Below are 55400 nucleotides of genomic sequence, written 5' to 3' on the forward strand. Positions count from 1 at the left end.
TTCGTTATATTCTTCAATATGGAAGATATTGATATCGTGTAGCGTGTCTACTGTTTCATCCATGACTTCTTTGTGTCCGACGATAACAGCACGGGTCATACTTTTTGGCTTAAGCATAGATCGCCCTCTCGAATTCCTCCACTAGCATTGCAACAGCTTTATCAACATTGGATTCTGCGTTGCTTATCAGCTCTTCTGCATCCTTTTTGCCTTTGCTGACGATTTCTTCGTGCTCTTTCTGGAGGTCTTCCTGTGCAGATTTAAGTGCATTATTTGCAGATTTTTCTGCATCTAATTCTGCCTCTTTAATTATTTCTCTGGCTTCTGCACGGGCACTGGCGATTTTGTCCTCCTTCTCCTTCAGGCCTGCTTCCACCTTTTTGGCAGCACTTTGTTCTGCTTCTTTTATCTCGGATAAGATTTTGTCCTTGGCCATGTGAATCCTCATCGCGTCTGTGATATGTTAAGCAGCGTGATTTTATGCCCCTTATAGCAACCTCGCATATAAGTTATTCGGTTTCAGGTGATTGCTATTGAATAATTGTAATGTTTAATCATTCGTATAGGGAGTTCAAGTTAACAGCAGATACCCATAAACAACTTTGCATATAAGCCATTCGGTTCTTACCGGTTCGTAACCTACCGATTATAATAATTATTCATGAAAAACATGACTACTTTTTAGAAATATAATACAGAATTATTCATTTCTTACTCTATATGGCAATATTTCATCTTTGGGTATCGTATGGATATATTTTTGTCTGAATTCAGGATTCCGCATCATGCAATAATCGGAATTGGAACGATATGCCTGGTGTTTACCCATATTATCCCATATTGAAGAAAGCTTTTCTTCCTTTATATTCCCAAAGGACAGCGGTGTATAAGCACAGGGCATGACCTCACCTGAAGGTGTAGCATGCATCCATCGCCTTCCGGCAAAGCAACCAAACATATCCGGACCCATGAAATACGGGAATGAAGTAACACGTGGCCCGTCTGCCCCACTGTTCATCCGTTTTTGGAAACGTTCCATGGTCTTCACATCCTTTTGAGTGATGACTTCATCCTCATGTTCAAGCCAGCGACCCACAGCAACGATCTCATAGATGGACATCTCCTGCATGCCCATATCTGCAGCAAGACCATAGAAATCTTCAAGGTCATCGATATTATCGGGTGAGATCACCACAAACATATCTGCCAGCATGTCAGCTCCCATGGTGTTCTTAATACCATCAATAGCATCCCTGTATGCCCCATCCCTGCCACGAATACGGTCATGTTCCTTTTCAAAAGGACTGTCGATGCTTATTCTCATGGCATACATGCCCGCATCCTTCAACCGCACAGCTCTGTCAGGTGTAAGGCCAAAGCCAGAAGTAAAACAGGTTGCAATGCACCGGTCTTTATCCACTGCCCTCACCATTTCGGGAAGATCCTTTCGAAGCATTGTTTCCCCGCCATCGAAAGAAATAAGGTAAGCACCAAGATCAAGGGATTGATCGATAGCACTGTTGATCTGTTCGGTAGTTAGTTCTTCCTCAGTAAGGAAACCCGCAGCTCCGCAGTGAATACAATTATTCGGGCACCTATCGGTAATAGCTATTGAGAATTGGTCAGGCACACGTTTTTTCATGATGGCGGCAATCTGGGAACTGATCATCCTGTTGAATGCATTGCTGGGAATCGGGGGGGCCCATGTTGAAAATATGATCTCTTCATCATTAAATGTAATGGGTTTTTCTTCCTGAAAAATTCGGTTAATACGTTTCAGAATAGGTTTTGCAATGGTGGAAAGGGGACCCTCACTGGTGAGTACAACTTTATCATCTTCCACATTTGCATCAACTTTAATCATGGGTTTTTCATATACTCTCATAAATTCACCTTTTTAGCATTTCCTTGTTCCAACTTCAGAGAAAAGGCCTTTTGTGGCATAAGTGGTTATCTCATGTAATCTATTTCTGGATTGGGAAGGCGGGAAAAGATCTATTATTTCATGTGCTTCAGAAACTAGTTGTTCAACAATTTCCCTGGTTTTTGCTATTGCTTTTGAATCCGCCATATCCTGCCTGTATACATCTACCAGCGAAGGGGACATGTGTATTGATTCCTTGTTATTTACCTTACTGGTGTATTCCAGCATATCATCAACGATTTGATAGGCAGTTCCGAGTTTATTGCCAAAGAGCCTGAATTTAGAAACTGTATCCTCATCCGCTCCTGCAACATAGGCCCCCATCGCTGCCGAGGCAGCAAAAAGTGAAGCAGTCTTCTTTTCAATACAATTGAAATACTCAGCTAGATTGTTGCTATTTCTTTCCAGCAAATCTACATCCATGGCCTCGCCTTCGGCCATTTCCATACCTGCCCTGCCAAATTCTATGCCTACTTCTTTACCGTATGCAGATATTAGTTCAATGGACTTGGATATCAGGTAATCTCCCGCAAGCATTGCTGCAGGGATACCATATACTTCATGGGCGGTCTTAGCTCCCCTTCTCAATATACCCCTGTCCAGCAGGTCATCGTGAATAAGGGATGCAGAGTGGATAAGTTCAATTGACAGAGCAGCATCAAGGGCATTTCCAATTTCACTGCCACATATACGGGATGACAAGAGGAGAACCACAGGACGGGTCTTTTTCCCGCCGGATTGACATATGTGGGCAACTACTTTCTTCATTTTGGAACCGTGGTCAATTTCTTCCACAAAGTCAATTAGTGCTTTGTTTATACTCCGATATTCGTCCCATTTTTCAATATCCATCGATTTGCCCCTTTAATATGACCATAGGTTATTCGGAGTATTTGGAAGGGCAACCCATGACAATTTTTTCTGCTTTAAGATTTCCCTGCCGATCTATTTTTCCTTCAATACTCAGTTCTTTACCTTCCTCAAGATTGGGCGGCAGGTCACCGGTATATTCAACTTCAATGTACTTTTCAGGTTGCTCTATGTCCTGGAGCATGAAAGTTATATTACCGGGTTTTACATCCAGTGTTCCTTGCTTGATGGCTCCCATTGTGTTGATGTCATTCCCTTCAAAATCATCTAGATTTTCCTTAATTTCTGATACCATGTAATAAGTCTGGCCGGTATCTATGCCCCATAAGCCCAGGATAGCAAAGGCAAATATTGTAATAACTGCAAGAATTTGTTTTTGTTTTTTATCCATCACTTTCCCTTCATTCAGGATTTAACCTTTCAAATTCACGAAGAAGCTGTAAACGTTTTCGAATCAGGAATATTGTATATGAAACTATTGCTATGATAACAATCAAAAATGCTGTATTCAGTGAGTCCATATTTCACACCGCAACTCAATTTGCAATTAACTAGATTACCTATCTCTTATATGTGTAATGTGGTCCTGTATTCTATATATTTGATCAATGGTACAATCAGTATACCATTATTTAAATAAATTGAAATGACTGTGATATGACTATGTCAGAAGAACCCACTCCTCCAAGATTAATTGCCTGGGAGTTGACATCCAGATGCAACCTTTCATGTGTGCATTGCAGAGGTGCATCCACCGACAAAGAAGCTACTGGTGAACTGGACACATTCGAGGCAAAAACATTCATTGATCAGGTCGCTTCCCTTGGGTCCCCGATATTAATTCTCAGTGGAGGTGAACCACTTGTTCGCCCTGATGTATATGAACTTGCCCACTATGGCACAAACAAAGGCCTCAGGGTGGTACTTGCCACAAACGGCACCCTCCTTGACAGGAAAACTGTAAGAAAACTCAAAGAAGCGGGAATTAAGAGAGTAAGCATAAGTCTTGATGGGGCAGACTCTGCAACCCATGATGGATTTCGGGGAGTTGAAGGCGCCTTTGACAAAGCCATGGAAGGAATTGATGCCCTGAAGACAGAAGACATGGATTTTCAGATTAATACTACAATAACCAAAAGAAATCTGGGGGAAATCCCACGTATCCTTAAAATGGCTATTTCCCTGAACGCCGAAGCCCTCCATATTTTCCTGCTTGTGCCTACAGGCAGAGGAGAAAACCTTGCAGATGAAGAGATACCTCCGGCAGAGTATGAAAGGATACTGCGCTGGTTCTATGAACAGAAAAAGCATACTTCCCTTGAACTCAAAGCTACCTGTGCGCCCCATTATTTCCGGATAATGCGCCAGTGTGCGGAAAAAGAAGGTATGGAAGTTTCAATCAACACCCATGGTTTTGATGCTGTGAGCAGGGGGTGTCTGGGAGGTACTGCCTTTTGTTTTGTTTCAAGTACCGGGGATGTGCAGCCCTGCGGTTACCTTCCTGCAATAGCCGGCAATATAAGGAACCAATCTTTCGGAAAAATCTGGAACAATTCAACCCTCTTTAACGAACTCAGGGATTTCAGTCTCCTTAAGGGAAAATGCGGCAAGTGTGAATACAAGAATGTGTGCGGCGGGTGCCGTGCCCGGGCATTTGCGGCAACCGGGGATTATCTGGAAGAAGAACCTTATTGTATCTATCATCCGCGCCAAAAATAAAACAGGTTTATAAGTGGGTGAAAAGTCCCATTTTATTTTTGGTAGTCGATGCGGTAATTTATTGCCTTCTGTCGCTGTTTTGATTATATAGTATGTTTTCACCTATGAATCTATAATTTCGGACTGGAGTGCCATATAGAGTACTATTGTTGCAAATATTCAGATAATTTGAAAGAAAACATTATAATCCATGATTACATCTCGTAACCTATTCTATTCTCAAGAATAAATGTGAGTTCCCCATGATCCGGCTTGATGAAATGGACAAAAAGATATTGAATGAGATCCAGCTTGAATTTCCCCTTTCCGTTAATCCCTATGCAGTACTGGCTGAAAGAATAGGTATTCCTGAAGAGGAATTGCTAAAAAGACTGGAGAGACTTAATAATCAGGGTGCTGTACGGCGTGTTGGCCCTATAATAAATACCCGCAAGATCGGGGGAACCAGTACCCTCATAGCCCTGAAAGCCCCGGATTCACAAACCCATGAGATTGGAGAAATCATTAATAAACATCCGGAAGTCTCTCACAACTATTTGCGCCCGGCGGAGTATAATATATGGTTTACCATCTCTGCAGCAAATCGTGAACGCCTTGACACTATAATCAAACAGATTGTAGAGGAAACAGGTTGCCCTATACTTGACCTGCCCACAAAACGTCTTTTCAAGATAGGGGTGAAATTCGATGTCCGATAAACTCGATCCACTTTCGCGCAGAATCCTGGAAGTAACACAGCACGGGATTGAATTTACCCATTCCCCATTCAAAAAAATAGCAGAGGAGACGGGATTACGTGAACAGGAAATTGTAGATCGACTAAAGCAAATGCAAAATCAGGGAATCATACGTCGTTTTGGTGCATCAATAGGCCATCGTACCATCGGCATAACTGCCAATGCCATGTGTATCTGGAATGTACCGGACGAGCGGGTGGAAGACGTAGGCAAAGTGATGTCCGGTTTTAGCGAAGTAACTCATTGTTACGAGCGACCCAGATACCCTGATTGGCCATACAATCTTTTTACAATGGTCCATTCCTACAGTAAAAAAGACTGTGAGGAAATTGCCGGAAAAATTGCAGATGCAACCGGGATATATGATTATCGTCTTTTGTTCAGTGAACATGAGTTCAAGAAAACAGGTGTAAGGCTGTAACTGTAATGTGAGAGGGTCCAAGAATGTATGATCGCCAATATATGCCACTTTTTCTAGATTTATCTTTCCAGAAGATAGTGATTTTCGGAGGGGGTAGTGTAGGACAACGCAAAGCATCACTGTTTTCCAAGTTTGCTCAAGTGACCGTTATCAGTGAAGATTTTTCCGAAGAGATCCTTGCCCTGCACGAATCCAATAAAATCGATATTGTACAAATAAATGTAAATGAAATACCCTCTGATATGATTCGCAGTTATCTGGAAGGGGCGTTTCTGGTCATACCTGCTACCAGCAACCGGGAATTAAACCTGAAAATACACCTGATAGCATCTGATATGGATATATTCGTGAATTCCGTGGATTCTAAAGGGAATGTGATAGTCCCTTCGGTGATAAAACGCGGACCTGTAACGGTAGGTATTTCCACATTGGGCCACAGCCCTGCTCTTTCCAGATATACGCGCATAAAACTCGAACATACTATCACTCCGAATTACGCAGACATGGCACATCTGCAGGATGAATTACGCACTAATCTAAAAGAACGAATTGATAACCAGCCCCTCAGGAAACAAATTCTGTGGGATGTGCTTGAAGATGATAGGATATGGGATGCTTTTGAAGAGTCCTATGAAAAAGCGTATAATATAGCATATGATATAATGTTGGAGCACATTGGGAATCACGCAGACAAAGATTCAAAGGAGCAGCTGGATTAATCACTTGAATAACGGAGGATAACATTGACTGAAATATCTAGCATGGTTATTTCCCATGCAAAGGCAACAGTGGAGGAAATGGAAGATGCCTGGCAGGGTGAAATCGAGGATATACTTTCCCAGCTAAGTTCCCATGAGCTCGTGTACGAATGCGCAGTCCTTAAGACATGCAACCGACTGGAAATGTATGTGGTATCCCCCAGAGGGAGCAGCGTACTTTTCCATTTTGCAAAAAAAATGGGTGTTTCTTCCCGCATTGTCGAATTCTATGACCATGAAGAATCCTTATACCACCTTTTAAGACTCTCCTGTGGCCTTGAATCTATGATAATAGGAGAAGATCAAATCCTGGGACAGATAAAGGATTTGTATACCATCTCCAAAAATGCAGGCACCATGGGCAAAATACTGGAGACCGCGTTTAGCAAGGCAATCCAGGTAGGTAAAAGAGCCCGTACGGAAACCAACATCAACAGAGGTTCTGTATCTATTGCATCTGCTGCAGTGGATCTTGCCGATGAAATGTTAAAAGGCCTGCAGGGACGCAATATACTTGTAATTGGAACCGGTGAGATGGGCACTCTTGTGACCCGGGCATTATCACACAGGGACATGAATGTTGTGTATCTGGCAAACCGCACATATGAAAAGGCAAAAGTACTTGCAGATGAGTTGGGGGGTGAGGCCGTGGATTTCATGAGTCTTGATCGCTATACACAGCAGGCCGATGTCATAATCAGTGCTACATCTGCTCCCCATTATGTCCTGAAGAAAGCAACAGTGGAAAAATCCCTTAAGAACAGGAACGATAATCTTCTGCTGATAGATATCGCCAGCCCCCGGGACATAGATCCCGAAATTGAAAGCCTTCCAGGAGTTATCCTGCGTAACATCGACAACCTGAGGGTAATTAATGAGCGTAACCTCCAGATGAGAATGGAAGAGGCAAAGAAAGTTGAAACTATAATTGATGAAGAATACAAAATGCTCATAAACCAGTACAAAAGACAGAAGGCAGATGCTCTTTTGTCCGAACTTTACAGCCAGATATATACTCTGCGAAAACATGAGATGGATAGGGCTGTGAACCGGTTGGGAGCTTATCACACAATCGGGGATGTGGAATGCAAAGTCCTGGATGACCTGACAAGGGCCATAGCAAATAAGGTCCTGGCAGAGCCTACCAAGGTATTGCGTAATGCAGCTGAATACAATGATGAGGCTTTTCTTGATTCGGCCTGCAAGCTTTTTAACATCAAACCCTATGCTAAAAAAGAAAAGGAAAATTGCAAATAAGGACTTGTGATACCAATGTACCCAAATATTCGAATGCGCAGGCTCAGGAACGGAAAGATAGGCAATCTTATACGTGAAACTTCCCTGGGGGTTGATGACCTCATATATCCGATGTTTGTTGACGAAACCGCAGAATCCATAGTTGAAGTACCTTCCATGGAAGGAGTTCTGAGGTTGCCTCTTTCCGAGGTTGTCAGTGAGGCCAGGAACGTGGCGGACCTGGGTATCAGTTCTTTAATGCTTTTCGGCATTCCTTCACAGAAGGATGAAAAGGGAAGCAGTGCTTACGGGGACAATGATATTGTCCAGCAGGCCACGCGTGCTATCAAGGAAGAACTTGGTGACGACATGGTTGTGATTACCGATGTCTGCATGTGTGAATACACATCCCATGGCCATTGCGGTATTATTGATAATGAAACCCATGATGTGATCAATGATGAGACTCTACCCATTTTGGGCAAGATTGCGGCAAGCCATGCCAGGGCGGGCGCAGATATGGTAGCCCCCTCGGGTATGATGGACGGCATGGTGGGTGCAATCAGGCAATCCCTGGATCAGGAAAATTTCAGTGATGTGCCAATTATGTCCTATGCTGCAAAATACTGTTCCGCATTTTACGGCCCCTTCAGGGATGCTGCTGATTCATGCTATTGTTTCGGTGATCGCTCTACATACCAGATGGACCCTGCAAACTCGGATGAGGCCCTGAGGGAAGTAGAACTGGATATCATGGAAGGTGGCGACATCGTCATGGTAAAACCGGCTCTTCCGTACCTTGATATTATCTATAGGATAAAACAGGAGTTTGGTATGCCAACTGCGGCTTACAGTGTCAGCGGAGAATATTCCATGCTCAAGGCAGCCGCCCAGCAGGGTTGGCTGGATGAGAAAAAGGTCATGTACGAATCCCTGATGTCAATAAAAAGGGCCGGAGCGGACATGATAATTACTTACTTTGCCAAGGAAATGGCACAATTACTGAATGAATAAAATTTACTGATGTGATTACATGGTCAATCTGGAAAAATCAAAAGCAATGTTTGAAAAGGCCAGGGAATATCTCCCTGGTGGTGTTAGCAGTCCGGTACGAGCAATCAAACCCTATCCATTCTACACCGAAAAAGCTTCCGGATGCCGTATTACAGATGTTGACGGTAATGAATACATCGATTACTGCCTCGGTTACGGGCCCAATATGCTGGGTCATGCAAATCCCGTGGTCAAGCAAGCAATAAGTGATCAACTTGAAAAGGGGTGGCTCTATGGAACCCCCACAGAGTCCGAGTTCAAACTGGCCGAAAGGATTGCAGCCGTATATCCAGGCATCGATATGCTTCGTTTTGTATCCACAGGTACCGAGGCCACAATGAGTGCCCTGCGGGCAGCACGTGGTTATACAGGAAAGAACAAATTTGTTAAAATCGAAGGCGGTTTCCACGGTGCTCACGATTCAGTACTTGTCAAAGCTGGCTCAGGTGCTTCCACATTAGGTAAACCCGACTCTCTGGGTGTACCACAGGATTTCACCAAACATACTCTTCAGGCACCCTATAATGATATCGAAGCCATGACAGACCTGCTTGAATCAAGCGATGATATAGCAGCTGTCATCATGGAACCGGTAATGGGTAATGTCGGTCCGGTATTGCCACAGGAAGGTTATCTGGAAGAGATAAGGAAACTTACAAGGGAATATGATACTCTGCTCATATTCGATGAAGTAATAACCGGCTTCAGACTTGCAATGGGCGGTGCACAGGAGTATTATGGTGTGACACCTGACCTGACAACGCTGGGCAAAATTATCGGCGGAGGAATGCCAATAGGGGTTTTCGGGGGCAGAAAAGATATCATCGAAATGATTGCACCTTCGGGTTCGGTATACCAGGCAGGGACTTTTAGCGGTCATCCGGCATCTGTTGCTGCAGGACATGCAGTGCTTGATGTGCTTGAGAAGGAAAATGCTCATGAGAAACTCAATACGATGGGGCAAGATGTACGCAGCAGACTTTCCGAGATGGTCACTGATAAAGGACTGGATTACAGTGTTTCAGGAGTGGGTTCCATGTTCAAGATCTTCTTTGGAGATATGCCAACAAATTATCAGGATGTACTCAAATGTGACAAGGAAGGCTATTTTAATTTCTTCCATAAAATGCTGAACCAGGGAATTTTTATACCCCCTTCCCAGTTTGAGACAAACTTCCTCTCTCTGGCACATACCGAAGATGATCTGGAAGCGACCTTTGAAACTTATGAATCCTGCCTGTAATAGGATGTGTTGATTTGATAATTGGTACAAGGGGAAGTGACCTGGCTCTTGCACAGGCAAAGACCGTTGGTGGCCTCCTGGATAACCGGGGATTCCCCACTACCCGCAAGATTATAAAGACAAGCGGTGATACCTTCACTGACCGCCCCCTCCACGAAGTGGAAGGTGTTGGTGCCTTTGTGAGGGAACTGGATGACCGGATGCTTTCCGGGGAGATCGATATTGCAGTCCATTCGATGAAGGACCTGCCCACTGAAAGACCCGCAGAACTTTCCATCGCAGCAGTTATCGAACGTGATTCTCCTCATGACGTACTTCTCACGAATGATGGTTCAACCCTTGACGAATTGCCCGAGGAAGCGATTGTAGGGACAACATCCATGCGCAGGCGGGCCCAGTTTTTGCGCTACCGTCCGGATCTGAACGTCCAGGACCTGCGAGGTAATATAAATACCCGTGTTAAAAAACTTGAATCCGGTACGTATGACGCAATTATACTGGCAGAAGCGGGTTTACAACGCATGGGCTGGGACATCGAATGTCATAGGCTGGACGCCGATGGTTTCTGTCCCTCAGCCAATCAGGGAACCATTGCCGTGGTTACCCTGGCAGGCAGTGAAGCGGAATTACTCTGCTCCCAGATCGATCATGCCGAATCCCGCATCGCTACAGAGGTCGAGAGACTGGTGATCAGGGATGTGGAAGGCGGATGTATTGTACCGGTTGGTTCATTTGCAGAATTTGTGGACAACGGCAACACGATACATATACGTGCCGAGATCTTATCCCTTGACGGAAAGCGGGATATCCGCCTGGATGAAATGATCCCGGTAGATAATTATCGAGAGCATGCTAAAGAGCTGGGTCAAAAACTTGTTGCTCTGGGCGGAAAAGAGCTGGTAAAAGAAGCCATCTCGCAGTTGTCCCCAAAAAATGATTGATCATTCATGAAGATAGCAGGCATAGAACTCAAAAATCCTACAATCCTGGCTTCAGGCATAATGGGAACCACAGGAGCAGCCCTTGCAAGAATGAGCCGCAACGGTGCCGGTGCAGTGGTAACCAAGTCAATTGGCCCGGTTCCCAAAAAAGGCCATAATAACCCTTCAATGGTGGAGCTGGAATGCGGATACATTAACGCGATGGGACTGCCCAATCCTTCCTACTCGGGTTTCTGTGAGGAAATCGGAATTGCGAAAAGCAAAACGGATGCACCGTTAATTGCCAGCATATTCGGCGGGAACGCTGCAGAATTTACTGAAGTTGCGAAAGGGTTGCTTTCCTCAAAGCCTGATTGCTTTGAACTTAATGTCAGCTGTCCCCATGCTGAAGGTTATGGAGCCTCGGTGGGAACTGATCCTGATCTTGTACATGAAATCACGGCCGCGGTAGTTGATGCTGTGGATGTACCCGTATGGGTGAAACTCACACCCAATGTTACGGATATTACTTCTATTGGCAGGGCAGCAGAATCTGCAGGTGCATCGGCAGTCGTTGCTATCAATACAGTGCGAGGCATGGCCATTGATATCCATTCCGGGTATCCGATACTCGGCAACCGTTTTGGAGGACTATCCGGTCCTGCAATAAAACCGGTGGCTGTAAAATGTGTTTATGACCTGTATGAAGTGCTTGATGTGCCCGTGATAGGAGTGGGAGGTATTACCTGCTGGGAAGACGCAATCGAAATGATGCTGGCTGGCGCAAGTGCTGTTGAGATCGGATCTGCCGTACATGAAGACACTCAAATTTTTGAAAAAATAAGCAAAGGTATTGATACATACCTGCAAAAGTATGGATATTCAAAAGCTGAAGATATAGCAGGCCTATCACACGAGATGATCTGATGCGTCCCATTCATTCAAAAATCACCGAAATCGTCGAAGAGTCACCCAATGTGCGTACTTTTTTCTTTGACACACAATTCGACGAAGCCATTCCCGGCCAATTCGTAATGGTCTGGGTACATGGAACCGATGAGGTCCCTATGACCCTCTCCGGTAAAAATTCCATTACAGTCCAGAAGGTAGGTGATGCCACATCCCGTATGTTCGAACTTGGAATAGGTGACCATATGGGGCTCAGGGGTCCTTTTGGCAGAGGTTTCACCATTCCCAAAAAGGGTGAAAACGTACTTTTCATTGCAGGAGGAGTAGGAGCCGCACCGATTGCTCCCCTTGCAGATATTGTAAAGGCAAGAGGAATTGAAGGCCGCACAATTCTGGGTTCCAGATGCTGTGATGAACTTTTGTTCAGGGAACGCTTTGCCTGTGGCAGGGTGGATATTACCACTGATGACGGTTCCGAAGGCAGGGGCGGTTTTGTGACCGATCAGCTGGCAGATACGAATACCTCTGATTATGACAGGATATATGTGTGTGGCCCGGAGATTATGATGTATAAGGTCTTTGAAATTTTGAAAGCACGCAATGTTCAGGTAAAGTCAGAGTTCAGCCTGCACAGGTATTTCAAATGTGGTATCGGAGTTTGTGGAGCCTGCAGTATGGATCCCGATGGCCTGCGTGTCTGCAGGGACGGCCCTGTATTCAATGGCGGTGAACTTGAAGGATCTGAACTTGGACATTACGAACGTGATTCTTCAGGTTGCAAATGCCATTTTTAATTATCAGGCAGCAATTTTTTGTGCCTTCACCTTTTCATAGAGCAGGTTAAACAGAAAAAGCAATTCCCCTTCCAGAAAAATTATTCTTGAATTGGTCCTGTCTTCTTTTTTGGCAAAAAGGATGGTTAGTTCAAGATCTCTTTGTGCTGCCTGTTTTACCGACATATCAAATGCATCCTTTGTACTTGAAAGGTGTTTTTCGACATTTTCTTCATCAAGATAGGTATTTATCCATCGTACCAGTTCACTCCGATATCTACCCGAAATCGGAATGTTATTCACATACCTGCGTACATGGTTTATTTCTTCTGTGCAGTAAAGATCGTTCATATCCACTCCCCAATAAAGTATTCTTTCCAAACAGTCAAATAAGTTTTCCCGATTGGTTATACTCTGGCAAACCGGCGCTCATTTGCCGGAATTGATAAGAAAAAGGATTTATATTTATACCATATCTTCCTAATTTGTCTGCCAGGATAATGCATCTCCTTATTGTTAGCAAGTGGATAACATGATCGGAAAATTCAAACACGGTACTGAGATATTTGAGGGTAATGTGCAGGATGAAAAGGTAATATCTCCCAGGGGAGATGTTTATAATGTTAATTCACTTGATATACTTGCGCCTTCAAGTCCTTCCAAAATTATCTGTGTGGGGTTAAATTATATTGATCACGCCAAAGAACTGGATATGGACATCCCGGATGAACCAATAATTTTCATGAAACCCCCTTCTTCTGTAATTGGCCATGGTGCAAAAATAATCTATCCTTCCTGCAGCAATCGTGTTGATTATGAAGCAGAACTTGCTGTTGTCATAGGACAGCAATGCCATGGTATTCATGCTGAAAAGGCACAAAATGTCATCGAAGGATACACATGTTTTAATGATGTAACAGCCCGTGATATTCAGCAAAGGGATGGACAGTGGACCAGAGCAAAAAGTTTTGATACTTTTTCCCCGATTGGCCCATTCATAACTCCTGTGGAAGACTTCAATGCTTCTGCAGCAAAGATTAAGTGCAGTGTTAATGGCATGACCAGACAGAATTCATCAACTTCCAGATTGATATTCGATGTTGATTTCCTGATAGAATTCATATCCTCCGTGATGACCCTTGAAAAGGGAGATGTAATTGCCACAGGTACCCCGCCGGGTGTGGGTGAACTTAATTCAGGTGATTGCGTAGACGTAACCATTGAGGGTATAGGCACATTATCCAATGAGGTATCATAATGCTTTTTGATCAAATTTACAGGGAACTTGAATTAACTGAAAGACATCTTATCGTTCTCAGGAAGGTTATTGAGGAAGGCCCAATCGGTATCCTTAAACTTTCGGATGAAACAGAGATGCCAACCCATAAAGTAAGATATTCATTGCGAGTACTTGAGCAGGAACATCTCATCAAGCCTTCATCACACGGAGCAGTTGCCGGTGAGAATACGGAAAAATTCCTTGAAGATTTTGACGGACAAATAGCCGACATCATTGCAAAAGCATCTCATATCCAGCAGATAAGAAATTCAATTTAATATTTGCATAAGTTTTTACTATTATAGAGGTCAGCCAGATGACATTAGAGGATGAAGATATAAAAACGATTGAAAAATTTGCATTGCACAATGCTGTAAAATACAGACAACCCCCCCAGGTTGGCGCTGTCATGGGTCGTGTAATGGGGCAGTGTCCCCACCTGCGCCCCAAAGCCAAAGATGTTACGGCAGAAGTACAAAAAGTTATAGACCAGGTTGCAGAAGGCAACCCGGATGAATGGCAGCAGAGACTTGAGGAAGTCGCACCTGAACTTATTGAAGAACTAAATACAAAGAAGGAACCTGAAAAGGGTCTCAAGCCCCTTGATGTTGCAGAAGGAGAAAAGGTTGTTATGCGATTTGCGCCCAATCCCAACGGGCCCGCTACCCTGGGTAGTGCAAGAGGTATGGTAATCAACTCCGAATATGTCAAAATGTATAGAGGGGATTTCATAATACGTTTTGACGATACCGATCCCCAGACCAAGCGTCCGCTACTTGAAGCCTATGAATGGTACCTGGATGACTGTCACTGGCTGGGTATCGAACCTGACAGGGTGGTAAAGGCCTCAGACAGAATAACCCTTTACTACGAATATGCCCGCAAACTTATCGAAATGGGGCACGCTTATGTCTGTTTCTGTGACGGGACTGATTTCAAGAAGTATAAAGATTCATGTGCTCCATGTCCTGATCGTGACAGGGACCCTGCCAAGAATCTGGAACACTGGCACAAGATGATTGAGGGTGATTACGAAGAAAAATCTGCTGTATTGCGTATCAAGACAGAAATCGATCATAAGGACCCTGCACTGAGGGATTTTGGTGCTTTCAGGATAGTAAAAGCTACACATCCCCGCTCGGAAGTGGGTGATAAATACGTAGTATGGCCCCTTCTTGACTTTGAGGGAGCAATCGAGGACCATGAACTTGGCATGACCCATATTATCCGGGGCAAAGATTTGATGGACAGTGAAAAGCGTCAGAAGTATATCTATGATTACCTGGGTTGGGAATATCCAAAGACCACCCACTGGGGCCGCATTAAAATGCATGAATTCGGTAAATTCAGCACCAGTGCACTCAGGAAATCTATAGAAGAGGGCGAATACACCGGCTGGGATGACCCAAGGCTTCCAACAATCAGGGCTATTCGCAGGCGTGGCATCAAACCAGAGGCCCTGCGTAAATTTATGGTAGACATGGGTGTCGGGGAAACCGATGTGAGTATAAGCATGGATTCCCTTTATTCTGAAAACCGAAAACTTATTGACTCACAGACAAAGCGTTTCTTCTTTGTCCCGGATCCTCAAAAGATTGAGATTATAGACGGAAAACACACTGTTGCCACTCCACCTCTGCATCCTGTGGAAAATATGGGTAACAGGAGTATAGAAGTGGATAATATTGTTTATATTAGTGGTGAGGATGCAAAAGAACTATCTCCCGGATCTCTATTAAGACTCAAGGACCTGTACAACATTGAAATTGTATCAACCCAACCTCTCCGGGCAAAACATATTGGTGATTCAATGGATGAGGTCAGAAAAAAACGCCCACCTATCGTCCAGTGGGTAGCTAAAGACAATCTGGACGTGGAAGTTTTGTCTCCCGAGGGTAGATTCACAGGATTGGGGGAATTACAAATTGCAAATGAGATAGATAAAGTTGTGCAGTTTGAGCGTTTTGGGTTCTGCAGGATAGATGATGTAAAAGAAAAGAAAGTAGTAGCCTATTTCACTCATAAGTGAAAGGCTACTTTTTAATTTTTTAACTTTCAGGCTGCTGCGGAAGCATTAGCCTTTACAGGAAGAACTTCTGTCTTGCGTATTTCTACCCTTCTGATTGGATAGATGGTTTTTGTATTCCTGTAAATATTGGCTGCAAGTTTACCGGTTACGATTTCCTCGACAATGTGTTCAAAGTCAAGTTCTGCAGATCTTTCAAGGACGATTTTACCCATAATTTCCCGGATTGCTCTTATCTGGCTGCTTCTTGCCCTCTTTACAGTAAATGCAATGGGCTTGATACGAAGCTTGCATCCGTCCTTGGTTGTTACCTCAAGGTTATTGTCTATACGGGATGTCTGGCGTTTTACAATGGAACGAAGGTAATCTGTAGTGATCTCGTGACCAATGAAAGCAGTGCTTGCAGTGTCGCCGGTTACGTTGTCGATAGCCAGACGTAGTTTGATGTTCTGTTTTGAGAAGTCATTGGTAATGTCTCCTACAGTGGTTTCGATCGTCCTTCCAACCAGTTTCTCACTATCATCAGTAGTGGTTGTCCCAATAACGGTCCTGCCAATAAATTCAGGAGTCTCAATGTTATACCAGGTTTTGTTCTTCCATTTGTCCAGTTTTCTCTGTACTTTTCTTGCCAATAAATTTCCTCCAGTGTTAGTGTGATATTTCTCTGTCGATGATCAATGTAATTCTATAATATAGGCTATTAGTGGCCTTCTATACTAGACATGTCCATATATAAACAAATCGGTTATCCAGTTTAGAAGAACCTTATTCCTTCAGGCATTTCTCCAAAACGCTTCCGGAATTTTGCCGGCCAGTTTTCCGGATCCAGGCCTTTCTGTGCAAGGAAAGCCGAGGTCCACCTTTCCAGCCCAACACCCGAACATCCGGACCAGAGTTTGTCTCCCGACTGGCTTTTCACATTAAAACCGGAAGGATATTTATCCCCGTTGACACTCACGTTCTGGAACTCAAGCCATTCGCCGTCCTCTCCCCTGTACGGCAGAGGCGCCTCATAGTCTGTAGTACCGGCACTTTGCTCATCCGATACACCTGCAAGTCCCTCCTGTGCCATGAACCATGGTGTGACCCAGGCCTTTCTCCATTCAAGGTCCAGGATTTCATTGAAGATATGCATATAGCGTTCGTGGAGCTCTTCTGAGGCTTTGACTACCTGTTCCTTTGTACCCAGCCAGACAATTTCGATACGATGGAATTCATCAACACGTTCCATGCCGTGGATGCCACCACTTTCATACCTGTGGGATGTCCCGGAGCGGTCAAATACCTTCAGGGGGAACGAGTCTGTTGGTATGGTTTCGCCCTGTAAATACATCCAGAAGGGGGGACACTGGGCATAGCACAGACCACCTATAGGATCGCCGATTTTTTCCTTGATTAGTTCTGTAGGCACTTCTTTTGTAACCTTGTAGTAGTCAGCGACCTCTTCCCAGTATTCCGGATCACGGGTCTTCGGGGGGCATACATAGTAGATTTCGGGGTAGACCCCTTTGGCATGCCCGGATTTTTTCCACACATCCCAGGGAACAAGTTTCGGGAAAATCATTTCCTGGTATCCCAGGGGTTCAAGAAGTTCCTCAAGAACAATCTTTTCAAAAGTGCGGAACAATTTCGTGGACTGGGGACCGTGGATCCATTGTCCTCTGCTGGCCCCTCTTTTAATCCACCCTTTTTCTAGCATTTCCTGGGTAGGATCCTTCTCAAATGGGTGTGCTTTTTTTTCACTCTGCCACAGAAGGTTCCAGTGTTCGGTCTTGCCGCCATAGACCTTTTCTCTTATCTTGTCCTCCATAAGGGTAAGTATTCTGTCAGGAATACGGTTTTCAAGTTCTGCTTCTCCAACATCCAGATTGAGTGTGATGTATTCTCCGTCATAATCCATTGAACTGACATGTGGTATCTTCAGATCTCCGACTGATTTTTCAGAAGCCATTTTTATGACAAACTCATCAACATCAATACCCCGGATGCCCAGATGGTATTCCTTTCCAATTTTGCCAGCAAGAGGTTTACGCAGCCGGATAATTGCATCATGAGATCGGACATACCGGCCGGAGACTATCTCAATGTTTATCCGGTTATCCTTTACATTCCATCTTTTAATTCTTGCTCCTTCCCCTTCTGGTGCTCCTTTGGCGAGTATCTTTGGGGCTTCTCCCTCAAGAAACTCCTGAATGGTATCTACGGCGGGTGCGGGGTCCCCGCTAGTTTTGAAGGCAGCTTTTAATCTGAATTCCAGATCCATTATATTTCCTCGAAATGATTAAATAATGATTAATAAAGTCCTTACAGCGACTCAGTTATTGTTACTAATTATTATAAGTTTTACCTGATGGCACAAACCAGCATGTTGGAAAAAGAATGTACTTACCATAATGCACTGTTTTTTTCTATAAACTCTTGCTGTTCAGACTGGCGACTTTTGGTATAGATGAGGGCTGCAGGATGATAGAATTTCACCACATTTTTCCCATCTATTTCCCTGCATTCACCCCATTGAAGTTGCCTGTTTCCCAAAAAAGCTTCCTCAGCAGTATTTCCGAGCAGAATTATCACATCTGGATCAAGCATTTCGATTTGCCTTTCAAAAAAAGCCCGACAGGCGGCAAGTTCTCCTTTACGTGGCCTACGGTTATCAGGAGGTCTGCATTTGACTGTATTGATCACCGCCCAATCATTCTGCTGAATATCCATATCTTCTATCATATCATCCAGGATTTTGCCGGCCCTGCCACAGAAAGGTATTCCACTTGCATCCTCATTCTTGCCGGGGGCTTCACCTATGAAAAGTACTTTTGGATTTTCCCCCCCCTTCATTATTACTTTGTGGGTTGCAGATTCATGGAGCTGGCATGCAGTACATGAATTTATTTTTCCCTCTAAATCTTTGAATGAATTAATCATTTTTTGCTCCATTGAAATCCAGGTCTTCGGCAATTTTGGCATTCATAAGGAGATCGTCCATAACAGATATCAGGGAAGAAAGTTTTTCTGTCCTCAAAGTTATGGAATTTTCATCGGGGAGGATTTTACTTTCCATGTTCGCAAGATTGTCCGGCCTTAATGACTCAATAATTGTTTTTCCCCTTTGGCCTACAGGCAGTTTAAGAGTGCTTTTAATTTTCATCTGCATTGTTTCCCAGCTGTTTTGCGATAATGGAATCCAGGGCTTTCAGGAACTCTTCCTCACTTCCTGGCGGTATGGCCGCACCGGATGCTATATTATGTCCCCCTCCGCTACCTCCTACTCCGGAAGCTGCCTCTCTTAAGGCAACTGCAAGATCCAGTCCACCGTCAACAAGTTTGCGGGTTCCTCTTCCTGAAATTTTTACAACATCATCAACTTTGTTCAGGGCAATGAAGGGCAGATCAGGGTGTATGTACCTGATGACAATACCTGCAATCATGCCGGTGGCTTCCATGTCTTCTCCCTGAATATATCTGAGATGCTGCAGTTTTTGAATTTTCTTCTCTGCCTTTTTGATTTGCCCCATCAAAACTTGCTGGTATTGTTCCGCAATCTTCCAGCCTTCTTCTGCAGCCTTTTCATCTCGCAGGCAGGCAGTAAGGGCAAGACCCCCACGTTCAAGTTTGCCACAGCAATTGAGGAGGGTTACCATGTCGTAGACATTTGGAATGGTCTCATGATTGAGAATGTAGACTTCACCGATACTGGCATCAATCGCTTCAGGACTGGCTTTTTTTGTCAGTTTAAGTGCCACGGCAGAAGTAAGTTTTTTCATCTGATTTTCATCAAGTTCCTCGACTGGGCCACTGATACCCAGAATATTAAGGAAGTTTGCGATCTTTTCTTTTTCACCTGTTATGTCAAGGTAGGGTTCAGGTGTTCTTTCCAGCACTTCTGCCAGATCACCATCTCCTATCTTTAATCCTTTCCTTATGGAAATAGAGCCACTTTCAATTCCTTCTTTCAGGATCTGGCCATTCTCCCTGTCAAAAAGCTGTTTATCCCCTATGGCACCTGCAATTGCAAGCCCTGCAAGCTCTTTATTTTCGGGATTAAGTTCTGTTGCGACAACATAAGCAGTGGTTGAGGCGCACATATAGTAAGCACCATCTATGTCTGCAAGATGAGGGTTTACCATTATGTGTGCCGTTGTGTCACCCACAGGTGCGTGGTGGTCTATTATAATGGTGTCATTTTTGACTTTTTCAATCAATTCAGGCTGGCCGCTCCCCATGTCGCAGAAAAGTACGAGATCACCATTATCAGTGCTATTGTTAACTGTTTCCACAACATTTTCATCTAGCCGGCTTACAATGCTTACGTGGAAAATTATATCTTCCCTCAGCAGGGCATGGCACATTATAGCTGCTGCGGTAATCCCGTCTGCATCATTATGGGATATGAGTCTTACACGTGAGTATTCACTGATTTTTTCAGATGCCCTTTTTGCACTGGGTCGCAATTTTTCCAAAAACTTTCACCTGCCAGTCCACATATGCTAATTATAGATGGAGTGATTTTGATATTAAAGGATTCATTATGTAGCACACATTTATACTTCTATTGATTTGTGTGGGTTTGCCTTCACATTGCCTTTAATAAATGGCAATTAACCGAAGATACAGCAGGAAAAAACTAAATTAAAAAAGTTGGGGAATTGTACAAATTCCCGTTTACTTAGTAATAAGCATTTCTGCAGTTTCTGGTTTATATTTCCATTCGGCTGGAAGGACTTTGTTTGCCTTATAATATTTAACCAGTCTGCGAATTTTGGATTCGGTAAGCTGAAGAGGACGTTTGTTATGTACATCTTTGTTATTGGCTGCAACATGTTTTCTCAGACCAATAGCTTTTACGATAAGATTGTACAGATCTTCAGGAACACCAGCTGCTACTTCATTCTCTTTCAGGATAGCGGTGAGCTTCTTTCCTGTAGCGAGTTTGACATCAGGAACTCCATAATTATCTCTCAACTTCATTCCGATGACACTGGTGGGGTTGCCTTGTTTCCACAAGTCAAGAACCACCTTTTCGATTTCTTCTGCATCCTGCAAAGACCATGCGGGTACTTCTGTACGAATGGGTTTTGTGGACCCTGCCTGGCCTTTTCTGCGAGTGTGCATTTTTGCCATTATGATTACTCCTTATTATTTTGATTTGAATTTAAAGTGGCGATAAAGTTACAGGTATGAACATTGGGAGATTCCCTGTATTGGCGAAGTGGTGCTAATTAAAGGCACATGGGTTATATATTTTGTGCCATTACGGCTGTATGCATGGAGATTATCAAATATTCACAGTCCACTTTATGTTCTTATGCACCCTTTCACATCTTGCCTTTTTTGAATATACTTCCTCGAATCCTCCATCCTCTATGTTTTTACTTCTCAGGTGCATCTTACCTGCCAGCTCATCGATGAACTGTGAGAAGCCCTCATCCAACATCTTTGCCGAAAATTCAAAGATCCTGGCATCAGGGTTGATGGTCTTAAGAAGTTGCCTGACAGATATCAAATATTCATGATCAGCGATGTCCACCTTGTTCAGGCACAGTATAACGGACTCCTCGATCTGTGTAATTACAAACTTCGAGAGATTGTCGATCTCATATCCAAAGCTGCTGGCATCCACAACATGTACGATAGGATCAAACGACAGGTCAGGGATATTCTATGGGTATAGTCCCAATTAGATATTTTCCGCGATACTCTCATTTACAATCATATCAATTTTTTTATTGCTTTTTTTCTAAGGGCGATCTTGAAAAGTTTTTTTGGAAGCTGCCCTTCTTCAAATTCCTCTACATCAACGATATCATACCCTTGCGAAATGTGCTCCACCTTCTCCCTGCTCAGGAAATGGACAATGAATCCACCCTTTATCTGCCACATGTCCTCTCCCCTGTGAACTCCTGTTCGATATTGAGGATCGCCTGTGTGTCGTGTAGTGAATATGTTCAGACCCCTAGGTTTCAGAACCCTCATGATTTCTTTTGAAATGAATACAAGTTCAGATGTTTTTAGGGGCATACAGTAGAGCATATGAGAAAAACAGGCATCGAAAGACCCATCATCGAAAGGCAGAGATTCCCTGACATTATGCTGCAAGGCTGTTATCGATCCAGATAGTCCCATATCCCGGGACCTCTGATCTATACATTCAATCCCCTGTCTGGAGTAATCAAGAGAATATACCTCGAAACCATTATTTGCAAAGAACAAAGTGTCCCTTCCCTGACCTGCCCCCAGTTCAAGGATTTTTGTTCTACCCTCTTCCTTGAAGAGTTCTGCTGCTTTCATGGCAGGACCACTGCATCTTTCACCGAACATCGAATTGTTCTTTAAAAATACATTTTCCCAATGACACTGCTGCTTATTCAATATTTCTTCGTCCATACATGCTATTTTCTGATTCATGGGACCACTTCTCCAATAAGGTTCAATTCATTTCGAGACAGGATTTGAAGATAGATCGTCCGTATGACCCTGCTCACAAACGAGGACTTATCGATCTCCAGAGGGTTTCCATTTCCTCGATCGGTGTGCTAAGAGGGATCTCACAGCCTGTCGAGAGAATAAAACCCTTTTCTGGAGCACAGTCCATACAACTTTTTACCTCGTGCTCAATATCATCTAAAGAATCCCTGCAGAAAACATTGGGATTGATGTTACCCATAAGGCAGATACCATGTTTTTCAAGTTCCTTAAAACAATATCTTGGGCTGCATCCGGCCTTCTTATGGATCTTTGTACATTCGATACCATACTTCTTGCCCAGAGTGTTAACATCCCCGAAAGCGAAGTTCAGGGCATCTGGTCTTAAAGATGCTTCCATATCATGGAAGGCATGTTCAGCACAATTATGGGAGATTACATAAATGCCATTATTCTGGATATGTGCATAGAGCTGTTTTGTATAAGGGAGCATGAATTCCTCAGCCATATCTGGACTAAAAAGGTCTGCAGTGTTCCCCCCATTCTCAACGAAGATGCCGTCAACCCCTTCTTCAATAAGCCGGTCAGCATACAGGATACAGCTTTGTGTGAGTCTTTCAAGTAACTCATGAACATTCTCTTTTTCAGTGAGCATTTCTATGTAAAGACTGCTGGCTTCAAGTAACTGAGAAGCAAGCATCAAAGGGGAAAGCATGGCACCTGTGATAAAGACCTCGTCCTTGAGCTCCTTTTTGAGTATCCCTACTGAATGTACAACCGTATCGATCCTGTGGGACTTTTCAATATCAAGGGGATTAATCCGATCATATTCACTTGCAGAGCTTAGTGGATACCCGGCTATCGTAGGATACCGGTTATCCTTGATGTTCAGCCGGGTGCCAAGTGCTTCTGCCTCAACAAGCAGACATCCCCAGGGAGACATAACATTGTCATGATGGTACATCTGCCTTGCAAGTATCTGCGCCCTGGCTATTCCCTCTGCAGAATAATAGACGTCGATCATGCTGGCATTCATACACTTCAGGACATTGTTGCCTGCTCCGAACCAGAGATACCCATAGGGCATCCTATCTACATCCTTCATCTCAAGAGCATTAACAAACCGCTCTTTAGATGTCATTTCTTCTGACAATATATCACCCCCGAATCATCTGTATTGATTCTCTATTCCAAAGATCATTCAAACTCTATACGAACATCCCCTGTCTTATGGACCAAAGATTTCGACATCATGCCTGCTTCCAGACAGCACACATGGAGGACAGCACAGGGAACAAGGCATGTAACACTGCATTTTGCTTCCTGGGCCTTTTGCATGACACAGTTGTCCTTTATATCGAACAGGTCCATCATAGGAACTTCCAGATGGGACATCTTCTTGACCTTTTCACAGGGTGTGTCTATATCGATGATGATCTTGTCACCATCCAATTTCCCATTTATTTTATGCGTAAAATCACATACATTCGAATATACAGTTATTTCTGTCATTTGCTTTCCTCCTCACAAATAGAGCAATAGAATTTCATAAAAACTGCTATTATTAATGGCCACAAATTGTTGTAATTGGGTTGTTTGTCTATATTTTTGATGGGATTTTTTACCTTTTTGCAGGATGGGATTTTTTGGCATAGTACTCATCTCTTGCTCGAACAAGTGCCTTTACATTCTCAAAAGGAGTTTTAGGATTTATTCCACTTCCTGGAGAAAGCACATCGATTTCATCTGAAAGACATTTTTTAGTAAGAAACAAATGTTTTTATACACATTTGTCCATACATAGAATTCAGTTATATAGTAAACAGTGTGAAAAATAGCTTGGGACTCCATGCTATTTATTATTTTGCTTTTTACTATTGGTTTTGCAGGAGTGCTTAATTGATTACCATTCCTCTGTTTCTATGAATTACAGGTTTCCCATAAGATAATTTGCAGTATTTACAACTCATGATACTATACTTCTAAATTAATGGAATTAGTATTATTGATACAATACATAATCTGCATTGGCTATCACATATTAGGTGATATCCGTTACCATCCACTTTTGAGAATATGCTCCCTGGCATCTTCAACAGTCAACTGGTGTTGTTCACCTGATTCCATATCCTTCAGGGTAACCTTGCCGGCCTCCATTTCCCTCTTGCCCACTATCACTACATATCGGGCACCAATGTTATTGGCATGAGACAGCTGGCCCTTGAAGTTTCGCTGCATTATATCGAGATATACCGGCACATCCCTACGTAATTCGCGCGCAATCCCTATTGCATCCAGCCGGGTGTCATCTGTTGCCACAAGCACAACTTCCCTTTTTTGCTCAGGTTCAAGTTCGCATATCTCCATTATACGATCAAAACCAAGTCCAAATCCGGTTGAAGGAACATCTCCTCCCCCGAAAAGCTGTATCAACTGGTAGGAGCCACCCCCACATATCTGGTTCTGGGCACCAAGATTGCTGGCATATATCTCAAAAACCATACCAGTGTAATAATCAAGGCCCCTGGCAATACCAAAGTCCACAGAATATTTCACATTATAGGCATCCAGGATTTGTGTCAGTTCTTCAAAAATCTGGAGTTCTTCAATATCCCCTACAATTTGCCTTGCCTTTTCTATTGCATCGTCTCCGGTGATACTGACAAGTTCAAACAGCTCATTGCGAAGCTCTATTGATGCATTGATTTGTTCAAGATAATTATCAAGTCCGGTATCGTCCTTTTTATCCACAAATCTCATTATTTTTGTCTGCTGTTCTGCCTCGAGTTCTTTTAGAATATGACGGATAATCCCCAGATGTCCTACATGCAGGTCTCCCTTGATCCCTACAGATTCGATCATTTCTTCTGCAAGAGCTATTACTTCGGCATCAGCGTCAGGACGGCTGCTGCCAATAGTCTCAACCCCAAATTGCCAGAATTCCCTGAAACGTCCCTTTTGGGGCCTCTCATAACGGAAGCAATTTTCGAAATAGAAAAGTTTTAGCGGACGGGGGGTTGCCTGCATTTCGTTCACATACATACGCATGACAGGTGCCGTAAGTTCCGGACGCAGGGCAAGCTCCCTGCCACCCTTATCAAAAAAATTGTAAATCTCCCCTGTGACTCCTTCTCCGGATTTGAGGGTGAATAGTTCGAGATTTTCAAAAGTGGGAGTGATTATTTCGTGATATCCCCATCTGGAAACTACGTCTCTCATCCTGTTTTCAACAAAACGTCTCAATCGCGTATTCTCAGGAAGGAAATCTCTTGTTCCTCTTGGTCTGCTGATTTTCATCGTATCTAACCTGATATGAATTAATGATTGTAATTGAAGATTCAGTAGGTTACATCATTGTTAAATATATTTTTTGTTTTGATGCCTGAATCACAGATTGTTAATTTCAAATAAGAATAAATCAATCTATATTACATGAGGATATGGGATTTACCACCATCCGACCTTTGCAGACAGCATCTGCTTGGAGAACACAGGGAATTGCATGCTCTCTGGTCCATTATCACTAAAAATAAAAAGGTTTATTCCAATCATCCTGAAACTCTTCGCTGGAAAGGTAAATTACACGCCCTCTACCTGCGCCATGAAAATATTGTTAGTGAAATGAAGAAGCGGGAGTATAACCACCACAGTCCCCTTGAACCTACCCTTGCGACAGGGGGATCCAGGCAGGACACTCTTATAACATCCATCGATGAGCAAAAAGACGCTCTCAGGAAAAAAGGTTGTAACTGCAAAATTTAAATAGGATATATCCAGCGTTAATTTTATAATTATTAATACATATGCATACAGGATTATGTCCCCAATGACCCGTGAACAGATTATTTATGGTAACATCCTCTATGGGGATGATCTGTCTTTGGTGAAAGGTTATGTATGTATCCGGGATGGTATAATACATGAAGTATGTGAGGAGCAGACATCTTCTGAAAATATTATTGCTCCCTGTTTTACCAACTGTCACACCCATATAGGGGACTCGGTTTGTAAAGACCCCTGCATAGGCCTGCCTGAGGATTTTGTGATACAAAGGGACCTGAACAGTCTGGTCAGGCCACCGGATGGCTTAAAACACCGCATTCTTGCAAAAACTTCTGACAGGGAACTTATAGAATACATGAAATTTTCCATCAGGGACATGCTTGCCACAGGAACCACCAGTTTTGCAGATTTCCGGGAGGGAGGAAACAGGGGCGTGCTGGCACTGAAAGATGCATTAAAAGATATGGATATTGATTCCAGGATATTTGCAAGACCCGACAGCAGGGAGTTCAATATGCCTGTGCAGGAGGGGGTATCCCTACTTCTTTCCCAGGCCGATGGTATAGGTATGAGCGGTGCACATGATGTGGATTTGAATCTACTGGCACAGATTGCAGATACCTGTCACAAATCCAGAAGTCCTTTTTGCATACATGCCGGTGAAAAATCCCACCACGATATTAAAGATGCCCTATCCCTGCAGCCTGATATGCTTGTCCATCTGACACAGGCAGTACAGTCAGACCTCAAAAACGTTGCCGATGCATCGATTCCGGTAGTTGTCTGTCCCAGGTCCAATTTCCTTACAGGAGTGGGGATGGCACCTGTTGCTGAAATGTTGAAAGCCGGTATAAATGTGGGCGTAGGTACTGACAATGTTATGCTGAATTCTGTAAATATGTTCTCTGAGATGGAGTTCCTTTCAAAGGTTTATGGACTTGAGGATAGACAAGTATTTAAAATGTGCACACTTAATGGGGCATCAATATTGGAGATGGAGGGAAAGGGCCCTCTACGGGAAGGATATAAGGCAAACCTGATGGTATTGGATGGCACGTCAAATAATCTTAAAGGAATACAGGATGTATTAAGTGGTCTTGTTCGTCGGGCAAGACCGGACGATATCTTATCAATAATCCATTAATCTATTCATTTATTCGAGAGATCAAATATGGCAAGTGAAATCTACAAAAAAATACTGATCGCTACCGATGGTTCCACAGAGAACAAAAAAGCGATCTCTTATGGAATTGAACTGGCAAAACTCAGTGGGGCCAGAGTATACGTGACATATGTTGTGGATACCGCATCATTTGATTCCATTCCCATGGATGGCGGATGGGAAATGATGTATGAACTTCTTGAAAAGGAAGGAAAGGAAATAACCGATAAAGTGATAGCTGACACCGGCGAGAATATTGAAATAGAATCAAAATTGCTTGAAGGTCATCCGGGTCACGAGATAATTGATTTTGCTGAAAACAATGGAATTGACCTTATAGTCATGGGTACCCATGGTAAAAGTGGACTTGACAGATTCCTTCTTGGAAGCGTTGCAGAAAAGGTCACCCGTAACTCACATGTCCCCGTTATGGTAGTAAGGGGAAATGAAGAGGAATAAAAAAACTATTGAAAATTTTATTGAGGTTCCTAGAAAATGCCAAAAAAAACCCTTATTAAGGATATCATGGTGACTGATGTCGCCGCAGCCACTCTGCCCGGTTCACGCGATGAGGTTCTGAGTATCCTGAAAGATAAAAAAGTATCCGGTGTACCGGTGCTCAAAGACAATCGGGTTGTTGGTATCGTAAGTAGAAGCAATCTTCTGAGTAATCCTGAAGAAGAACAGATTGCTTTGCTCATGACACGTAATCCTATAAAGATCAAACCTGAAGATAACATCAAAAAAGCCGCGCAATACCTGATGGAATATGGTTTCAGAAGGTTGCCGGTTGTGGATGATGACGATAAGCTTGAAGGTATGATAACAGTTGCCGATATTGTTGCAAGTATGGCCTCCCTGCAACTCGATGACCCAATAAGTAAATATCTGGGCAGGAAAGGTATTGGTCCGGTATGGTCTGAAACACCTTTGCCCTTAGTTGCCAGGAACATGGAACTTGCACATATAAAAGCAGTTCCAGTACTTGATTCTGAACTTGATCTTGTAGGTATAATATCTGACCGTGACATCATCAGTGCAAGTGTCATAGAAGATTCTCTTGAAATGTCTGATATGTCTGCTGGTTCTGGCGATGACGAATGGACCTGGGAATCCATGCGCGATACTCTCAGCATATATTATAGCGTATCCAGAATAAAAGTTCCGGACGTGCCTGTAAAAGAAGTGATGGTTACCGATCTGATCAAGGCATCCAGCAATATGAGTGTTAGTGAATGTGCTCTCAAGATGAAAAGAAACAGGGTAGATCAGGTTCCTGTAGTGGATGCAAACGGTGCATTCATTGGCCTGCTGAGAGACCGTTACCTCATGAAAGCACTTATTGATAGCTGATCTTATAATTGAAACTGAAGGGATTTCATGCCCACTCCCTTTACATTTATAAATTCTGCAATGTCCATTGACGGGAAAATATCCACCCGACAGCGGCGTCAGGTAAGGATATCAGGGGATGTGGATTTTGAAAGAATGGACGAATTACGAGCAAGTTCTGATGCAGTAATGGTAGGAATTGGAACTGTTCTTGCTGATGATCCCAGCCTTACTGTCAAATCCGATGAAAAGCGGGCTAAAAGGCTTGCAAATGGACTTGATGAAAATCCCGTACGAATCGTGGTGGACAGCAAGGCACGTATTCCAACAGATGCTGATATATTCAGGAAGGGTGCTGGTAAAAGAATAATTGCAGTTTCTGAAAGTGCAGCTTTTGACAGGGTCGAATCACTGAGAAAAAAGGCTATGGTCATAATGATTGGCGGAGATCAGGTGGATCTTCCTGAATTGTTATCCATACTTGATGAAATGGGCATACACCGGCTTATGGTTGAAGGTGGCGCCAGCCTTAACTGGGGACTTGTAAAAAACGGGCTTGTGGACGAAATATATTCCTTTATAGGAAATCTCATAATAGGAGGGGCAACCGCTCCTACTCTTATTGACGGTGATGGGTTTGGTGAAGCCGACATGCCGGTATGTTCTCTTATAGGTGCTGAAAAGATGGAGGAAGGAGTACTGTTGAAGTGGAAACTTAAAAATGCCTGATTTTTTACATCCGGGTTTTGTATATATTTGGGGATACCATGCATAATACTTATATTTTAATATACCACTCTTTTAGTGGATGATAGCGGGTAACAGAATTACGTACGGATTTGTGCTGATTGTGATGCTATTGGCATTTGTGACTACCGGCTGTACAGCTCCCGAAGTTAACCAGCAACAGGAAACCATTGTACAGGAGTCGAACATTAAGGATATCGAGCAACTGAACACCTTATTGGAAAAGGAACCTGTGCTCATCAAATTCGGTTCACCTACCTGCGCCCCCTGTAGGGACCAGGATTTCATTCTGGATATTATTGCAGATGATTATAAGGGAAAGGCCTCTGTGATCATGGTGAACATTAATGAAGAGCCTCGTGTAGCCTCTTTCTTCGAAGTGTATTCAATACCCGACATGAGTGTCATTGCAGGAATTAAGGATGACAGGTATCTGTTCATGGGACCTGAGGGCAATGTTTCTTTTGACCGGAGATCCACACGTTATGTGGGGCTGACAGACGACAATACCCTCCGGCAGGCACTGGACAATGCTATCGCCTACAGGCAGAATAATACATCATGATATAAAGGCGGGATACAAATGGTTGCCGACACCATAACTCCCATTGCGATCTTTGTTGCAGGTATTGCTAGCATTGCTTCTCCCTGCGTATTTCCCCTGCTGCCTGCCCTATTCGCCTCCTCAACAGGCCGGGGTCGTTTCAGGCCCCTTTCCATTGTTTTGGGATTATGCATATCCTTTGTATCGATGGGAATTGTAACTTCTGCATTTGGTTATGCTCTGCACGACTACCTGGCCTACCTTAACATCCTGGCTGCTGCTGTCATTATAGGTTTTGGTATCGTTATGGTCAGCAATGTGGAAATATTCAATATCTTTTCAAAAGTTCCCGTACCTGCCAGCGCAAATCGGGGATTAAGCGGCGGATTGCTCCTGGGCCTGTCTCTTGGGGTTGTGTGGCTTCCCTGTATCGGCCCGATTCTCGGCGCAGTGCTCACCAGGATAGCTGTTGAAGGGAATATATACTACGGAGCAGCGATGCTTTCCATTTATTCCCTGGGCTTTGCGATACCGATGTTATTGGTTGCCTATTCCGCCCATTTTACGGGTAATTATGGCAATGTTGCAAAATATCAGAATTATATAAAAAAAGGAGCTGGATTGGTGCTGATTATCGCAGGTATCTGGATGCTCAGCATCAACCCTTTTGTGACCTTCTGATCAGTCACAGGTTTCTTCATCTCTTTTGATCGCCACAATTTCATTGACACAGGCTACAGCTATAGGTGTCCCGCCCCGCGTACCTACACAGGTTATTGAAGGAATGTCCCGTTTGCGAACCTCCTCCTTGGATTCAGCGGAATTGACAAATCCTACAGGCGTTCCAATCACAAGAGCGGGTTTTATCCCATGGTCAATCATCCGGCATACTGCAAATGCAGCGGAAGGGGCGTTTCCTATGGCTACAATTGCTCCTTCAAGCCTGTCACGGCAATTCAAAAATCCGGCTGCTGTTCTTGTAATACCATATTTGTGAGCAATTTCTGCATCCTTATCCTCATCAAGGACACAGATTACCGGGCAATCATGCCCCTTTTTGGTAATACCGGCTTTAACCATATTGATGTCGACAAAAATGGGAGCACCGTTTTTGATAGCTTCTACTCCTGCTTTTATTGGGTCATTCGTAAAGCGCATTATTTCGGCAACTTCAGGATCGCCTGTGGATATCATGCATCTCTGCCTGACACGTCCCTGAGGAGAATCATCTCCAACCAGTTTGCTGGCAATACGCCTGCTGGTCATGTAAATGGCTTTTGCTTCTTCTGTCTGGGCGCCCATATCCCTGCACATTTCCACGAGTTCAGGTTCTGCTTCCATTGTGATTTCCACAAGTTTGTCGAGTTCCAGACTGTTTTGTTCTTCAGTAGTCATATTTTCTCTGATACCCCCTGGGGGTTATTATCTTTTCCATGCCCTTTTTGCCCCATATACGGGATTCAGGGGTTGTGACCAATATCATGGTCCTCATATCCACCCAGTCGTCATAATCCAGCACCTTGCCAAGGGTTGTTACCTTCATTTCCTGGGAATCCCCTCGCAGTGCATTCTTCACAAGGCCCACAGGAGATGATCCATCCCTTGTTTTTTGTATTATTTCAATGGCCCGCCGGAAGTTGGAATTACGTTGTCTGCTCTTCGGGTTGTAGAGAGATATGATAAAATCCGCCTCTGAAGCAGCCCTGAGCCTTTTTTCTATACGTTCCCATGGAGTTAACAGGTCACTGAGGCTTATCACTGCAAAATCATTGACAATAGGTGCACCCAGTACGCTTGCTCCTGCTGTGATGGCGGTAACGCCAGGCAGGACTTCGATATCCACATCCAGTTCATAATGTTCGGCAACTTCCAGCACAAGACCGGCCATGCCATATACATTGGCATCCCCACCACTTACCATTGAGACAACATTGTTCTCTGCAAGTTCCACTGCCTTTTTGGCACGGTCAACTTCCTTTCCCATATGACTCCTGATAATTTCCTGGTCATTGAGGAGTTCCTTGACCTGATCAAGATATGTGCCATTACCAATTATGTAGTCAGAATTCAGGATGGCATCCCTGGATGCAATGGTAAGTTGTTCCACCGAACCGGGCCCAATCCCGATTACATAGAGTTTTCCTTTTTTATCATTCTGCGATTGCAATTGTTATCCTTCCATATACTTTCTTTTTCATTATCAGATTCTTGTTAGTAGAAAGTGCAAGTGCACAGGGTTCTGCCACACCTTTAAGTCCAAATCTTGATGCCCTTGATATAGAAGGTACATCTATTTCGTTAATCCTGGAGTGGGACAGGAAGTGAATTGGCACACCTATAGTTTCAGCTGCACTTTTAAGTCCCTGTTCATCTTTTTTAAGTTCGGCTGAGGCCAGTGCTTCGATATCTTCCTTTCTGGTATTTGTTGTTTCCAGTGCCTGTGCGATGGCTTCGAGGACTTCTTCCTTGTGGATTCCCCTGCGTGCACCGATTCCTATAATCATGTGTCTTCCTGTTCACTTTTAAGTACGGACACATCATTGTCCACGATCACAATTTTTGGTCCCTTTATTTTCAAAACCTCGACATCCTGCTCCAGCAGTGCACAATTCACATCCTTTGTGGATTCCTTGTTCACTATGTCGCATCCCATTTTTTTGGCAATACCCTCGACAGAGTTGCGATTATGGACTTCAGTTGCCGTTGTTATCACGGGTGTCGCACCAATTTCAGCAATCTTTCGGACCAGTTCATTGCCTCCATGGTGCCCACCCAGGACAGGGATTGCAAAATTGAGATTCGAATCCACCACAACAACCGCCGGATCTGTCCACTTATCTTTAATGAGAGGAGCGATGTCCCGGACAACTATACCTGTAGCAAACACAGCAATTATCCGGTCATATTTTTCAAAGGCTTCCTTGAAAATATCCTTGCTATAGATAAGCAGGTCTGCTCCCACATGTTCTGCTATTTGGCGGGCCACATCCATATTACGATTGAAAGTTATTACAGCGGTGGCTGGTGTACTCCGTATAGGTGTGACCTCCTGTAATTTTTCGGATCCACCACACCTCCGATAATAATCATGGCAGAGCGCTGGATTCCTTCTTTTTTGACCTTTTGGGCAATTGTTTCCACGTTTCCGTAGATTACCTGTTCATCATCCCAGGATGCATGGTAAATTACAGCAACCGGAGTGTCTGAAGGACATTCCAGTTTTTCCATGATCTGTTCAATCTTCTGGGTCCCCAAAAAGATTGCCATCGTTTCACCATGTCTGGAAAGGGCAGGAATTTTATCTTCCCCAAGTGTTTTGCCTGCGGGACGGGTTATTATAAGGGAATCGGAAACACCGTTTAATGTCAGCTGGGTGTTAAGAGATGAAGCAACTGCAAAAACAGAGGATACTCCGGGTACCCTTTCGACTTCAATATCGTATTTTTTCAATTCTTCCATCTGTTCGATGATAGAACCATAAAGGGATGGATCTCCACTGTGAAGCCGGACAACTTTCTTGCCTTCATTAAGTGCATCCACCATCACTTTGGTAGTCTCTTCAAGGGTCATTCCATAGCTGTCTATCTTTTTGCCTTTTGAATATTCGAGCACTTCAGGATTTACCAGTGAACCGGTATATACCACAATATCGGCCTCTTCCAGTTTTTCCTTACCAAGTACGGTGATCAATTTGGCGTTTCCCGGACCAGCACCGACAAAAGCGATTTTGTCATCCATTTATTTACCCCCTTTTTCTGCATAGAGAATACTGAAGTAATTACCTTTCCCGGGAATGTTCTCCTTGCCCTTTATAATCCTTTCCCGATCCAGGAACAGCCTTTCAGCAAATATGAAATTATCATATCCTTCTTCTGCCAGATTACGGATTATGTCCTGTGTATGTTTTGCCTTCAGTACAATCTTTGATTTTTTGTCAGAACCATCCGATACTTCAAAAGAGGAATCGATTTCTGAATCGGTACGTGAGGCAAAAGAAGTAATTGAACTGATACCAGGCACTGTTGCAGTTTCAACGTCCGGATAGTATTTACGCATGACTCTCTTTAAATGTGTAAATGTTGAGAAAAAGTTAGGATCGCCGATCAGACCGAATACAACAGTTCCATTTCTTGCTTCATTGGCAATGATGTCAGCATTCTTTTTCCATATTTCATTTAGCACATCATAATCACGCAACATCGGAAAATCCAGTATTTCCGAATCAGTATATGGTTTAACCAGTTCCTCTGCCATTTTGCCAGGCACGTACACCTTGTCACTGTCCTTAAGGACGTTTACAGCTTTAAGCGTGAGAAGATCCGGGTCACCCGGTCCAAGTCCTACTCCTATCAACATTTTTTATCACCTTGAATGTTACTGTATTTTCCGGATATCATATACACGGGATTTTCTGGTTTAAACATGGTTTCCCCGGTAATTGGATATCCTCTTGATATTGATATATTAGTAATAGTGTCAAAAATTCCAAGTTCTTTCATTTGGTTTATTACAGAAACCACAGTTTCAATCCTTACTGCATTGACGATGATGCTTCCTGCTTCATGTTTTACAAGAGATTTGAGAATAGCACCAATATTCTTTGTACCGCCTACAAAGGCACAATCAATTTTTTTTTCGGGAGGAAGTTGTTCAAGAACTTCTGATGACTCACCGTGTATGAGCTTTACACAATCGAGTCCGAAATTCTTGAAATTCTTTTCTGCAACTTCAATGGCTTCCTGACGCGCATCAATGGCAGTGAATTTTATATTCCTTGCCAACTTTGATGCAGCAATGGAAACTGCACCTGTACCACATCCTATATCATAAAAGGTGCACCCTTCACTCAAGTCAAGTTTAGATAATGATACAGCTATTATTTCGGGTTTCGTAGGCCCGCCGCTTATATGTAGTAGCTCAGACATTGTTTTCCCAAGTAAAGTTTATTGGAATTGATTGGATATTGTACCTATACAATATCACTAGCTACATAAAAGGTTGTTGTAAATGGAAGGAGATGGTATTCCCAAAAGTGTACTTGTTCTGGGTACAGCGTCGCATGTAGGCAAAAGTGCGATAGTCACCGGGCTTTGCAGGATATTTTCCCGCAAATACACGGTTGCCCCGTTTAAGGCGCAGAACATGAGCCTGAATTCGTGGATCACAACGGATGGCAAGGAAATAGGAATCGCACAGGCAATACAGGCAATGGCTGCAGGTGTTGAACCCACAGCTGAGATGAACCCCGTGCTTCTGAAACCAAAAGGTGACAGGGTTTCACAGGTCATACTTATGGGCAAACCTTATGCCGACAAAAGTGCAGGTGCCTACTACGATTCAATAGAAGAAACTCATGGTGTACTTCGCCAGGCACTTGAAACACTGGGGAACGATTATGAAGTAATCGTTATGGAAGGTGCAGGCGGAGCGGCTGAAATAAATCTTTATGAAAGGGATATTGTAAACCTGGGTACTGCAAGGATTACCAATGCGCCAATAATACTTGTCGGGGACATCGAAAGAGGGGGGGTATTTGCAAGTCTTTATGGTACTATCCAGCTTCTGCCTGAAGATGTCAGGCAAAATGTCAGGGGAATGATAATTAATAAATTCAGGGGAGACCCCGCCATACTCCAGGCTGGTGTGGATGAGCTGGAACAGATTACCGGCATTCCTGTACTGGGTGTCATGCCCTATTCAAAACTTGGAATCCCTTCCGAGGATTCGGTGTCCATCGGGGACAAGTCATCTCCATCAGGAATGTATGATGTCGATGTGGCTGTAATCCGGCTTCCCAGAATTTCCAATTTTACAGATTTTGAACCCCTGGAACGCCTTGTAAATATACGCTATGTGAATCTGGATGATAAATTAGGCACGCCTGATGCCGTGATTATTCCCGGTACTAAGAACACCATAAGTGATTTGCAGGATTTGTTTGATAGTGGCATGGCTGAAAAGATCCAATCCCTGTACAGGAAGGTACCTATCCTGGGCATTTGTGGTGGCTACCAGATGCTGGGTAAACAAATCGAAGATGCGGCAATTGAGGGTGAAGCAGATGCTACCTATGAAGGACTTGGCCTGCTGGATATTCATACCATATTTGATGCATATAAGAAAAAAACCGTTCAGGTGACAAAGAAAGTAAACAGGGCAAGTCCTCTTTTTGATTCAATAGAAGGCGAAAACATCTGCGGTTATGAAATTCACATGGGAGATACTGGTTCAAATACTCCGGTATTTGGTGACGATGGTTGCGTTGATGAAAGCGGAATGGTAGTGGGAACCTATCTACATGGTTTGTTTTCCAATGCCAACATAAGGAAAGCCTTTGTTTCCTATCTTCTGGAGAAAAAGGGAATCGAGTACAATGAAGAAGATCTCGAAGATGACCCTTACGAAGAATTGGCACAGATAATGGAAGAATACCTGGATATCGGGACAATATATTCTATTCTGGGCCTGAAAGAGAATTGAAGGTGGATATACAAAGGACGCTTTTGGTTTGCCATATTCTTTTTTTTTTGGATTTGTCTATGAAAAGCGGCTGCTATATCCAAAATTATCCAATATGAAATTATTAAATAGATTAAATGCCACTGTCTTCCAGAAAGAGAGTGAGATCGGATGGATATACTCGATATATATGAGGATGTAAAAAAGGATGTGCAGGCTATCTACAGGTCAAGGTTGCAGGCACAGATGCTTTTGTCACTCTATGATGAAGACAACAACACACTGGCTAAACTACGTGAAGTGACAGGAAGTACTTCGCAGGCCCTGCTGCCAAAGATAAGAATTCTTGAATCCAATAAGTTGATAGAAAGTGTAGAACATGAATACAGGCTAACACCCCTGGGTAAAATTGTAGCCTCCAGAGTTGCAGATTCTGTCATGACCATGGGTACTGTATTGGAACATAAAGAATTCTGGAAGTCCCATTATATGGAGGCTATACCACAACCCTTACTCGAATCCATAGGTAGTCTTTATGATTCGAAGATTGTCAGTGATACTAATGTGGAAATTTTCAATGTGTACCACCACTTTCTGGATATGATCAAAAAAGCAGATCATATATATGGAATAACTGCAATTATGAGTTCAGGACATGCTGATATTCTTGGAGAAAAGATACAGGAAGGCATCCCCGTAAAATTAATAGTCACAAAAAGTGTAGTTGAGGAATTAAGACAACAACCCTACATTGAGCAAATTCACCAGCTTCAGAAATTGCCCAATTTTCAGGTATTTATGGTCGATAACGATATAAATCTCGGTTTTACTGTCACTGATAAATGTCTTTCTCTAGGTTTGTACAAGAGTGATGGAGTTACATATGATACTACAACAGACCTTTTCAGTTATGATGAAAATGCCATCAAATGGGGTGAAAATTTGTTTGAGTACTATCTGCACGATGCAGTTGAATTGGATTTGATCTAACTGTATTAACTTTGTAGTATAGACCTGTTGGCAGGATCCCTGCATTCAGCTTTTTTTTTAAGCAGAGTCTCCTGTACCTTTGTTTCAAGTTCACAGGGATGGATTGGTTTTTTCAGGTACTCATCTGCCCCGGCCTGTAGTCCTTTTTTAATATCAGAACTATCAGAAAGAGCTGAATACATAAAAACCGGAATGTTTTGAGTAGAGGAATTCTGCTTAATCTCCCTGCATAGCTCATAACCATTCATCTGAGGCATCATAACGTCAAGTATAATTAGATCAGGATGTTCAGTTTTTGCTATCTCAAGTCCCTCTAATGGAGAAAGAGATGACATTGTCTTGAAATTTTCAAGAAAAATTTCCAGCAATTCGATTATATCGGGTTCGTCATCGATTATCAAAATTCTGGGATCTTCTTTTAGCATGTTTTCTACACACCTGTCGTTTTTGAAGGGACCTCCGGAAGTTTACATAATGTAAATCTCCCGGATGAACTTTGACCTGTAATATACAATATAAGCTGAGAAGTATACATATATTATTATGAATAAGATTAACCAAATCGATGAATATTAAGAACCGCAACTAACGTTTACCTCTATTATAAACATTGCATGCATGAGTGAATATAAATCTCTTGCATACAGGGTGAATCTAGATGGTACAGTTGTCAAAAGAATTCTTGATTTCCTTACCTACAGTTCGATTTATCTTTCAATAGCCGGAGCTGTAATGGCATATATGGCCTGTCAGTTACAGGGTCTTGCCCTATCCTGGCAGACGATGGCTATAATGTTTTTTGTCACATATTCTGTCTATAATATTGATCGTAAAGCAGACGAGGATGAAGATTCCATAAACCACTCACAACGTTATTCTTTTACCAAGAAATATGAAAAGTTCTTGTTCCTATCTTCAATTCTTGCTTATATTTTTGCTTTCCTGCTTGCTTACCCCTACGGATTAAAAGCTCTTCTTGTTACTGCCATACCTCTTGTCAGTGGCTTACTGTACAGTTTTGCATGGCTTCCTTCAGGTTTTCGTTATCGTCGTCTCAAGGAAATACCATCTGTAAAAAATCTGGTAATCGCAACGGCATGGGCATCAACTCCTGCCTTTCTCCCTTCACTGGTATATGGTCAGGCAATGGGAGATCTGGTACTTGTAACGTTTATTTACTTTTTCTCTCTTGTATTTGTCAATACTGTAATTTTTGATATAAGAGACATCGAAGGTGACAGTATTTCAGGAGTTGACACCATACCAGTATTGCTTGGTGCAGAAAAAACCCGCATATTATTAATCTGCCTGACGCTTCTAGCAGGTTATTTCATGATAAACACCGGTATACAACAATTGGGAATTGCATCTTTGTTAGTACTGGCAGCAGGAGTTATTTATGCACTCTGCTATGTTATTTTCTTTGGGAGAATCGCAGGAAATAATTCCCTGTGCGACTTAATGGCAGATGGCCAGTTTATAATACTGGGAGGACTGCTGATAGTTGCAACAGGCATGGGTGTAGCCGCTTAAATGTCATTTTGCCGGGGAAGGGTGAACTTGAAGGTGGACCCCCTTCCGGCTTCACTTTCAACCCATATCTGACCACCGTGCATCTCTACAATATTCCTTACCAGAGCTAATCCCAAACCTGTACCCTGATATTGCCGATTGGAATCTGAATCAAGTTGTCTGAAGGATTCGAAAATTTTGTCCTGTTCTTCGGGAGGAATACCAATCCCACTATCAGATACACTAATAGTGATATCTTCATCCCCGTAATCAATGTCAATTGCAATCTTTCCTTTTTCAGGTGTAAACTTGATTGCATTGCTAAATAAATTATACAGCACCTGCTTGATCTTCAGCTTGTCCGCATAAACAGGATATTCCTGATTGGTATCTACATCCAAAATTAGTTGTTTCTTTTTGACCAGAGGTTCCAGTGTGTTTTTCAATTCGGAAATTATTTCTTCGAGTTCGAATTGTTCAGGTTCTAATTCCATTTTCCCAGCTTCAATTTTGGAAATATCCAGTATATCATTGATAATTCCGAGGAGATGTCTTCCACTGGTGTTTATATTATGAGCATATTTTTTTTGCTTTTCATTTAGTTTTCCAAATCCCTCCTCCAACCCCTCCTCCAACAGCACATCTGAGAAACCGATTATAGAGTTTAGGGGTGTGCGCAATTCATGGCTCATATTAGCCAGAAACTGGCTTTTGGTCTGGTTTGCCTCCTCTGCCATCATTTTTGCTTCTATAATTGCTTTTTCAGCTTCCTTCTTTTCAGTGATGTCAAGAATGATTCCCTGCAGATATTTTATGTTACCTTTTGCATCTCTATTAATGAGTGTCCTTTCATCAACCCATTTGATTTGCCCGGATTTAGTGATGACCCTGTATTCCTGCGTAAACTCATTCAGTCCTTCTGCTATCTGTTTATCCAGATTTTTCTGGACTCTATCGAGGTCTTGTGGATGTACGATGTCACCATACCATAGATGCCCTGAATCAAATTCTTCTGCTGAGTATCCCAGCAAATTGATGTTATCGGACACCAGTTCTACCGGCCAGCTGGGTGTAGCTTTCCATTTGAAAACAATTACCGGGCTGCTGTTTATAACTTCTATTATTTCCTGGATCGAAGCATTTGATTCTTCAAGGGCATCAAGTATGCTGTTTAACTCTTCCGGAATATTCCGGAAATCAATGTCTACATCTGTGTTTGCCCGTGCGTCCAGTTTCCCTTTGATTGCTTCATCCGATATCTTATTGATATTACCAACAATTCGTTTTATTGGCTTTGATATGGAACGGGCTATTAATAGTGCCCCTCCCCCCATGAAACAAAGTGCTATAAAGGAAATGCCTGCAAGTTGTTTTTGGAGTGTAGTTACTCCTGCAAGCATTTCTTCTTTGGGGACTATTAGCAAAAATGAGAATTTGCCTGTTTCTACAGGTTCATAGAAAATAGTTACTTCTTTTCCGGTAATCGGATCAAGAGTTTCGATATGACCCCTTCTTTCATTATATACGTCGACTTTCAATTTCTGTATGTTTGGTATGTCAAATGAGTTCAATGATTTGTAGCCAATCCATTCCTTTTTGGTAGGGTGGGACATCAGGAGTCCTGTCCTGCTCACCACGGCAGCATAACCTGTATCGAATATTTCTATATCACTGACAATATCATCAATATAATCCAAAGAAACATACACACCACCAATTCCCTGAAAGTTTCCTTCTTTCATTATTGGTGAGACAAAACTGACAATCAATGTTCCTTCATACAGGTAGGGTTCGGTAACTACGTCTTTTTCCAGCTTTTTGGGCAACTGGTAGTAGGAAGATGTCTGGTAATATAAAAGTGGATCGAGTTTGATCTCACCCCCAATTGTATTCCAGTAAGGAATGAAGCGACCGGTTGCATCATGGCCGGTTGTGTTTATATATTCTTTATCCCTCCCATCGAAGGCATTTGGTTCAAAACAGACATAGGTACCCATTAAATCGGGATTATCCCGCAGTATTTGTTCCAGCATAGCATTGACTTCAGTCCGATTCCTTGTATCGTATTTTTCCAGGCTGCTTGCAATGGTACGTGCAATGGACATACTTGATTGCATATCCGTATTGAACTGGCTGGCATAAGTTTCTGCAGTCTTGATTGATTTGTCGTATGCAAGTTCCTTTTCCTGATTCGTAACAGTGGAAGTGATAGCCAGCGTGGCACCCAGTAAAACAATTACAGTTCCGATTGTAATCAGAAGTATCAGCTTGGTTTCAAGATGTATGCTTTTCCACTTTATGATATATACCCCATCTACACCATTAATAAAATATTTTCAATGATTTTTATTTGATATACATGTTCTATTTAATATTATTGGACATGCATATTTATATGTGAATTCTTCAATGGTTTACAGCCATGACTTTTTTTTGAAATAATACAGCATAATCGCAGATATAGTGGCCATAAAGATCATAACTGCAGGATAACCCCATTCCCATTTCAATTCGGGCATGTACTCAAAATTCATTCCATAAACACCTGCAATAAAAGTAAGAGGGATAAAGATGGTAGCAATTGTTGTCAGTACTTTCATTACTTCATTCATCCGGTTACTGACCGTTGAAATATAAAGGTCCAGCATGCCGGATAACATTTCCCTGTAAGTTTCCACGGTCTCGATGACCTGTATCGAGTGATCATAAAGGTCACGCAAATATATGTCAGTACTTTCCCTGATTAAACCGGATTCATCACGTTGAAGAGATGCAGTTATTTCCCTGAGTGGCCAGAGGGACCTGCGTAGAACGATCATTTCCCTTTTTAGCTCATGAACGCTTTGTAAGGTGGCAGAAGCTGGCTCTTTTATCAATTCGTCTTCCAGCCTCTCAATTTCTTCTCCGATGTCTTCCAGAAGCAGGTAATAATTATCCACAATAGAGTCTAAAAGGGAATAGGCAAGATAGTCCACACCCTTTTTGCGAATGTTACCTGCAGGTCGTTCCATTCTCTGTCTGATCTTCTTGAATAAATCAGTCCCCATTTCCTGAAATGAAAGAATGAAATTATTTCCCAGTATTATGCTTATCTGGTCTGAGTCGACTGCATTTTCCAGACGTTCGTAAAACAGAGTCCTAATTGTAACATATATATAATCTTCATAGAATTCGGTTTTGGGCCGCTGGGTGGTATCCAGAATATCTTCCAGCACAAGGGAGTGAACCCCAAATAATTTTCCAAGACTTTCAATTAATTCTGTTTGGTGCAGACCATCTACATTGATCCATATTTTCCTATCTTCTGCAAATTCCAGACCTTTAATTATGTCGATGTCCTGACTGACATGTACTTTCAGATATTTTTCATTGTACTCCACCAATGTCAGTTTAGGTTCTTTCACCTTTTTATCCCCAACATGAATCAGTGTGCCGGGGTCCATTCCTGCCTTTATGGATAATTCAGAATTATAATCTCTCACTCATTGCTCCTCTGTTTATTATTCGTTTTATTGTATTTTTATTTTGGTGTTGCATTATGAGAGGTACATTTTTATACCATGGAATACATGTACATAATTGTACAACTTAATACATTAATGAATGGTGATTATATGCAACGGTGCCTGCAAAAAATAGTAAACGGAGAAGACCTGACTGCTACTGAAGCAAAGAAAACTCTGAAATATATCTTACAGGAGGCAACTGATGCCCAGATAGGAGCTTTTCTCGGGGCTTTAAGTGTAAAAGGGGAAAGTGTGGAAGAAATAAGTGGTTTTGTAGAAGGAATGCTTGATGAAGCTGTCATAATAAAACCTGCAATTGCCGGACCACTTGTAGATATTGTTGGGACTGGCGGAGATCGCCATAACACAATCAATATTTCCACATCCGCAGCCATTATAGCTGCAGCTGCGGGTGTACCAATCGCAAAACATGGGAATCGTGCCGTAACGTCTCTTTCAGGAAGTGCCGATGTACTTGAATCTCTCGGTATTGACCTGAACTGTTCTCCGGCAGAAGTGAAAAGATGTATGGAGTCCGTAGGAGTCGGTTTTCTCTTTTCACCATATTTCCACCCTGCCATGAAGAGGGTTGCTCCAATCAGGAAAGAACTTGGATTCCGGTCAATCTTTAATCTCCTGGGCCCTCTCTCAAATCCGACACTTGCTTCCAGGCAGGTTGTGGGTGTACACGATAAATCCCTCTGCAAACCCTTTGCACATGCCCTCAGAAAACTTGGCAAAGAAAGAGTACTGGTGGTCCATGGTGACGGAATGGATGAAATATCCACCCTCTCGGAAACCTACGTAGCAGAACTAAAGGACGGATTAATCACTACCTATGAGATTAAACCTGAAGATCTGGGTTTCAAAAGGGTATCTGCACCTGATGTTGTAGGCGGAACTCCAGAAGAAAATGCAACGGACATACGTTATATCCTGCAGGGTGAAAAGGGACCCAAAAGGGATATAGTTGTGGCCAACGCTGCCGCTGCTATCTATATTGCAGATAAGGCCCCGTCCCTCAATGAAGCAGCAAGAGTTGCTGAAAAGGTAATCGACAATGGCAAAGCTCTTGAAAAACTCGGAGAACTTGCACATTTTACAAATTCCAGGGGATCAAATGCAACCTGCCATAAGGGTGAAAATCTGCGGAATGAAGTCTGTGGATGATATAGTTATTGCAGTAAATTGTGGTGCTGATGCAGTAGGTTTTATAACAGAAGTGCCGGTAGATACGCCTCGCAATCTGGATATGGAACTAAGCACTGAACTTATAAAAGCCACTCCTCCTTTTGTCACTACGGTCATGGTAATAATGCCAGAGTCGATCACACATGCCAGGAAACTTGTAAGCAATGCAAGACCGGATATGGTGCAGGTACATTCCACTGTTAACAGAAGATTACTTACTGCACTGCAGTCAATGCATGTTCGGATAATCCAGAAATTTTCGATTTCGGATGAAACAAAGGTCCTTGAAACTATTAAAATCATCAATGAACTCGCAGAATACAAATTGATTGATGCCATAATTCTGGATACCGCCTGTAGCGTCGGCGGAGGCAGTGGCCTGACCCATGACTGGCAAATAAGCAGCGAAGTTGCAAAAAGCATCCCTGTCCCGTTGATTGTGGCAGGAGGCCTGAATCCGCAAAATGTGGGTAAATGTGTGGATATCGTATCCCCCTATGGAGTGGATGTTTCCTCCGGGGTTGAAGTAAAAGGTAAAAAAGATTTGAATCGTGTTTGCGATTTTATAGGAGCTGTGAGGTGTAGTAATTGATGGAATTTGATATTGGAAGAGATGAGTTCATTTCACTTGTTAATAAAGAGGACAGTCCGGCCCTTGTACAGCTGGTAGCCGAGATGGAAACGTCCCTTTCCCCACTTGACCTCTACACTCTTCTGGAGAATCATTTTGATTACTCCTATATTCTGGAATCTGTAGAAAAAGAGAGCAGACACGCGCGTTTTTCTTTTGTAGGTGCAGACCCCCTCGCATTACTTTCCGTAAAGGGCAGACACGTTTGTCTGACAATGTCACATGAATCGACCCTGACAGCTCTGATGGAAAAAAGACTGGAAGACATATGCGATTCTCTTGAATCCAAATCCTGTCATTTTGAAGGAACCATAAAAACAGGATATGAAGTATTAGACGCCCTCAGGAAAGTATTTGTGGCCGATGAGTCACTGCCTCTTCTCAATGCAAATCGATTTGACAGGCAGACATTCCTGGGTGGAGCAATGGGATATGCTGGATATGACATTATCTATGATTGCTGGTTGAAACAGGAAGTTCCAAAAGGTGCAGAGGAACCGGACATGCAGTTTATGTTCACCACGAGTACCTTTGTTTTTGACCATCTTGAAAAAAGGACTTATTACATAAAAACTCCACTTGTAAGTTCTTCAAATGCAGCACAAGTCTATGATGATGTACTCGAAGAAGCCCGCAGCATGCAGGTAGTACTTAATCGATCATCATTGATCGAGGAATATGAAGCGGGTAGTACGAGGAATGAGGATATTTCCTGCACGATGGACCGGGCAGAATATGAAAATGCAGTAAGCAAGGCAAAGGAACATATCCTGGATGGCGATATTTTCCAGGTGGTACTTTCAAGACGCTATGAGTTACCCTACCAGAATAGTCCTCTTTACCTTTACAGGAAACTACGCTCCATTAACCCGAGTCCTTACATGTATCTGCTTTCGTATAAGGATATGGCCGTGGTGGGTGCAAGTCCTGAAACCCTGATGACTGTGGATAACGGACGTGTGATCACCAATCCTATCGCAGGGACATGCCCGGGGGGTGAAAGCGAAGCTGAAGATTGCAGCTATGCCGAAATAATGCTTCATGATGAAAAGGAAAGGGCTGAACATGTGATGCTTGTTGATTTGTCCCGCAACGATGTACGCATGGTCTGTGAAGGTGGCTCTGTAAAAGTATCCGATTTTATGAAAGTGGTACGTTATTCTCATGTACAGCATATTGAAAGTACGGTGGAAGGTAAATTAAGACCTGAATGCGACCAGTTCGATGCCATCAAGGCACTTCTTCCTGCAGGAACTCTTTCTGGTGCACCCAAAATACGGGCAATGGAGATCATTAGAAAACTTGAAGGAGTCGGCAGGGGCGTCTACGGCGGAGGGATAGGTTACTTTTCCTGGAACGGGGATGCAGACTTTGCAATTGCAATACGCACGGTCATTATGAGAGAGGAACAGGTAATGATACAGGCAGGTGCCGGTATAGTTGCAGATTCGGTACCTTCTAAAGAATACGAGGAAACCGAGCGCAAAATGGCTGCAATGCTCAAAGCGGTAAGAGGTGAATGATGTGAAAGTACTGTTTGTAAACAACAGGGATTCCTTTGTATGGAATCTTGTGGATGCCTTTTCCGTATTGGGTGTTGAAACCGTAGTTGTTCCAAATACAGTGGAAATGGAAGAGGTCAGAAATATAAAACCAGATACCATTGTCATATCACCCGGCCCGGGAATTCCAGAAAGATCTGAGGATATCGGTAACTGTCTCCAGATTATTAAGGAATACGGTCCAAATACCCCTATACTGGGAGTTTGCCTTGGCCATCAGGCTATAAATCGGGCTTACGGAGGCAGTACTGGTAGGTGTGCAAATGGCCCCGTCCACGGCAAGGCTTCATCAATAATTCACAATGATTCACTTCTTTTTGCGGGATTTGCCAATCCTTTTGAAGGAGGAAGGTACCATTCCCTGGAAATTAAAGAACTTGCCCCACCCTTAGAATCCATTGCCCATACAGAAGATGGCTCAATAATGGCGATTAAGCATAAGGAACACCCGGTCTATGGCATCCAGTTCCATCCTGAATCGGTCCTGATGAGTGATGGTTTGAAAATCATTGAAAATTTTTTGGCCCTGGTCATACAGGAGGATTAATCCTTAATAGTAAAGGCAATTGTATTCAGGACATATGTTTATTGCTTTAACCGGCACTCCCGGATGTGGGAAAACATCTGTATCCGGGCTGCTTGAGAATGAATTCGGGTATCGAGTGGTTCATCTGAACGAAATCATAAAATCCGAGAATCTTTTCGTAGAAGAAGATAAGCAACGGGACTGTGTGGTTACTGACCTTGATGTGGTAAAAAAACGGCTGTCAGTCATAGAAGAATCTGAAAATCCTGTAATTATTGACAGCCACATGGCCCATCTGATTACAGATGTTTCCATCGTGCTACGTACGGCTCCCAATGAACTCAAAAAAAGGCTTGAAAAAAGAGGCTATCAACCTGCAAAAGTTGATGAGAATATAGAAGCAGAATGCCTCGATGTTATACTTGTAGAGTCAGTTGAGAACTGTGAAATGGTATTTGAAGTTGGTACCACAGGTCGAAGTATGAGTGAAGTTGCGGGGGATGTAAGAGAGATAATCGACGGCATATCCTCAGGACATCCACCCCTTGATAAATTCAAACCCGGTGCTTTTGATTGGAGCGGGGAAATATTCTGATCACTTTTTCTTATCCGGGGGTATTTTCTCATCAGGTGTTACGCCGTAATATCTGGTCCTTGCTTTTCCCCATATGCAACCTTCCTTACCAAATATCTTGAGTTCAAGATTCTGGATCGCCTTACAAATGGGATTTCCAGCTCTTGCTCCCCTGCATACAATACAATATTTTTCACAAAATACCGGTGCTCTGTCGGTCATTAGATGTCCCCTGCATATTCCTTACACTATATAATATGCAACGAACGTACTATAAAAAATTAAGGACCGGGGGTTGTCAGAAAGTCTGATCGCTGCCGGAGACATGTTTTAATCTCCTGACACCATCGATCTCTTCAATAACTTCTGTAACAGATTCAGGAACGAATTGTTCCCACTCTTCACCGGCAATCATCTTTTCACGGATGAGAGTGCCTGAATACTTTTCCCGATGATACATGGGAGGTTGCTTTGTTTCTATGCCTGCTTCTTCAAAAAGCTCGAGGATTAGAGGATTATTGGAATAGACTATGTCAAAAGGAGGAGTCCTTGCAGTGACATAGGAAACCCAAACTGCGTTTTGCTGGATGTCATCTATGGGAACTGCATAATGTTTGATGTCCGTATCTGCAAGAGAATGACGAATCATCATTATGCGTTCACCGGCAGTAAAGGGATTCGGTGTCTCGTGGCTTCTTTGAGCGCTTCCGACACCTATTACGAGTTCATCAATATCTTTTCCAATCGTTTTTATGACCGAATAGTGGCCTTTGTGGAATGGCTGGAAGCGCCCTATATAGAATGCCCTTTTAAGATTCATGTTTTATCTGATGCCACATTCATCGAAGCTGAACTTCTCACAAACTTCAAGATAATGTTGTGAATTGTTGTTGTGTTTCGTGGTTGCCAGTTTCTTGACAAGGTCCATTCCAGGTTTTGGATCTTCCATTATCTCAAGCTCATCTTCAGCCATCTTGAAGTATTTTTCACCTTCGTCTGTACGGATCAGGACACAGTTCCATCCGTCCGGTGTACCTACAGAACCTATTGATATATCTGCTGAAACTGATGTGTAATCACAGCAGTGGTGGCAGGGATTCCTGGCATGCGGACCAACTTGTGGAATTTTGACACTGTGACTTTCGCCATCCTTTGTGTATGCCCAGAACTTACCCTTTGCGAAGTCGAATTTTACAACATCTTCAGGATTGAGTTCCATTATCTCTTTTATGATTTTTTCGGACATTACATCATGATAAAAACTTTCCATACAAAGAAGCCCTATAATAACCACGATCTTGTCATTGACATTTTCGGATATCAAGCGTGCACCGTGAGCCTGGCAGGGTACGCCGATTACACCGATTTTATCATATTGTTCGAAGGGTTCCCTCAGAGCAGAGAGTACGGAATCATATGTGTATTTGGTACCTTTGGCTCTCTTTATTTGTTCTGGATCGGTGAAGACTTCCAGTTCGGTTTCCCAGTTGTCATTGCGGGTGATTCCCACAAAGCAGTCCACTTCCCCCAATTCAAGCAGTTTGCTTGCAATTGCAGTTGTTGCACCACCGTCCTGTCCTTCGATGTCACTTTTTGCACCAAAGAAACTCCTGACATTTGCAAATTCATCCTCGACGTAACCATCCACTACGGGACAGATGCGCCCACAGGTATAGCAACCTTCACAGACATTTGGGGCAGCACCTTTGGTGTAAAGTTCCAAATTGTCCGGGTCTCTTACTTCGGCCCTTTTGTTCATGACGATGGCACCGGCAGGGCATGCTGAAACACATGCCCCGCAAGCGGTACAGACGTCATAATCAATGACCTCTAGTATCTTCGGATGAACCATCAGTTTCCTCCGATGATCTCCTTACCGATGAGTTTGATTGCTTTTTCTTTGTTAGGTCCAAGAGGTGAACCGGCAACAATCTGGGTAACACCAATGTCTTTCAGGTCATTGATCCTTTGCTTGCAGTCTTCAGGGGTTCCGCAAATACAGAAAGCGTCCATCATTTCATCAGTTACAAGGTCACCCATAAGTGCTCCGAAGTCTCCCTTGGAAATTGCAGCGCCTATATCCTTCTTGGCTGCAGGGTCGATTCCGTGACGTTCAAGCACCATGTCGGGAGAACCTGCAACGATGAAAGCAACAACGACCTTTGCAGCGTTCTTGGCTTTTGCAGCGTCCTTGTCGATAGAGAAGCATGCATAAGCTGCCACATCGATCTCGTCCATGCTGCGGCCTGCTTTGTCAGCACCTGCTTTTATTTTTTCCATTGCGACTTCAAAGTCCCTTGGGTGGGATGCATTGATCAGTACACCGTCTGCGACCTGACCTGCAAGTTCGAGCATCTTGGGGCCCTGTGCACCCATGTAAATTGGCACATCACCTGTCTTGAATGCTATTTTCGCACCGCCGAATTTGATCATGTCACCATCCATTTCAACCTTTTCCCCACCCAAAAAGCCACGAAGGGCTTCAATGGATTCCTTGGTTGTGGTCAATGGTTTGTCCCATGGGATCCCCATTGCATCAAAGGTTGCCTTGTCTCCGGGCCCAAGACCGAGGATCGCACGGCCGCCGGAAATCTCGTTTATGGAACCAATGCTGGATGCAGTAATGGCTGCATTTCTGGTGTATGGGTTTGTCACACCTGTTCCGAGTTTTATGCTGTTGGTGTTTATAGCCAACACTGCAAGGGTGGTATAAACATCACGATTGTTGTAGTGGTCTGTAACCCAAACATTGTCAAATCCCTGTTGTTCAGCAAGCTTTGCATAGTGGGCAATTTTGAGAACTGGGTCTCCTGGTACGAACTCTATTCCAAATGACATTTGAATCCTCCTATTATTCAATATATTGACGCTATTGAGGATTGCATACATATATTAAAACCTTATTGATTTTGAACGGCATTTTCCTGTTTGCCTTTATATTAGTAATCTTCCAGGCTCATTTCGAATTGCAAGTATATGATACACGCTGCTATCTTCCCCATCACCGATATACATAAATAATCATCTCTCCTCTTTTATTATGCAAATAAATACAAGGAGTTGAATCTATGGGAGTTCAAAAAGTAGGTGAAAAATACATTTGTAATATCTGTGGCAACGAAGTTGAAGTCACTGAAGTTGGTGGCGGTGTACTTATTTGCTGCGGGGAAGAAATGGAACTTATGGAGTAATCATCCTGTTAATGTATTATTTCAGAATCAATAAGGGAGTGAACCAATAATGAAATGTTTTGAATGTGAAAAAGAAAATAAAAATACTGACACAGTCAGCATCTGTATCATATGTGGCAGAGGCGTCTGTATGGACCATCTTGTAAGAGAAAAAGTTCCCGTATTGGAAGGGGAATATGAAGTGAGACTTAAATGTATGGGAGACGCCTGTGAGTTAAAGGACATGCAACCTCTACTCAAAATACTTTGTAAACCATGCCATGAGGCTTTGAAAGAAAACTTCTGAGGTGAGTACCATGATGAAATGTTATGACTGTGTTGAAGCAGGGAAAGATGTAGAAGCCGCTGCAGTATGTATTGTTTGCGGGAAAGGGCTGTGTATGGATCACTCTAAAGAAGTAAAACTACAGGTTTCAGTGGGAAAACCACCCGAGGTCAAACGTCTTCATAAGGGCCTTCCCCACTTTATGTGCAACTACTGTTTTGATAACACAGTGGAAGATTCCTTTGATTGATTCCATATAGGAGGTTTAATTGATGGCAGAACATGAGAAAGTAGTAAAGGATATCGAGGATAAGATGGGGTTTGCCCCGAATATTCTCCACACACTGAAGGAAATCGATCCCAACTTCGTTAAGAAGTACAGGAGATGTCATGACAAACTATTGTCAGACGGCGCCATGCCTGCCAAGTACAAGATACTGATGGCACTGGCAGTCGTTGCCTCCAAACAGTGTGAGGCCTGTACGGTCTCCCAGATGAAGAGCGCTCTGAAAAATGGCGCCACAGCAGAGGAAATAATGGAAACGATGGAAGTGATATCTATCACTTCAGGTGCACCTGCAGTTGCAGCATGCAGGGAGGCACTTAAGTTACTGCAGGAAAAACAGTAAGGAGGCATATAAGCCTCCTTCTGATTAATATTCACGGGGGATTCCAGAAGGGGTATACAGTGAGAATCATAGCCATATTTCTCATATTTACATTCGTTTTTGCCTGTGGAGAGGTTGTAGCAGAGGCTTCCCCCACTGAAGCAGGTACCTTATCGCATGAAGATTTTACTTCATATTCTACCTGCAACAGATGCCATGCCATCACGACCAGCCAGTGGGAAGGTAGTATGCATTATCATGCTTTTGATGACCCATTTTATAAGGAAGAACTAAAACTTGCAAGTGAAAAGACAAATGGCTCTCTGGATGTTTTCTGTACGCGCTGTCACATACCTGCCAGTGTGGTTTCAGGGCAGGTTCCCCCTATAAATAACCCTGATATTAGTGAAGAAGCTGCTGAAGGAGTGGGCTGTGATTTTTGCCACAGTGTAAAGGAGTCCTCTGAGATAGGCAATGGAGGATATGCGGTGACTCCTTCTGAGACCAAATATGGCCCCTTTGAGGATTCTGAATCTGCGTTCCATGAAGCACAGTACAGTGAATTCTATACAAAATCAGAGTATTGTGGAATGTGCCACCAGATCACCCACCCAACATCCGGTGTAGTGCTGGATGACACCTATCAGGCATGGAGTGAAAGTCCCTATGCTGAAGAAAAAGTCCAATGCCAGGATTGCCATATGACACCGGGAATCACTGAATTTGAGGCAAATCCCGGGCGTGCTGGATCAGGTGCACCCAAAAGAGACCATATATCGGTGCACAACTTCGCAGGAGCCAATGTATTTGTTACAGGGATACTGGACGAGGATGATCATAAAGAAATGGCAATCGAAAGACTTCAGGAAGCGGCTACACTAGAAATAGACATTCCCGAAAATGCGCAACCAGGCGAAGAAGTTGCCATAAAAGTCTCAATTACGAATTCCGGTGCAGGTCATAATTTGCCTACAGGACTTACTGAAGCCAGGCAAATGTGGACCCAGGTGGATATAAAAGACAGTCAGGGACGCAAAATCTACAATTCAGGAAATCTGGATATAAATGGGACTATTGAAGACAGTATTGTTTATCAGGCAATATACGCCGATGCCTCCGGCGAACCCACTTTGAAACTCTGGGAAATAACCGATGTAATCTCTGATAATAGGATTGCACCTACATCCACTGCTACAGAGATTCATAATTTCACAATACCGACAGATGCAACAAATCCCATTATAGTTGATACGAAATTGCTCTATAGATCTGCCCCCCAACACCTGATAGATGAACTTTTTGAACAAAAGGAGTATGAAGTTCCGATTGTAGAGATGGAATCCGTTAAAGGCGGAATAAACGGTGAAGTAGAATCTGAAGGAACACCAGGATTTGGAAGTGTTGTTGGTTTGATCGCATTATTAACAATTTATTTGTTTAGAAGGAATATGTAAGGAGGAAGAATATGCCACCAGTTGTAGACAAAGATAAATGTATAGGAAGCGGCGAATGTGCTGAGGTATGTCCCACAGACGTTTTTGATCTGAAAGAAGATTCCAACGGGGATACAAAATCAGTAGTTTCACGTCCTGATGACTGCATAGAATGTGAACAATGTGTGGACGCCTGTCCGGCTGATGCCATTGTACTTGAGTGAAAGGAGTGTGAAATGATGTCCGACAAGGACATTGTGAAAATACTTGGAATATCGGGCAGTCCTCGCAAAAAAGCAACTGCCCGTGCCGTGCAATATGCACTGGATTATGTAAAGGAAAAATACAATGCTGAAGTGGAGTATTTTTCTGCAAGCGGGAAAGAATTAAAATTCTGTATCCATTGCGATTATTGCATAAGGACCAAACAGGGATGCATACACAAAGATGATATATCAGACCTGTATGAGAAAATGCTGTGGGCGGATGCCTGGATAATAGGGACACCGGTATATCAGGGAAATCTCAGTGCACAGACCAAAACCATAATGGACAGGTGCAGGGCAGTTGTAGCGGCAAATCCCAAAGCATTTCAAAATAAAGTGGGTGCTGCACTGGCAGATGGAGGGGACCGTGTTGGGGGGCAGGAGCCCGCTCTCCAGACTATATTGAATTTTTATGTAATCAGCGAAATGTTCCCTGTTGCCGGAGGGTCCTTCGGGTCAAATCTGGGAGGTACCCTGTGGTCAAAGGACAAAGGTTCAGATGGTATAGATGAGGATGAGGAAGGCCTACGCAGTCTGCGCCGTACAATGAAAAAACTTTTTGAGACATCCAGGCAAATGAAAACACTGGAACAATAAAGGAGAGCATAGATTGCGATTTGATGTAAGGCTGATGGAAATTATTCCCAGAACCGAAGATGTGCTAAGTTTCCTTTTTCCCCGGCCAGATGATTTTAATTATGTGGCAGGCCAGTATATGTTCGTAGAACTGGAAATTGCCGGCAGCAAAGTGCGTAAACCATTTACTATCTCCAGCAGTCCGGCCAACAAGGATATCATCGAATTTACCAAGAAACTCACAGGTCATGAGTTTTCCAATGCCCTGCTTGCCCTTCAACCCGGTGATTCGGTAGGGATTGAAGGCCCATTCGGGAAAATGACCTATTCAGGAGAATATGACAAAATTGCGCTAATCAGCGGAGGAATCGGGGTCACCCCCATGATCAGTATTTCACGATACTGTACAGATAAAGGTATGGACACGGACATTGTTATGATATCCAGTAACAAAACAGAGCAGGATATTGCCTTTGAAGATGAACTGGATATTATGCAAAAACACAATCCTAATCTGAAAGTTGTACATACCTTAACCAGGGCTTCCAGTGATTGGACAGGTTGCAGGGAGCGTGTCTGTGAAAGTATGATATTGCGTGAAATTCCGGATTACAGGGACCGCATGTTCTATTTATGTGGCCCCCCGACAATGGTGAAGACTGTCAGGGAAATACTATATGAAATGGCTATCGATAAAGCAAAAGTCAAATATGAACTATTTACAGGTTATTAATTTACAGGAGTGATAATATGAAAAGAATCGCATGGGGTATTACAGGCTCAGGTGACCTTATAAAAGAGACGTATGACATAATGGTAGACATTCAGAAAAAAACTGATATTGAGTTTATGGTATTTCTTTCAAAGGAAGGGGAAACTGTAATGAAGTGGTATCGCATGTGGGATAACATACAAAATGATTTCCCCAACTTCAAAACAGATTCGGGCCCCAACTCGCCTTTTATTGCCGGTCCACTGCAGGTTGGTCACTATGATGCTTTAATAATCGCACCAGCCACAGCCAATTCTGTTGCCAAGATAGCACATGGTATTGCCGATACTCTTGTAACAAATGTGGTGGCCCAGACAGCAAAAGGACAAACCCCTATTTATGTCCTGCCTGTTGATCAGGTGCGTGGCGATGTTACAACCTATGCACCCAGTGGAAGAAAAATGAAGTTGAAGATGCGTGACATTGATGTTACCAATTCAGAAAAACTGGCTGAAATGGAAAATATGCACATATTGACAAAACCTGATGATATTTATGAACTATTGAATATAGAAGCAAAAGAGGATTAATAATAAATATCCCCTTCTCTTTTTTCAAGTTCATCCGGATTTTTTCCTTCCAGAATATGCATATTCCTGAATACGGCATACACTGCCAGAATACTGTCCAAAGCGTCTCCTTGAGTGTTTGAAATACATATATCTTTTATTTCATCATCGAGTACAATATTGAATTTTTCTAACTTATCCACAATCATTTTCCTATTAGATTCTCTGTCACTCTTTTTCCCTTTATACGGCACATATAGACCCTTTTCTTTAAGGGTGCAGGCCGGACATATCTCTATTACCCAGGGTTTTTCAGGATTCGGTGTTTGTATAGGAAGAATACAGGCAAGGTTATTCCTTACAAGAGGATTAATTATCCTTGAGATACCATGATAGGTCTGTTTGTACAACCAGAGATTGTATGCAGCAAATGGTGCGCCTTTTTCATCTTCCTTTTTACGTTTGAATTCTTTACCATCTGTTTTCTGGCGATAGTAATCCCTGAAACTTTCTGCAGATGCATGTTTCAGAGGGAAATTGATTATGAAATCCTTCCAGTTGTTTTCTTCTGTAAGGGAAGATGGTAGTGCAAAAGGAAAATCCATTCCAAAAATAGCATATTTTTCCCTGGCGATCATGCTATAAAGAGCAGCAATACAGCTCTGAGTATCATGACTTTCAGAAAAAAAGTGAGCAGGATGACAGGTGTGGATTTTGAGAAATTTATCGTGAACGCTGCCTTCACTTACCCATATTTTATTGCAGGCTTTCTTAGACCCGCTAAAATCCACACCAAATATTTTCCTTATTTGATAAGGCATCTTGCGTTTCAGTTATCCCTGTTGCCTTCGATGAAATCATTTGTCATGAGGAAGGCTTCGTCATCGTTGTATTGTTTAGGTGGATGTTTCATGAAATAAGATGCAGGGGAATAGAGAACTCCTCCGGTGTCTCTTTCAAGTGCAAGCTTGCA

General features: G+C 43.0%; 72 protein-coding genes (2 of these 72 only partly in view). 37 read left to right on the forward strand and 35 right to left on the reverse strand.

Annotated elements, in window-relative coordinates; all coding sequences use genetic code 11:
• The 6 genes from CI957_RS03930 to CI957_RS03955 all read right to left on the reverse strand — a co-directional run.
• On the reverse strand, positions 1-117 hold the 5' end (the start) of the coding sequence (locus CI957_RS03930; RefSeq protein WP_128754257.1) for a V-type ATP synthase subunit I. The gene continues 1818 nt to the left of window position 1, outside the view; the window shows 117 of its 1935 coding nt (coding positions 1-117); the start codon lies at positions 115-117; its stop codon lies beyond the left edge, outside the window.
• Positions 110-436 (reverse strand): ATP synthase archaeal subunit H, encoded by a 327-nt coding sequence (ahaH, locus tag CI957_RS03935; RefSeq protein ID WP_096711833.1) that lies wholly within the window; start codon positions 434-436, stop codon positions 110-112. Before ahaH ends, CI957_RS03930 begins: the two co-directional genes overlap by 8 nt.
• Before the next feature lie 264 nt (positions 437-700).
• On the reverse strand, positions 701-1885 hold the full coding sequence (locus CI957_RS03940; protein ID WP_105459920.1) for a radical SAM protein: 1185 nt from the start codon (positions 1883-1885) through the stop codon (positions 701-703).
• A 12-nt stretch (positions 1886-1897) separates the two neighbouring features.
• Positions 1898-2776 carry a polyprenyl synthetase family protein gene (locus tag CI957_RS03945; protein WP_096711835.1) on the reverse strand — a complete coding sequence of 293 codons (879 nt, stop codon included), beginning with the start codon at positions 2774-2776 and terminating at the stop codon, positions 1898-1900.
• Between the two features lie 28 nt (positions 2777-2804).
• Positions 2805-3185: a cytochrome c maturation protein CcmE gene (locus CI957_RS03950; protein WP_096711836.1), complete on the reverse strand. Its 381-nt coding sequence runs from the start codon at positions 3183-3185 to the stop codon at positions 2805-2807.
• A 10-nt stretch (positions 3186-3195) separates the two neighbouring features.
• Entirely contained in the window at positions 3196-3315 is a 120-nt protein-coding gene (locus tag CI957_RS03955) for a CcmD family protein (protein ID WP_096711837.1), read from the reverse strand.
• Positions 3316-3451: 136 nt separating this feature from the next.
• On the opposite strand from CI957_RS03955, the gene ahbD reads away from it, so the two are divergent.
• The 10 genes from ahbD (at position 3452) to CI957_RS04005 (ending at position 12584) form a co-directional block, all read left to right on the forward strand.
• Positions 3452-4513 (forward strand): heme b synthase, encoded by a 1062-nt coding sequence (gene ahbD, locus CI957_RS03960; RefSeq protein ID WP_096711838.1) that lies wholly within the window; start codon positions 3452-3454, stop codon positions 4511-4513.
• Between the two features lie 242 nt (positions 4514-4755).
• Positions 4756-5211 carry a siroheme decarboxylase subunit alpha gene (gene ahbA, locus CI957_RS03965; protein ID WP_096711839.1) on the forward strand — a complete coding sequence of 152 codons (456 nt, stop codon included), beginning with the start codon at positions 4756-4758 and terminating at the stop codon, positions 5209-5211.
• Positions 5201-5671 (forward strand): siroheme decarboxylase subunit beta, encoded by a 471-nt coding sequence (gene ahbB, locus CI957_RS03970; protein ID WP_096711840.1) that lies wholly within the window; start codon positions 5201-5203, stop codon positions 5669-5671. The genes ahbA and ahbB overlap by 11 nt, the downstream gene beginning before the upstream one ends.
• A 23-nt stretch (positions 5672-5694) precedes the next feature.
• Positions 5695-6390, forward strand: coding sequence for a bifunctional precorrin-2 dehydrogenase/sirohydrochlorin ferrochelatase (locus tag CI957_RS03975; protein ID WP_096711841.1), 696 nt, complete (start codon positions 5695-5697; stop codon positions 6388-6390).
• 24 nt (positions 6391-6414) lie between these two features.
• Complete coding sequence (hemA, locus tag CI957_RS03980) at positions 6415-7686, forward strand: glutamyl-tRNA reductase (protein ID WP_096711842.1); 1272 nt, start codon at positions 6415-6417, stop codon at positions 7684-7686.
• 15 nt (positions 7687-7701) lie between these two features.
• The gene (gene hemB / locus CI957_RS03985) at positions 7702-8679 is read left to right on the forward strand and encodes a porphobilinogen synthase (protein WP_096711843.1); all 978 of its coding nucleotides are present in this window, start codon (positions 7702-7704) and stop codon (positions 8677-8679) included.
• Between the two features lie 19 nt (positions 8680-8698).
• The gene (gene hemL / locus CI957_RS03990) at positions 8699-9961 is read left to right on the forward strand and encodes a glutamate-1-semialdehyde 2,1-aminomutase (protein WP_096711844.1); all 1263 of its coding nucleotides are present in this window, start codon (positions 8699-8701) and stop codon (positions 9959-9961) included.
• Between the two features lie 14 nt (positions 9962-9975).
• Positions 9976-10902, forward strand: a complete 927-nt coding sequence (gene hemC, locus CI957_RS03995) for a hydroxymethylbilane synthase (protein ID WP_096711845.1) — start codon at positions 9976-9978, stop codon at positions 10900-10902.
• A 6-nt stretch (positions 10903-10908) separates the two neighbouring features.
• The gene (locus tag CI957_RS04000) at positions 10909-11808 is read left to right on the forward strand and encodes a dihydroorotate dehydrogenase (protein ID WP_096711846.1); all 900 of its coding nucleotides are present in this window, start codon (positions 10909-10911) and stop codon (positions 11806-11808) included.
• The gene (locus CI957_RS04005) at positions 11808-12584 is read left to right on the forward strand and encodes a dihydroorotate dehydrogenase electron transfer subunit (protein WP_128754258.1); all 777 of its coding nucleotides are present in this window, start codon (positions 11808-11810) and stop codon (positions 12582-12584) included. Before CI957_RS04000 ends, CI957_RS04005 begins: the two co-directional genes overlap by 1 nt.
• Before the next feature lie 3 nt (positions 12585-12587).
• Here CI957_RS04005 and CI957_RS04010 read toward each other — a convergent pair whose 3' ends face one another.
• On the reverse strand, positions 12588-12914 hold the full coding sequence (locus tag CI957_RS04010; RefSeq protein ID WP_128754259.1) for a hypothetical protein: 327 nt from the start codon (positions 12912-12914) through the stop codon (positions 12588-12590).
• Positions 12915-13095: 181 nt separating this feature from the next.
• Here CI957_RS04010 and CI957_RS04015 point away from each other — a divergent pair, with 181 nt between their 5' ends.
• The 3 genes from CI957_RS04015 to CI957_RS04025 are packed head-to-tail and all read left to right on the forward strand — an operon-like array spanning position 13096 to position 15871.
• Positions 13096-13821: a fumarylacetoacetate hydrolase family protein gene (locus CI957_RS04015; protein ID WP_096711852.1), complete on the forward strand. Its 726-nt coding sequence runs from the start codon at positions 13096-13098 to the stop codon at positions 13819-13821.
• Positions 13821-14120 (forward strand): hypothetical protein, encoded by a 300-nt coding sequence (locus CI957_RS04020; protein ID WP_096711853.1) that lies wholly within the window; start codon positions 13821-13823, stop codon positions 14118-14120. Before CI957_RS04015 ends, CI957_RS04020 begins: the two co-directional genes overlap by 1 nt.
• Before the next feature lie 38 nt (positions 14121-14158).
• The gene (locus CI957_RS04025) at positions 14159-15871 is read left to right on the forward strand and encodes a glutamate--tRNA ligase (RefSeq protein WP_128754260.1); all 1713 of its coding nucleotides are present in this window, start codon (positions 14159-14161) and stop codon (positions 15869-15871) included.
• A 26-nt stretch (positions 15872-15897) separates the two neighbouring features.
• Here the strand turns inward: CI957_RS04025 and CI957_RS04030 are convergent, their stop codons facing one another.
• The 12 genes from CI957_RS04030 to hisS form a co-directional block, all read right to left on the reverse strand.
• Positions 15898-16500, reverse strand: coding sequence for a 30S ribosomal protein S3ae (locus CI957_RS04030; protein WP_128754261.1), 603 nt, complete (start codon positions 16498-16500; stop codon positions 15898-15900).
• 122 nt (positions 16501-16622) lie between these two features.
• Entirely contained in the window at positions 16623-18131 is a 1509-nt protein-coding gene (locus CI957_RS04035) for a serine--tRNA ligase (RefSeq protein WP_096711856.1), read from the reverse strand.
• A 122-nt stretch (positions 18132-18253) separates the two neighbouring features.
• Positions 18254-18790: a uracil-DNA glycosylase gene (locus tag CI957_RS04040; protein ID WP_096711857.1), complete on the reverse strand. Its 537-nt coding sequence runs from the start codon at positions 18788-18790 to the stop codon at positions 18254-18256.
• The gene (locus tag CI957_RS04045; RefSeq protein ID WP_241645881.1) at positions 18783-19019 is read right to left on the reverse strand and encodes a KEOPS complex subunit Pcc1; all 237 of its coding nucleotides are present in this window, start codon (positions 19017-19019) and stop codon (positions 18783-18785) included. Before CI957_RS04045 ends, CI957_RS04040 begins: the two co-directional genes overlap by 8 nt.
• Positions 19003-20325, reverse strand: a complete 1323-nt coding sequence (locus CI957_RS04050; protein ID WP_096711858.1) for a DHH family phosphoesterase — start codon at positions 20323-20325, stop codon at positions 19003-19005. Before CI957_RS04050 ends, CI957_RS04045 begins: the two co-directional genes overlap by 17 nt.
• A 202-nt stretch (positions 20326-20527) precedes the next feature.
• Positions 20528-20986, reverse strand: coding sequence for a 30S ribosomal protein S15 (locus tag CI957_RS04055; protein ID WP_128754262.1), 459 nt, complete (start codon positions 20984-20986; stop codon positions 20528-20530).
• Positions 20987-21140: 154 nt separating this feature from the next.
• Entirely contained in the window at positions 21141-21521 is a 381-nt protein-coding gene (locus CI957_RS11210) for a GTP-binding protein (protein ID WP_123151335.1), read from the reverse strand.
• A 53-nt stretch (positions 21522-21574) separates the two neighbouring features.
• Entirely contained in the window at positions 21575-22270 is a 696-nt protein-coding gene (locus CI957_RS04065) for a class I SAM-dependent methyltransferase (RefSeq protein ID WP_105459912.1), read from the reverse strand.
• A 73-nt stretch (positions 22271-22343) separates the two neighbouring features.
• Positions 22344-23441 carry a uroporphyrinogen decarboxylase family protein gene (locus tag CI957_RS04070; protein ID WP_241645883.1) on the reverse strand — a complete coding sequence of 366 codons (1098 nt, stop codon included), beginning with the start codon at positions 23439-23441 and terminating at the stop codon, positions 22344-22346.
• Between the two features lie 44 nt (positions 23442-23485).
• Complete coding sequence (locus CI957_RS04075; protein WP_096711863.1) at positions 23486-23800, reverse strand: DUF6951 family protein; 315 nt, start codon at positions 23798-23800, stop codon at positions 23486-23488.
• 109 nt (positions 23801-23909) lie between these two features.
• Positions 23910-24062 (reverse strand): uroporphyrinogen decarboxylase family protein, encoded by a 153-nt coding sequence (locus CI957_RS04080; protein ID WP_241645886.1) that lies wholly within the window; start codon positions 24060-24062, stop codon positions 23910-23912.
• Positions 24063-24343: 281 nt separating this feature from the next.
• Positions 24344-25585, reverse strand: a complete 1242-nt coding sequence (hisS, locus tag CI957_RS04085) for a histidine--tRNA ligase (RefSeq protein WP_128754263.1) — start codon at positions 25583-25585, stop codon at positions 24344-24346.
• A gap of 135 nt (positions 25586-25720) precedes the next feature.
• Between hisS and CI957_RS04090 the strand changes: the two genes are divergently transcribed.
• The 7 genes from CI957_RS04090 (at position 25721) to CI957_RS04120 (ending at position 30537) form a co-directional block, all read left to right on the forward strand.
• The gene (locus tag CI957_RS04090; RefSeq protein ID WP_128754264.1) at positions 25721-26050 is read left to right on the forward strand and encodes a pyrimidine dimer DNA glycosylase/endonuclease V; all 330 of its coding nucleotides are present in this window, start codon (positions 25721-25723) and stop codon (positions 26048-26050) included.
• Positions 26051-26105: 55 nt separating this feature from the next.
• Entirely contained in the window at positions 26106-27215 is a 1110-nt protein-coding gene (locus tag CI957_RS04095) for an amidohydrolase family protein (protein WP_128754265.1), read from the forward strand.
• 27 nt (positions 27216-27242) lie between these two features.
• Positions 27243-27692: a universal stress protein gene (locus CI957_RS04100; RefSeq protein ID WP_128754266.1), complete on the forward strand. Its 450-nt coding sequence runs from the start codon at positions 27243-27245 to the stop codon at positions 27690-27692.
• 36 nt (positions 27693-27728) lie between these two features.
• Entirely contained in the window at positions 27729-28586 is an 858-nt protein-coding gene (locus CI957_RS04105) for a CBS domain-containing protein (protein WP_128754267.1), read from the forward strand.
• A 27-nt stretch (positions 28587-28613) separates the two neighbouring features.
• Positions 28614-29294: a 2,5-diamino-6-(ribosylamino)-4(3H)-pyrimidinone 5'-phosphate reductase gene (locus CI957_RS04110; protein WP_128754268.1), complete on the forward strand. Its 681-nt coding sequence runs from the start codon at positions 28614-28616 to the stop codon at positions 29292-29294.
• A gap of 79 nt (positions 29295-29373) precedes the next feature.
• Positions 29374-29877: a co-chaperone YbbN gene (locus CI957_RS04115; RefSeq protein WP_105459909.1), complete on the forward strand. Its 504-nt coding sequence runs from the start codon at positions 29374-29376 to the stop codon at positions 29875-29877.
• Positions 29878-29895: 18 nt separating this feature from the next.
• Positions 29896-30537, forward strand: a complete 642-nt coding sequence (locus CI957_RS04120) for a cytochrome c biogenesis CcdA family protein (RefSeq protein WP_096711871.1) — start codon at positions 29896-29898, stop codon at positions 30535-30537.
• Here the strand turns inward: CI957_RS04120 and CI957_RS04125 are convergent, their stop codons facing one another.
• Genes CI957_RS04125 through cbiT form a run of 7 tightly spaced genes read right to left on the reverse strand, consistent with a single transcriptional unit; the run spans position 30538 to position 34781 of the window.
• Positions 30538-31251 carry a precorrin-8X methylmutase gene (locus tag CI957_RS04125; RefSeq protein WP_096711872.1) on the reverse strand — a complete coding sequence of 238 codons (714 nt, stop codon included), beginning with the start codon at positions 31249-31251 and terminating at the stop codon, positions 30538-30540. It abuts the gene before it with no gap.
• Positions 31241-32023 carry a precorrin-3B C(17)-methyltransferase gene (gene cobJ, locus CI957_RS04130; protein WP_096711873.1) on the reverse strand — a complete coding sequence of 261 codons (783 nt, stop codon included), beginning with the start codon at positions 32021-32023 and terminating at the stop codon, positions 31241-31243. Before cobJ ends, CI957_RS04125 begins: the two co-directional genes overlap by 11 nt.
• A complete protein-coding gene (locus CI957_RS04135) occupies positions 32007-32360 on the reverse strand; it encodes a cobalamin biosynthesis protein (RefSeq protein WP_105459907.1) in 354 nt (117 codons plus the stop codon). Before CI957_RS04135 ends, cobJ begins: the two co-directional genes overlap by 17 nt.
• Positions 32357-32848, reverse strand: coding sequence for a cobalamin biosynthesis protein CbiG (locus CI957_RS04140; protein ID WP_096711875.1), 492 nt, complete (start codon positions 32846-32848; stop codon positions 32357-32359). The genes CI957_RS04135 and CI957_RS04140 overlap by 4 nt, the downstream gene beginning before the upstream one ends.
• A 17-nt stretch (positions 32849-32865) precedes the next feature.
• The gene (locus CI957_RS04145; RefSeq protein WP_128754269.1) at positions 32866-33594 is read right to left on the reverse strand and encodes a cobalt-precorrin-4/precorrin-4 C(11)-methyltransferase; all 729 of its coding nucleotides are present in this window, start codon (positions 33592-33594) and stop codon (positions 32866-32868) included.
• Complete coding sequence (locus CI957_RS04150; protein WP_096711877.1) at positions 33595-34212, reverse strand: cobalt-factor II C(20)-methyltransferase; 618 nt, start codon at positions 34210-34212, stop codon at positions 33595-33597. It abuts the gene before it with no gap.
• Positions 34206-34781 carry a precorrin-6Y C5,15-methyltransferase (decarboxylating) subunit CbiT gene (gene cbiT, locus CI957_RS04155; RefSeq protein ID WP_096711878.1) on the reverse strand — a complete coding sequence of 192 codons (576 nt, stop codon included), beginning with the start codon at positions 34779-34781 and terminating at the stop codon, positions 34206-34208. The genes CI957_RS04150 and cbiT overlap by 7 nt, the downstream gene beginning before the upstream one ends.
• Before the next feature lie 82 nt (positions 34782-34863).
• On the opposite strand from cbiT, the gene CI957_RS04160 reads away from it, so the two are divergent.
• On the forward strand, positions 34864-36336 hold the full coding sequence (locus CI957_RS04160; RefSeq protein WP_096711879.1) for a cobyric acid synthase: 1473 nt from the start codon (positions 34864-34866) through the stop codon (positions 36334-36336).
• A gap of 150 nt (positions 36337-36486) precedes the next feature.
• The gene (locus tag CI957_RS04165) at positions 36487-37305 is read left to right on the forward strand and encodes a winged helix-turn-helix domain-containing protein (RefSeq protein ID WP_096711880.1); all 819 of its coding nucleotides are present in this window, start codon (positions 36487-36489) and stop codon (positions 37303-37305) included.
• A 5-nt stretch (positions 37306-37310) separates the two neighbouring features.
• Here CI957_RS04165 and CI957_RS04170 read toward each other — a convergent pair whose 3' ends face one another.
• Complete coding sequence (locus tag CI957_RS04170; protein ID WP_096711881.1) at positions 37311-37730, reverse strand: PleD family two-component system response regulator; 420 nt, start codon at positions 37728-37730, stop codon at positions 37311-37313.
• A 193-nt stretch (positions 37731-37923) separates the two neighbouring features.
• Here CI957_RS04170 and CI957_RS04175 point away from each other — a divergent pair, with 193 nt between their 5' ends.
• Positions 37924-38838, forward strand: coding sequence for a UbiA family prenyltransferase (locus CI957_RS04175; protein WP_096711882.1), 915 nt, complete (start codon positions 37924-37926; stop codon positions 38836-38838).
• Here CI957_RS04175 and CI957_RS04180 read toward each other — a convergent pair.
• On the reverse strand, positions 38835-41144 hold the full coding sequence (locus CI957_RS04180; protein ID WP_342764916.1) for an ATP-binding protein: 2310 nt from the start codon (positions 41142-41144) through the stop codon (positions 38835-38837). The genes CI957_RS04175 and CI957_RS04180 overlap by 4 nt on opposite strands.
• 87 nt (positions 41145-41231) lie before the next feature.
• Positions 41232-42299: a magnesium/cobalt transporter CorA gene (gene corA / locus CI957_RS04185; protein ID WP_096711884.1), complete on the reverse strand. Its 1068-nt coding sequence runs from the start codon at positions 42297-42299 to the stop codon at positions 41232-41234.
• A gap of 117 nt (positions 42300-42416) precedes the next feature.
• Here corA and trpD point away from each other — a divergent pair, with 117 nt between their 5' ends.
• From trpD to CI957_RS04210, 5 genes are read left to right on the forward strand one after another with little or no spacing between them, the layout of a single operon-like run.
• Positions 42417-43493 (forward strand): anthranilate phosphoribosyltransferase, encoded by a 1077-nt coding sequence (gene trpD / locus CI957_RS04190; protein WP_241645889.1) that lies wholly within the window; start codon positions 42417-42419, stop codon positions 43491-43493.
• Complete coding sequence (locus tag CI957_RS04195; protein WP_206631034.1) at positions 43477-44106, forward strand: phosphoribosylanthranilate isomerase; 630 nt, start codon at positions 43477-43479, stop codon at positions 44104-44106. The genes trpD and CI957_RS04195 overlap by 17 nt, the downstream gene beginning before the upstream one ends.
• Positions 44106-45668, forward strand: a complete 1563-nt coding sequence (trpE, locus tag CI957_RS04200; protein ID WP_096711886.1) for an anthranilate synthase component I — start codon at positions 44106-44108, stop codon at positions 45666-45668. The genes CI957_RS04195 and trpE overlap by 1 nt, the downstream gene beginning before the upstream one ends.
• Position 45669: 1 nt before the next feature.
• A complete protein-coding gene (locus tag CI957_RS04205) occupies positions 45670-46254 on the forward strand; it encodes an aminodeoxychorismate/anthranilate synthase component II (RefSeq protein ID WP_096711887.1) in 585 nt (194 codons plus the stop codon).
• 34 nt (positions 46255-46288) lie between these two features.
• Positions 46289-46828: an adenylate kinase family protein gene (locus CI957_RS04210; RefSeq protein WP_096711888.1), complete on the forward strand. Its 540-nt coding sequence runs from the start codon at positions 46289-46291 to the stop codon at positions 46826-46828.
• Here CI957_RS04210 and CI957_RS04215 read toward each other — a convergent pair whose 3' ends face one another.
• From CI957_RS04215 to mer, 4 genes are all read right to left on the reverse strand, one after another.
• Positions 46829-47029: a hypothetical protein gene (locus CI957_RS04215; RefSeq protein ID WP_096711889.1), complete on the reverse strand. Its 201-nt coding sequence runs from the start codon at positions 47027-47029 to the stop codon at positions 46829-46831. It abuts the gene before it with no gap.
• A 76-nt stretch (positions 47030-47105) separates the two neighbouring features.
• Positions 47106-47627, reverse strand: a complete 522-nt coding sequence (locus CI957_RS04220; RefSeq protein ID WP_096711890.1) for a nicotinamide-nucleotide adenylyltransferase — start codon at positions 47625-47627, stop codon at positions 47106-47108.
• A gap of 3 nt (positions 47628-47630) precedes the next feature.
• The gene (gene fpoF / locus CI957_RS04225; RefSeq protein ID WP_096711891.1) at positions 47631-48659 is read right to left on the reverse strand and encodes a F420H2 dehydrogenase subunit FpoF; all 1029 of its coding nucleotides are present in this window, start codon (positions 48657-48659) and stop codon (positions 47631-47633) included.
• Complete coding sequence (gene mer / locus CI957_RS04230) at positions 48659-49645, reverse strand: 5,10-methylenetetrahydromethanopterin reductase (protein ID WP_096711892.1); 987 nt, start codon at positions 49643-49645, stop codon at positions 48659-48661. Before mer ends, fpoF begins: the two co-directional genes overlap by 1 nt.
• A 230-nt stretch (positions 49646-49875) precedes the next feature.
• Here mer and CI957_RS04235 point away from each other — a divergent pair, with 230 nt between their 5' ends.
• Genes CI957_RS04235 through afpA form a run of 9 tightly spaced genes read left to right on the forward strand, consistent with a single transcriptional unit; the run spans position 49876 to position 54448 of the window.
• Positions 49876-49998, forward strand: coding sequence for a desulfoferrodoxin FeS4 iron-binding domain-containing protein (locus tag CI957_RS04235; RefSeq protein WP_072360257.1), 123 nt, complete (start codon positions 49876-49878; stop codon positions 49996-49998).
• A gap of 49 nt (positions 49999-50047) precedes the next feature.
• Positions 50048-50284 (forward strand): DUF2180 family protein, encoded by a 237-nt coding sequence (locus CI957_RS04240; RefSeq protein ID WP_096711893.1) that lies wholly within the window; start codon positions 50048-50050, stop codon positions 50282-50284.
• A 10-nt stretch (positions 50285-50294) separates the two neighbouring features.
• The gene (locus CI957_RS04245; RefSeq protein WP_096711894.1) at positions 50295-50513 is read left to right on the forward strand and encodes a DUF2180 family protein; all 219 of its coding nucleotides are present in this window, start codon (positions 50295-50297) and stop codon (positions 50511-50513) included.
• 22 nt (positions 50514-50535) lie between these two features.
• The gene (locus CI957_RS04250) at positions 50536-50892 is read left to right on the forward strand and encodes a carboxymuconolactone decarboxylase family protein (RefSeq protein WP_096711895.1); all 357 of its coding nucleotides are present in this window, start codon (positions 50536-50538) and stop codon (positions 50890-50892) included.
• A gap of 59 nt (positions 50893-50951) precedes the next feature.
• Positions 50952-52325, forward strand: coding sequence for a multiheme c-type cytochrome (locus CI957_RS04255; protein ID WP_241645893.1), 1374 nt, complete (start codon positions 50952-50954; stop codon positions 52323-52325).
• An 11-nt stretch (positions 52326-52336) separates the two neighbouring features.
• Positions 52337-52528: a ferredoxin family protein gene (locus tag CI957_RS04260; protein ID WP_096711897.1), complete on the forward strand. Its 192-nt coding sequence runs from the start codon at positions 52337-52339 to the stop codon at positions 52526-52528.
• Between the two features lie 15 nt (positions 52529-52543).
• Positions 52544-53167: a flavodoxin family protein gene (locus CI957_RS04265; RefSeq protein ID WP_128754275.1), complete on the forward strand. Its 624-nt coding sequence runs from the start codon at positions 52544-52546 to the stop codon at positions 53165-53167.
• Positions 53168-53180: 13 nt separating this feature from the next.
• Positions 53181-53879: a ferredoxin--NADP reductase gene (locus tag CI957_RS04270; RefSeq protein WP_096711898.1), complete on the forward strand. Its 699-nt coding sequence runs from the start codon at positions 53181-53183 to the stop codon at positions 53877-53879.
• Positions 53880-53896: 17 nt separating this feature from the next.
• The gene (gene afpA, locus CI957_RS04275) at positions 53897-54448 is read left to right on the forward strand and encodes an archaeoflavoprotein AfpA (protein WP_096711899.1); all 552 of its coding nucleotides are present in this window, start codon (positions 53897-53899) and stop codon (positions 54446-54448) included.
• On the opposite strand, the gene CI957_RS04280 is transcribed toward afpA, so the two are convergent.
• A complete protein-coding gene (locus CI957_RS04280; protein ID WP_096711900.1) occupies positions 54445-55248 on the reverse strand; it encodes a hypothetical protein in 804 nt (267 codons plus the stop codon). The two genes, afpA and CI957_RS04280, sit on opposite strands and share 4 nt — an antisense overlap.
• Before the next feature lie 8 nt (positions 55249-55256).
• Positions 55257-55400, reverse strand: partial view of an inositol-3-phosphate synthase gene (locus tag CI957_RS04285; RefSeq protein ID WP_128754270.1) — the 3' portion only. It continues 960 nt past the right edge of the window; only the last 144 of its 1104 coding nucleotides appear in the window; the start codon falls outside the window, past its right edge; its stop codon occupies positions 55257-55259.

Origin of the sequence: Methanohalophilus sp. WG1-DM (assembly GCF_004104135.1) — an archaeon.
Classification (GTDB): Archaea; Halobacteriota; Methanosarcinia; order Methanosarcinales; family Methanosarcinaceae; genus Methanohalophilus; species Methanohalophilus euhalobius.

What these genes read in the sequence shown, in the direction of transcription:
- ahaH (WP_096711833.1), bottom strand. Translation starts at nt 436, where the DNA reads ATGGCCAAGGACAAAATCTTATCCGAGATAAAAGAAGCAGAACAAAGT.
- CI957_RS03940 (WP_105459920.1), bottom strand. Translation starts at nt 1,885, where the DNA reads ATGAGAGTATATGAAAAACCCATGATTAAAGTTGATGCAAATGTGGAA.
- CI957_RS03945 (WP_096711835.1), bottom strand. Translation starts at nt 2,776, where the DNA reads ATGGATATTGAAAAATGGGACGAATATCGGAGTATAAACAAAGCACTA.
- CI957_RS03950 (WP_096711836.1), bottom strand. Translation starts at nt 3,185, where the DNA reads ATGGATAAAAAACAAAAACAAATTCTTGCAGTTATTACAATATTTGCC.
- CI957_RS03955 (WP_096711837.1), bottom strand. Translation starts at nt 3,315, where the DNA reads ATGGACTCACTGAATACAGCATTTTTGATTGTTATCATAGCAATAGTT.
- ahbD (WP_096711838.1), top strand. Translation starts at nt 3,452, where the DNA reads ATGACTATGTCAGAAGAACCCACTCCTCCAAGATTAATTGCCTGGGAG.
- ahbA (WP_096711839.1), top strand. Translation starts at nt 4,756, where the DNA reads ATGATCCGGCTTGATGAAATGGACAAAAAGATATTGAATGAGATCCAG.
- ahbB (WP_096711840.1), top strand. Translation starts at nt 5,201, where the DNA reads ATGTCCGATAAACTCGATCCACTTTCGCGCAGAATCCTGGAAGTAACA.
- CI957_RS03975 (WP_096711841.1), top strand. Translation starts at nt 5,695, where the DNA reads ATGTATGATCGCCAATATATGCCACTTTTTCTAGATTTATCTTTCCAG.
- hemB (WP_096711843.1), top strand. Translation starts at nt 7,702, where the DNA reads ATGTACCCAAATATTCGAATGCGCAGGCTCAGGAACGGAAAGATAGGC.
- hemL (WP_096711844.1), top strand. Translation starts at nt 8,699, where the DNA reads ATGGTCAATCTGGAAAAATCAAAAGCAATGTTTGAAAAGGCCAGGGAA.
- CI957_RS04000 (WP_096711846.1), top strand. Translation starts at nt 10,909, where the DNA reads ATGAAGATAGCAGGCATAGAACTCAAAAATCCTACAATCCTGGCTTCA.
- CI957_RS04005 (WP_128754258.1), top strand. Translation starts at nt 11,808, where the DNA reads ATGCGTCCCATTCATTCAAAAATCACCGAAATCGTCGAAGAGTCACCC.
- CI957_RS04010 (WP_128754259.1), bottom strand. Translation starts at nt 12,914, where the DNA reads ATGAACGATCTTTACTGCACAGAAGAAATAAACCATGTACGCAGGTAT.
- CI957_RS04015 (WP_096711852.1), top strand. Translation starts at nt 13,096, where the DNA reads ATGATCGGAAAATTCAAACACGGTACTGAGATATTTGAGGGTAATGTG.
- CI957_RS04020 (WP_096711853.1), top strand. Translation starts at nt 13,821, where the DNA reads ATGCTTTTTGATCAAATTTACAGGGAACTTGAATTAACTGAAAGACAT.
- CI957_RS04025 (WP_128754260.1), top strand. Translation starts at nt 14,159, where the DNA reads ATGACATTAGAGGATGAAGATATAAAAACGATTGAAAAATTTGCATTG.
- CI957_RS04035 (WP_096711856.1), bottom strand. Translation starts at nt 18,131, where the DNA reads ATGGATCTGGAATTCAGATTAAAAGCTGCCTTCAAAACTAGCGGGGAC.
- CI957_RS04040 (WP_096711857.1), bottom strand. Translation starts at nt 18,790, where the DNA reads ATGATTAATTCATTCAAAGATTTAGAGGGAAAAATAAATTCATGTACT.
- CI957_RS04045 (WP_241645881.1), bottom strand. Translation starts at nt 19,019, where the DNA reads ATGCAGATGAAAATTAAAAGCACTCTTAAACTGCCTGTAGGCCAAAGG.
- CI957_RS04055 (WP_128754262.1), bottom strand. Translation starts at nt 20,986, where the DNA reads ATGGCAAAAATGCACACTCGCAGAAAAGGCCAGGCAGGGTCCACAAAA.
- CI957_RS04065 (WP_105459912.1), bottom strand. Translation starts at nt 22,270, where the DNA reads ATGAATCAGAAAATAGCATGTATGGACGAAGAAATATTGAATAAGCAG.
- CI957_RS04075 (WP_096711863.1), bottom strand. Translation starts at nt 23,800, where the DNA reads ATGACAGAAATAACTGTATATTCGAATGTATGTGATTTTACGCATAAA.
- hisS (WP_128754263.1), bottom strand. Translation starts at nt 25,585, where the DNA reads ATGAAAATCAGCAGACCAAGAGGAACAAGAGATTTCCTTCCTGAGAAT.
- CI957_RS04090 (WP_128754264.1), top strand. Translation starts at nt 25,721, where the DNA reads ATGAGGATATGGGATTTACCACCATCCGACCTTTGCAGACAGCATCTG.
- CI957_RS04095 (WP_128754265.1), top strand. Translation starts at nt 26,106, where the DNA reads ATGTCCCCAATGACCCGTGAACAGATTATTTATGGTAACATCCTCTAT.
- CI957_RS04100 (WP_128754266.1), top strand. Translation starts at nt 27,243, where the DNA reads ATGGCAAGTGAAATCTACAAAAAAATACTGATCGCTACCGATGGTTCC.
- CI957_RS04105 (WP_128754267.1), top strand. Translation starts at nt 27,729, where the DNA reads ATGCCAAAAAAAACCCTTATTAAGGATATCATGGTGACTGATGTCGCC.
- CI957_RS04110 (WP_128754268.1), top strand. Translation starts at nt 28,614, where the DNA reads ATGCCCACTCCCTTTACATTTATAAATTCTGCAATGTCCATTGACGGG.
- CI957_RS04115 (WP_105459909.1), top strand. Translation starts at nt 29,374, where the DNA reads ATGATAGCGGGTAACAGAATTACGTACGGATTTGTGCTGATTGTGATG.
- CI957_RS04120 (WP_096711871.1), top strand. Translation starts at nt 29,896, where the DNA reads ATGGTTGCCGACACCATAACTCCCATTGCGATCTTTGTTGCAGGTATT.
- CI957_RS04125 (WP_096711872.1), bottom strand. Translation starts at nt 31,251, where the DNA reads ATGACTACTGAAGAACAAAACAGTCTGGAACTCGACAAACTTGTGGAA.
- CI957_RS04135 (WP_105459907.1), bottom strand. Translation starts at nt 32,360, where the DNA reads ATGATTATAGGAATCGGTGCACGCAGGGGAATCCACAAGGAAGAAGTC.
- CI957_RS04140 (WP_096711875.1), bottom strand. Translation starts at nt 32,848, where the DNA reads ATGGATGTGGCCCGCCAAATAGCAGAACATGTGGGAGCAGACCTGCTT.
- CI957_RS04145 (WP_128754269.1), bottom strand. Translation starts at nt 33,594, where the DNA reads ATGGATGACAAAATCGCTTTTGTCGGTGCTGGTCCGGGAAACGCCAAA.
- CI957_RS04150 (WP_096711877.1), bottom strand. Translation starts at nt 34,212, where the DNA reads ATGTTGATAGGAGTAGGACTTGGACCGGGTGACCCGGATCTTCTCACG.
- cbiT (WP_096711878.1), bottom strand. Translation starts at nt 34,781, where the DNA reads ATGTCTGAGCTACTACATATAAGCGGCGGGCCTACGAAACCCGAAATA.
- CI957_RS04160 (WP_096711879.1), top strand. Translation starts at nt 34,864, where the DNA reads ATGGAAGGAGATGGTATTCCCAAAAGTGTACTTGTTCTGGGTACAGCG.
- CI957_RS04165 (WP_096711880.1), top strand. Translation starts at nt 36,487, where the DNA reads ATGGATATACTCGATATATATGAGGATGTAAAAAAGGATGTGCAGGCT.
- CI957_RS04170 (WP_096711881.1), bottom strand. Translation starts at nt 37,730, where the DNA reads ATGCTAAAAGAAGATCCCAGAATTTTGATAATCGATGACGAACCCGAT.
- CI957_RS04175 (WP_096711882.1), top strand. Translation starts at nt 37,924, where the DNA reads ATGAGTGAATATAAATCTCTTGCATACAGGGTGAATCTAGATGGTACA.
- trpD (WP_241645889.1), top strand. Translation starts at nt 42,417, where the DNA reads ATGAATGGTGATTATATGCAACGGTGCCTGCAAAAAATAGTAAACGGA.
- CI957_RS04195 (WP_206631034.1), top strand. Translation starts at nt 43,477, where the DNA reads ATGAAGTCTGTGGATGATATAGTTATTGCAGTAAATTGTGGTGCTGAT.
- trpE (WP_096711886.1), top strand. Translation starts at nt 44,106, where the DNA reads ATGGAATTTGATATTGGAAGAGATGAGTTCATTTCACTTGTTAATAAA.
- CI957_RS04210 (WP_096711888.1), top strand. Translation starts at nt 46,289, where the DNA reads ATGTTTATTGCTTTAACCGGCACTCCCGGATGTGGGAAAACATCTGTA.
- CI957_RS04215 (WP_096711889.1), bottom strand. Translation starts at nt 47,029, where the DNA reads ATGACCGACAGAGCACCGGTATTTTGTGAAAAATATTGTATTGTATGC.
- CI957_RS04220 (WP_096711890.1), bottom strand. Translation starts at nt 47,627, where the DNA reads ATGAATCTTAAAAGGGCATTCTATATAGGGCGCTTCCAGCCATTCCAC.
- fpoF (WP_096711891.1), bottom strand. Translation starts at nt 48,659, where the DNA reads ATGGTTCATCCGAAGATACTAGAGGTCATTGATTATGACGTCTGTACC.
- mer (WP_096711892.1), bottom strand. Translation starts at nt 49,645, where the DNA reads ATGTCATTTGGAATAGAGTTCGTACCAGGAGACCCAGTTCTCAAAATT.
- CI957_RS04235 (WP_072360257.1), top strand. Translation starts at nt 49,876, where the DNA reads ATGGGAGTTCAAAAAGTAGGTGAAAAATACATTTGTAATATCTGTGGC.
- CI957_RS04240 (WP_096711893.1), top strand. Translation starts at nt 50,048, where the DNA reads ATGAAATGTTTTGAATGTGAAAAAGAAAATAAAAATACTGACACAGTC.
- CI957_RS04245 (WP_096711894.1), top strand. Translation starts at nt 50,295, where the DNA reads ATGATGAAATGTTATGACTGTGTTGAAGCAGGGAAAGATGTAGAAGCC.
- CI957_RS04250 (WP_096711895.1), top strand. Translation starts at nt 50,536, where the DNA reads ATGGCAGAACATGAGAAAGTAGTAAAGGATATCGAGGATAAGATGGGG.
- CI957_RS04260 (WP_096711897.1), top strand. Translation starts at nt 52,337, where the DNA reads ATGCCACCAGTTGTAGACAAAGATAAATGTATAGGAAGCGGCGAATGT.
- CI957_RS04265 (WP_128754275.1), top strand. Translation starts at nt 52,544, where the DNA reads ATGTCCGACAAGGACATTGTGAAAATACTTGGAATATCGGGCAGTCCT.
- afpA (WP_096711899.1), top strand. Translation starts at nt 53,897, where the DNA reads ATGAAAAGAATCGCATGGGGTATTACAGGCTCAGGTGACCTTATAAAA.
- CI957_RS04280 (WP_096711900.1), bottom strand. Translation starts at nt 55,248, where the DNA reads ATGCCTTATCAAATAAGGAAAATATTTGGTGTGGATTTTAGCGGGTCT.